Annotated in this window: 52 protein-coding genes and 1 pseudogene (2 of these 53 cut by a window edge); 16 read left to right on the plus strand and 37 right to left on the minus strand. The window is 63.4% G+C overall.

Going from position 1 to position 56,380, the window contains the following annotated elements; genetic code table 11:
• Positions 1–642, minus strand: the 5' end (the start) of a protein-coding gene (locus tag AC07OK_RS05420) for a GGDEF domain-containing protein (RefSeq protein ID WP_494689319.1). The gene continues 723 nt to the left of window position 1, outside the view; 642 of the gene's 1,365 nt are visible here — the first part of the coding sequence; it begins with the start codon at positions 640–642; the stop codon falls past the left edge of the window.
• Between the two features lie 225 nt (positions 643–867).
• Here AC07OK_RS05420 and AC07OK_RS05425 point away from each other — a divergent pair, with 225 nt between their 5' ends.
• Complete coding sequence (locus tag AC07OK_RS05425; protein ID WP_494689320.1) at positions 868–1,122, plus strand: hypothetical protein; 255 nt, start codon at positions 868–870, stop codon at positions 1,120–1,122.
• 194 nt (positions 1,123–1,316) lie between these two features.
• Here the strand turns inward: AC07OK_RS05425 and AC07OK_RS05430 are convergent, their stop codons facing one another.
• From AC07OK_RS05430 to AC07OK_RS05445, 4 genes are all read right to left on the minus strand, one after another.
• Positions 1,317–2,783 (minus strand): APC family permease, encoded by a 1,467-nt coding sequence (locus AC07OK_RS05430; protein ID WP_494689321.1) that lies wholly within the window; start codon positions 2,781–2,783, stop codon positions 1,317–1,319.
• A 349-nt stretch (positions 2,784–3,132) separates the two neighbouring features.
• The gene (locus AC07OK_RS05435; protein ID WP_494689322.1) at positions 3,133–3,642 is read right to left on the minus strand and encodes a DUF1993 domain-containing protein; all 510 of its coding nucleotides are present in this window, start codon (positions 3,640–3,642) and stop codon (positions 3,133–3,135) included.
• A 63-nt stretch (positions 3,643–3,705) separates the two neighbouring features.
• Positions 3,706–4,101 (minus strand): type II toxin-antitoxin system VapC family toxin, encoded by a 396-nt coding sequence (locus AC07OK_RS05440; RefSeq protein ID WP_494689323.1) that lies wholly within the window; start codon positions 4,099–4,101, stop codon positions 3,706–3,708.
• Positions 4,098–4,343: an AbrB/MazE/SpoVT family DNA-binding domain-containing protein gene (locus AC07OK_RS05445; protein ID WP_494689324.1), complete on the minus strand. Its 246-nt coding sequence runs from the start codon at positions 4,341–4,343 to the stop codon at positions 4,098–4,100. Before AC07OK_RS05445 ends, AC07OK_RS05440 begins: the two co-directional genes overlap by 4 nt.
• A 231-nt stretch (positions 4,344–4,574) precedes the next feature.
• Between AC07OK_RS05445 and AC07OK_RS05450 the strand changes: the two are divergent.
• Positions 4,575–4,757, plus strand: a pseudogene (locus AC07OK_RS05450) (winged helix-turn-helix domain-containing protein); the annotation flags it as partial.
• Positions 4,731–5,138 carry a restriction endonuclease gene (locus AC07OK_RS05455; protein WP_494689382.1) on the plus strand — a complete coding sequence of 136 codons (408 nt, stop codon included), beginning with the start codon at positions 4,731–4,733 and terminating at the stop codon, positions 5,136–5,138. The pseudogene AC07OK_RS05450 and the gene AC07OK_RS05455, both read left to right, overlap by 27 nt.
• A gap of 86 nt (positions 5,139–5,224) precedes the next feature.
• Here AC07OK_RS05455 and AC07OK_RS05460 read toward each other — a convergent pair whose 3' ends face one another.
• The 10 genes from AC07OK_RS05460 to AC07OK_RS05505 all read right to left on the minus strand — a co-directional run bounded on the left by AC07OK_RS05460 (position 5,225) and on the right by AC07OK_RS05505 (position 19,965).
• A complete protein-coding gene (locus tag AC07OK_RS05460) occupies positions 5,225–5,737 on the minus strand; it encodes an EF-hand domain-containing protein (protein WP_494689325.1) in 513 nt (170 codons plus the stop codon).
• 91 nt (positions 5,738–5,828) lie between these two features.
• On the minus strand, positions 5,829–6,818 hold the full coding sequence (locus AC07OK_RS05465) for a succinylglutamate desuccinylase (RefSeq protein ID WP_494689326.1): 990 nt from the start codon (positions 6,816–6,818) through the stop codon (positions 5,829–5,831).
• Positions 6,819–6,822: 4 nt separating this feature from the next.
• Positions 6,823–11,541 carry an NAD-glutamate dehydrogenase domain-containing protein gene (locus AC07OK_RS05470; protein ID WP_494689327.1) on the minus strand — a complete coding sequence of 1,573 codons (4,719 nt, stop codon included), beginning with the start codon at positions 11,539–11,541 and terminating at the stop codon, positions 6,823–6,825.
• A 121-nt stretch (positions 11,542–11,662) separates the two neighbouring features.
• Positions 11,663–13,000, minus strand: coding sequence for an N-succinylarginine dihydrolase (gene astB, locus AC07OK_RS05475; RefSeq protein ID WP_494689328.1), 1,338 nt, complete (start codon positions 12,998–13,000; stop codon positions 11,663–11,665).
• A 9-nt stretch (positions 13,001–13,009) separates the two neighbouring features.
• The gene (gene astD, locus AC07OK_RS05480; protein WP_494689329.1) at positions 13,010–14,503 is read right to left on the minus strand and encodes a succinylglutamate-semialdehyde dehydrogenase; all 1,494 of its coding nucleotides are present in this window, start codon (positions 14,501–14,503) and stop codon (positions 13,010–13,012) included.
• Positions 14,496–15,554 (minus strand): arginine N-succinyltransferase, encoded by a 1,059-nt coding sequence (gene astA / locus AC07OK_RS05485; protein ID WP_494689330.1) that lies wholly within the window; start codon positions 15,552–15,554, stop codon positions 14,496–14,498. The genes astD and astA overlap by 8 nt, the downstream gene beginning before the upstream one ends.
• A 13-nt stretch (positions 15,555–15,567) precedes the next feature.
• Positions 15,568–16,605, minus strand: a complete 1,038-nt coding sequence (locus AC07OK_RS05490; protein ID WP_494689331.1) for an arginine N-succinyltransferase — start codon at positions 16,603–16,605, stop codon at positions 15,568–15,570.
• Positions 16,606–16,697: 92 nt separating this feature from the next.
• Entirely contained in the window at positions 16,698–17,942 is a 1,245-nt protein-coding gene (gene astC / locus AC07OK_RS05495) for an acetylornithine/succinylornithine family transaminase (protein ID WP_494689332.1), read from the minus strand.
• A gap of 141 nt (positions 17,943–18,083) precedes the next feature.
• Positions 18,084–19,043: a GlxA family transcriptional regulator gene (locus tag AC07OK_RS05500; protein WP_494689333.1), complete on the minus strand. Its 960-nt coding sequence runs from the start codon at positions 19,041–19,043 to the stop codon at positions 18,084–18,086.
• 7 nt (positions 19,044–19,050) lie between these two features.
• Entirely contained in the window at positions 19,051–19,965 is a 915-nt protein-coding gene (locus AC07OK_RS05505) for a DMT family transporter (RefSeq protein WP_494689334.1), read from the minus strand.
• An 80-nt stretch (positions 19,966–20,045) separates the two neighbouring features.
• Here AC07OK_RS05505 and AC07OK_RS05510 point away from each other — a divergent pair, with 80 nt between their 5' ends.
• The 3 genes from AC07OK_RS05510 to AC07OK_RS05520 all read left to right on the plus strand — a co-directional run bounded on the left by AC07OK_RS05510 (position 20,046) and on the right by AC07OK_RS05520 (position 21,734).
• Positions 20,046–20,519: a MarR family winged helix-turn-helix transcriptional regulator gene (locus tag AC07OK_RS05510; protein WP_494689335.1), complete on the plus strand. Its 474-nt coding sequence runs from the start codon at positions 20,046–20,048 to the stop codon at positions 20,517–20,519.
• Positions 20,516–20,797, plus strand: a complete 282-nt coding sequence (locus tag AC07OK_RS05515) for a hypothetical protein (RefSeq protein WP_020700711.1) — start codon at positions 20,516–20,518, stop codon at positions 20,795–20,797. The genes AC07OK_RS05510 and AC07OK_RS05515 overlap by 4 nt, the downstream gene beginning before the upstream one ends.
• 100 nt (positions 20,798–20,897) lie before the next feature.
• Complete coding sequence (locus tag AC07OK_RS05520) at positions 20,898–21,734, plus strand: HDOD domain-containing protein (protein ID WP_494689336.1); 837 nt, start codon at positions 20,898–20,900, stop codon at positions 21,732–21,734.
• Between the two features lie 131 nt (positions 21,735–21,865).
• Here the strand turns inward: AC07OK_RS05520 and AC07OK_RS05525 are convergent, their stop codons facing one another.
• From AC07OK_RS05525 to eat, 6 genes are read right to left on the minus strand one after another with little or no spacing between them, the layout of a single operon-like run.
• Positions 21,866–22,483 carry a glutathione S-transferase family protein gene (locus tag AC07OK_RS05525; protein WP_494689337.1) on the minus strand — a complete coding sequence of 206 codons (618 nt, stop codon included), beginning with the start codon at positions 22,481–22,483 and terminating at the stop codon, positions 21,866–21,868.
• A 60-nt stretch (positions 22,484–22,543) separates the two neighbouring features.
• Positions 22,544–23,239, minus strand: coding sequence for a helix-turn-helix transcriptional regulator (locus AC07OK_RS05530; protein WP_494689338.1), 696 nt, complete (start codon positions 23,237–23,239; stop codon positions 22,544–22,546).
• A 44-nt stretch (positions 23,240–23,283) separates the two neighbouring features.
• Complete coding sequence (gene eutC / locus AC07OK_RS05535) at positions 23,284–24,129, minus strand: ethanolamine ammonia-lyase subunit EutC (protein ID WP_494689339.1); 846 nt, start codon at positions 24,127–24,129, stop codon at positions 23,284–23,286.
• An 11-nt stretch (positions 24,130–24,140) separates the two neighbouring features.
• Positions 24,141–25,532: an ethanolamine ammonia-lyase subunit EutB gene (locus AC07OK_RS05540; protein ID WP_494689340.1), complete on the minus strand. Its 1,392-nt coding sequence runs from the start codon at positions 25,530–25,532 to the stop codon at positions 24,141–24,143.
• Positions 25,533–25,558: 26 nt separating this feature from the next.
• On the minus strand, positions 25,559–26,380 hold the full coding sequence (locus AC07OK_RS05545) for a TorF family putative porin (RefSeq protein ID WP_494689341.1): 822 nt from the start codon (positions 26,378–26,380) through the stop codon (positions 25,559–25,561).
• Positions 26,381–26,403: 23 nt separating this feature from the next.
• A complete protein-coding gene (gene eat / locus AC07OK_RS05550) occupies positions 26,404–27,783 on the minus strand; it encodes an ethanolamine permease (RefSeq protein ID WP_494689342.1) in 1,380 nt (459 codons plus the stop codon).
• 206 nt (positions 27,784–27,989) lie between these two features.
• Here eat and AC07OK_RS05555 point away from each other — a divergent pair, with 206 nt between their 5' ends.
• Positions 27,990–28,907 (plus strand): helix-turn-helix domain-containing protein, encoded by a 918-nt coding sequence (locus AC07OK_RS05555; protein WP_494689343.1) that lies wholly within the window; start codon positions 27,990–27,992, stop codon positions 28,905–28,907.
• On the opposite strand, the gene AC07OK_RS05560 is transcribed toward AC07OK_RS05555, so the two are convergent.
• A complete protein-coding gene (locus tag AC07OK_RS05560) occupies positions 28,900–29,433 on the minus strand; it encodes a chromate transporter (protein WP_494689344.1) in 534 nt (177 codons plus the stop codon). The two genes, AC07OK_RS05555 and AC07OK_RS05560, sit on opposite strands and share 8 nt — an antisense overlap.
• Positions 29,430–29,984: a chromate transporter gene (locus AC07OK_RS05565; protein ID WP_494689345.1), complete on the minus strand. Its 555-nt coding sequence runs from the start codon at positions 29,982–29,984 to the stop codon at positions 29,430–29,432. The genes AC07OK_RS05560 and AC07OK_RS05565 overlap by 4 nt, the downstream gene beginning before the upstream one ends.
• Positions 29,985–30,076: 92 nt before the next feature.
• Between AC07OK_RS05565 and AC07OK_RS05570 the strand changes: the two genes are divergently transcribed.
• Complete coding sequence (locus AC07OK_RS05570; RefSeq protein ID WP_494689346.1) at positions 30,077–30,964, plus strand: LysR family transcriptional regulator; 888 nt, start codon at positions 30,077–30,079, stop codon at positions 30,962–30,964.
• Positions 30,965–31,040: 76 nt separating this feature from the next.
• Here the strand turns inward: AC07OK_RS05570 and secF are convergent, their stop codons facing one another.
• The 5 genes from secF to queA form a co-directional block, all read right to left on the minus strand.
• The gene (gene secF / locus AC07OK_RS05575) at positions 31,041–32,063 is read right to left on the minus strand and encodes a protein translocase subunit SecF (protein ID WP_494689347.1); all 1,023 of its coding nucleotides are present in this window, start codon (positions 32,061–32,063) and stop codon (positions 31,041–31,043) included.
• Positions 32,064–32,075: 12 nt separating this feature from the next.
• Positions 32,076–33,938 (minus strand): protein translocase subunit SecD, encoded by a 1,863-nt coding sequence (secD, locus tag AC07OK_RS05580; RefSeq protein WP_494689348.1) that lies wholly within the window; start codon positions 33,936–33,938, stop codon positions 32,076–32,078.
• A 65-nt stretch (positions 33,939–34,003) separates the two neighbouring features.
• Positions 34,004–34,339 carry a preprotein translocase subunit YajC gene (gene yajC / locus AC07OK_RS05585; RefSeq protein WP_020700692.1) on the minus strand — a complete coding sequence of 112 codons (336 nt, stop codon included), beginning with the start codon at positions 34,337–34,339 and terminating at the stop codon, positions 34,004–34,006.
• A 126-nt stretch (positions 34,340–34,465) separates the two neighbouring features.
• A complete protein-coding gene (gene tgt, locus AC07OK_RS05590; protein WP_494689349.1) occupies positions 34,466–35,605 on the minus strand; it encodes a tRNA guanosine(34) transglycosylase Tgt in 1,140 nt (379 codons plus the stop codon).
• A gap of 8 nt (positions 35,606–35,613) precedes the next feature.
• Positions 35,614–36,642: a tRNA preQ1(34) S-adenosylmethionine ribosyltransferase-isomerase QueA gene (gene queA / locus AC07OK_RS05595; protein WP_494689350.1), complete on the minus strand. Its 1,029-nt coding sequence runs from the start codon at positions 36,640–36,642 to the stop codon at positions 35,614–35,616.
• A 129-nt stretch (positions 36,643–36,771) separates the two neighbouring features.
• Here queA and recG point away from each other — a divergent pair, with 129 nt between their 5' ends.
• Positions 36,772–38,838 (plus strand): ATP-dependent DNA helicase RecG, encoded by a 2,067-nt coding sequence (gene recG, locus AC07OK_RS05600; protein WP_494689351.1) that lies wholly within the window; start codon positions 36,772–36,774, stop codon positions 38,836–38,838.
• A gap of 143 nt (positions 38,839–38,981) precedes the next feature.
• On the opposite strand, the gene AC07OK_RS05605 is transcribed toward recG, so the two are convergent.
• The 4 genes from AC07OK_RS05605 to pyrC all read right to left on the minus strand — a co-directional run bounded on the left by AC07OK_RS05605 (position 38,982) and on the right by pyrC (position 43,163).
• The gene (locus tag AC07OK_RS05605) at positions 38,982–40,199 is read right to left on the minus strand and encodes an MFS transporter (RefSeq protein ID WP_494689352.1); all 1,218 of its coding nucleotides are present in this window, start codon (positions 40,197–40,199) and stop codon (positions 38,982–38,984) included.
• Positions 40,200–40,269: 70 nt separating this feature from the next.
• Entirely contained in the window at positions 40,270–41,265 is a 996-nt protein-coding gene (locus AC07OK_RS05610) for a Gfo/Idh/MocA family protein (RefSeq protein ID WP_494689353.1), read from the minus strand.
• Positions 41,266–41,309: 44 nt separating this feature from the next.
• Positions 41,310–42,107 carry a DUF3025 domain-containing protein gene (locus tag AC07OK_RS05615; protein WP_494689354.1) on the minus strand — a complete coding sequence of 266 codons (798 nt, stop codon included), beginning with the start codon at positions 42,105–42,107 and terminating at the stop codon, positions 41,310–41,312.
• Between the two features lie 3 nt (positions 42,108–42,110).
• Positions 42,111–43,163, minus strand: coding sequence for a dihydroorotase (gene pyrC / locus AC07OK_RS05620; protein ID WP_494689355.1), 1,053 nt, complete (start codon positions 43,161–43,163; stop codon positions 42,111–42,113).
• A 115-nt stretch (positions 43,164–43,278) separates the two neighbouring features.
• Here pyrC and AC07OK_RS05625 point away from each other — a divergent pair, with 115 nt between their 5' ends.
• Positions 43,279–43,521: a type II toxin-antitoxin system Phd/YefM family antitoxin gene (locus AC07OK_RS05625; protein ID WP_494689356.1), complete on the plus strand. Its 243-nt coding sequence runs from the start codon at positions 43,279–43,281 to the stop codon at positions 43,519–43,521.
• Positions 43,518–43,781, plus strand: a complete 264-nt coding sequence (locus AC07OK_RS05630) for a Txe/YoeB family addiction module toxin (protein WP_494689357.1) — start codon at positions 43,518–43,520, stop codon at positions 43,779–43,781. Before AC07OK_RS05625 ends, AC07OK_RS05630 begins: the two co-directional genes overlap by 4 nt.
• A gap of 14 nt (positions 43,782–43,795) precedes the next feature.
• Here AC07OK_RS05630 and AC07OK_RS05635 read toward each other — a convergent pair whose 3' ends face one another.
• Entirely contained in the window at positions 43,796–45,781 is a 1,986-nt protein-coding gene (locus AC07OK_RS05635) for an oxidoreductase (RefSeq protein ID WP_494689358.1), read from the minus strand.
• A 105-nt stretch (positions 45,782–45,886) separates the two neighbouring features.
• Between AC07OK_RS05635 and AC07OK_RS05640 the strand changes: the two genes are divergently transcribed.
• Positions 45,887–46,789 carry a LysR family transcriptional regulator gene (locus AC07OK_RS05640; protein WP_494689359.1) on the plus strand — a complete coding sequence of 301 codons (903 nt, stop codon included), beginning with the start codon at positions 45,887–45,889 and terminating at the stop codon, positions 46,787–46,789.
• A gap of 95 nt (positions 46,790–46,884) precedes the next feature.
• Here AC07OK_RS05640 and AC07OK_RS05645 read toward each other — a convergent pair whose 3' ends face one another.
• Positions 46,885–47,610: an amino acid ABC transporter ATP-binding protein gene (locus AC07OK_RS05645; protein ID WP_494689360.1), complete on the minus strand. Its 726-nt coding sequence runs from the start codon at positions 47,608–47,610 to the stop codon at positions 46,885–46,887.
• A gap of 217 nt (positions 47,611–47,827) precedes the next feature.
• Here AC07OK_RS05645 and AC07OK_RS05650 point away from each other — a divergent pair, with 217 nt between their 5' ends.
• Positions 47,828–49,081: a dicarboxylate/amino acid:cation symporter gene (locus AC07OK_RS05650; RefSeq protein ID WP_494689361.1), complete on the plus strand. Its 1,254-nt coding sequence runs from the start codon at positions 47,828–47,830 to the stop codon at positions 49,079–49,081.
• 45 nt (positions 49,082–49,126) lie between these two features.
• On the opposite strand, the gene AC07OK_RS05655 is transcribed toward AC07OK_RS05650, so the two are convergent.
• Positions 49,127–49,327, minus strand: coding sequence for a hypothetical protein (locus AC07OK_RS05655; protein ID WP_494689362.1), 201 nt, complete (start codon positions 49,325–49,327; stop codon positions 49,127–49,129).
• 148 nt (positions 49,328–49,475) lie between these two features.
• On the opposite strand from AC07OK_RS05655, the gene AC07OK_RS05660 reads away from it, so the two are divergent.
• Positions 49,476–51,050, plus strand: coding sequence for a family 43 glycosylhydrolase (locus AC07OK_RS05660; protein WP_494689363.1), 1,575 nt, complete (start codon positions 49,476–49,478; stop codon positions 51,048–51,050).
• Here AC07OK_RS05660 and AC07OK_RS05665 read toward each other — a convergent pair.
• Complete coding sequence (locus AC07OK_RS05665) at positions 51,047–52,465, minus strand: M20/M25/M40 family metallo-hydrolase (protein WP_494689364.1); 1,419 nt, start codon at positions 52,463–52,465, stop codon at positions 51,047–51,049. The two genes, AC07OK_RS05660 and AC07OK_RS05665, sit on opposite strands and share 4 nt — an antisense overlap.
• A 14-nt stretch (positions 52,466–52,479) precedes the next feature.
• The gene (locus AC07OK_RS05670; RefSeq protein ID WP_494689365.1) at positions 52,480–54,339 is read right to left on the minus strand and encodes an ABCB family ABC transporter ATP-binding protein/permease; all 1,860 of its coding nucleotides are present in this window, start codon (positions 54,337–54,339) and stop codon (positions 52,480–52,482) included.
• Positions 54,340–54,400: 61 nt separating this feature from the next.
• Here AC07OK_RS05670 and AC07OK_RS05675 point away from each other — a divergent pair, with 61 nt between their 5' ends.
• On the plus strand, positions 54,401–54,850 hold the full coding sequence (locus tag AC07OK_RS05675; protein WP_492927368.1) for an acyl-CoA thioesterase: 450 nt from the start codon (positions 54,401–54,403) through the stop codon (positions 54,848–54,850).
• A gap of 11 nt (positions 54,851–54,861) precedes the next feature.
• A protein-coding gene (locus tag AC07OK_RS05680) for an alkaline phosphatase D family protein (protein WP_494689366.1) crosses the window boundary here: on the plus strand, positions 54,862–56,380 show its 5' portion. Its footprint extends 65 nt past the window's final position; only the first 1,519 of its 1,584 coding nucleotides appear in the window; the start codon lies at positions 54,862–54,864; its stop codon lies off the right edge, out of view.

A 56,380-nucleotide genomic window follows, 5' to 3' on the forward strand; every position in this document is an offset into this window, starting at 1 on the left:
CAGCGCCAATGCCGCCGCGCCGGTCACGCCGGCCAGCAGCGCTTCGCGCATCGCGTCCATGTATTGCTGTTCCTGTTTGCTGGGCGTGAAGATGCCCTCCGGCGAAATGTAGGCCACCACCCGCTCGCCCACCTTGACGGCGCGCGCGTCCTTGCGGGCCGATTCGGGCAGCAATTCCTTAGGCCGGTACACGCCGGCCCCCAACAGCACGTGGAAATCCTGATCCGCCACGATGAAGTGGTACGGCGGCTCGCCACCGCCACGGCGCGGCGGCCGACGATCGCCCGGCCCCGGCGGCCCCTCGCCTCGCGGCGCTCCTTCACCCTGTGGTGGCCCTTCGCCCTGCGGCGGCCCCGGACGCTCCTCGCCCTCCTGCTCGGGCGGCGGCGGTGGCCGCGTGCCCTGCGCCTCGTGATAGCCACGCATGAAGTCGTCGAAGGGTTCGGCCTTGGTGGCGGCCTGCCAGCTGCCGTACTTCTGCAGGTAGCCGCTCATGCCCTCGTAAAAACTGTCGGCGGCGTGCTGGCGGCGAATAACGTCAACCTTCTTGCTCATGCCCACATAGGCCAGGCCGCCCACCATCGCCACTGCCGCCAGCCCGGTCAGTAACAAAGCAAGCATGAATTTGGTGCGCAGTGACATCGGAGCTCCGTCAAATTATTGCCAGTTGGACAGTAATCATACCCGATGGCGGTCGCCGCGTAAAAAATCCAAAGCGAAAAAAGTTACTACCCAGAACGCTTCCGTCATAGGGGAAATCGACAGTTATATGGTTTGCTTATGGCAAGTATCATAAATCAAAATTTTATTTATTACTGAAAGACGCGCATACTGCACTGCAACAAACGAACATTTAAGGAGCTTCTGATGAGCGCAACGAACAACCTGATTTACATGGACCTGACCACGACTCGCTATGCCAGCAATGTTGCCGCCGCTGCGCGCCAGCTGATTGCCGCACTGTTCGCCGTCAAGCCACGTCCAGCCGTCGTGGCAGAGGAAGTTGTTTCGCAACGCCAGATGGAAGCCTCCGCGTCCTGGATGAACCGCCTGGCCAACGACTGCGAACGTCATTCCCCTAATCTGTCTGCCGAACTGCGCTACATGGCGTCGCGCGGCTAATTGAACCGAATTTAACTTCCTGGAGATCACCATGCTGACCATCATCGAAAACCTGCCCGCCGCCATCGCCCTGTCCGGCCTCGTACTGCGTCTCTACCTGGGCGCCAAGCCAGGCAAAGAAGAAGCGTAAGCAACGGACGTAAAAAAGCCCCGGTAACGCGCAAGCGGCCGGGGCTTTTTTACGTCTTGCCGTGTTACTTGGCGTGATTCAGTCGCGAATTGCGCATGCCATACAGGAAGTAGGTCAGCACCGCCGCGCTCATCCAGATGATGAAGATGGTGTAGGTCGTCATCGACAGGCCGAACATCAGGTACAGGCAAGCGACGATGCTCAGGCCCGGCACCACGTAAGGGCCGAACGGTACGCGGAAGCCCTTGGTGCCCTTGCCGTTTTCCTTCTTGCGCATCACCGGCACCGCCAGCGACACCACGATAAAGGCCGTCAGCGTGCCCATGCTGACCATATCCCACAGGAAGGTCGCATCGACGAAACCGGCCACCAGGCCGACCACCATGCAGACGATCAGCGTGTTATGCACCGGCGAGGCCGTGCGCGGATTGACCTTCTGGAACGACTTGGAGATCAGGCCGTCCTTCGAGATCGCGTACAGGATGCGGGTCTGGCCGTAGATCGTCACCAGCGTCACGCTGAACACCGAGATCACGGCGCCCGCCGCCAGCACCAGCGCCGGCCAGGTCTTGCCCGTCACGTTTTGCAGGATCACGGCCAGGCCGGCTTCCTGCCCGGCGAACTTGTAGGCGGGCTGCGCACCCATCGCCGCCACGGCCACCAGCAGGTAGAACAGGGTCACGATGCCCAGCGCCGACAGGATGCCGATCGGCACGTTGCGCTTGGGGTCGCGCACTTCCTCGCCGGCGGTGGCCACGGTGTCCAGTCCGATAAAGGAGAAGAACACGGTCGCCGCCGCGGCCGTCACGCCGGTCATGCCGGTGATGTGCACGCCGTTGTCCGGGCTGAAGAATGGATGGAAATTGTTTATATCAAAGCCGGCAAACGCGATCACCACGAAGAACACCAGGATCGCCAGCTTGATCATCACCATGATGGCGTTGGTGGTGGCAGATTCCTTGGTGCCGCGTATCAGCAGCAGGCAGCACAGGACGACCAGCAGCACCGGCGGCAGGTTGATGTGGCCGAGATGGAGCTCCATGCCCTTGGGCCCGGAGACGATCATCGGCGAGCGCAGCACCTCGGGGATATGCCAGCCGAAGGCGTTGTTGAGGAAGTTGTTCAGGTAATCGGACCAGCCGATCGCCGTCGCGCTGGCCGCCAATCCATATTCGAGCAACAGGCAGGCCGCCATGATGAAGGCCAGGAACTCGCCGACCGTGGCATAGGCAAACGAATACGACGAGCCCGACGCCGGAATGCGGAACGACAGCTCGGCGTAGCACAGCGCGGTCAGGCCGGCGGTGATGGCGGCGAACAGGAAGGACAGGATCACGGAAGGCCCGGCTTTCGGCACGGCCTCCACCATCGTGAAGAAGATACCGGTGCCGATCGTGGCGCCGACACCTATCATTGTCAGGGGAAACAAGCCTATGGAGCGGTGCAGGCCGTTGCTATTGGTTTGAGCAGTTTCTACTGTGTTATCGACCGGCTTGGTACGGGTCAGTTTCTGGACCAGCGTTTGGTTCACAGGCAATCCTTGTGGGAGATATGTACGGGCAAAAAAACTAAGCGATTATAGGGCCTTCCGGCCTGTCGCATTACAGTAATTTTGTGTTAGAAAAACAACTCAGACCCCAGGCGGGGTAAGGGCTCCGTTACAGTTGCTTACTTTTGATACAGCGGGATGTATAGATTGGAAATTGTTGTCAAGCTACTCTAGGCTCAAGTGTTACATCAAGCCAAGAGAGAGCCCATCATGCCAATTCAAAAGATCCCCACCGTATCCCGGCGTTTCCATCCTGCCGTCGCGGGCGCCGCCGTTGTTTTACTGGGTCTGGCGGGCACGCTGGCGGCCTGGATGATGCGCGGCTAAGCAGCTACGCGAACGGCCCGAGGTAATCGCGCTTGCCGACCGGGACGCCCTGGTTGCGCAGGATGTCGTGGGCGGTGGCGATGTGGAAGAAAAAGTTCGGCAATGCGAACGTCAGCAGATAGTCGTCCCCTTTGAACTCCGGCTGGAACGCACCAAAATTAAGTTTGATCGCGCGCGCCTCGCTGCCGGCGAAGTCGCTTTCGGCGACGCTGTTCAAGTAAGTGATGGTATCGGTAATTCGCTGTTGTAATTGAGCGAACGAGGTTTCGTTGTCTTCAAACTTGGGCGCGGCCACGCCGCTCAAGCGTTCCACCGACAATTTCGACGTATCGCTGGCGCGCTGCACCTGCGCCGACAGCGGCAGCATATCGTCCGCCAGCCGCGCGGAAATCATCGCGTCGGGCACCGAGCCATGCTGCTCGACATAGGCCTCGGCCTTCCCCAGCAAATCCGACAACACCTTCAAGCCACGCACAAACACGGGCACCGAAACCTGATGCATCGATAGCGACATCGCGAACTCCCGACATGAAATAGAGAACTGCGAGTGTAGCGCAAGCATCGACTCGGCGTGGACTCAGTCGATGCGCTGCATGCCAGGAAGCTTGGCCGCCTTACGATCAAAAGTTGCAGTATATGAACACCCGGCCCGCCTGGCCACGCTGAGGATAAGGCAATCGGTAAAATCTGCAGACGTGGTATTGCAAAGACGTAGGGCGCGCACAAAGACCACTACCTTCTCCAGCCTAAATTCGGGCATTCTTGCCAGCTTACCCAGCGTCGCATTCACGTCGTTCCGCGAAAGCTGAAAGACATAGCTCAGAATCCAGACCAACTCTGAAATAACGACCAAGCTAACAAAGCCTCTATTCGATATCGATAGCGTATCAATCAGCGCCGTGGCTTGAGCAGACTGACGGGGGTCGTCCTGCATAAGATATCGCACCAGAACGTTGGTATCCAGACCGATCATTTGGAAGCCCATGCCGCGCGTTTCGCCGCTATCTCGACCATCTCCTCGACAGTGCAATCCAAATCCGGCTTCGGAAGAATTCCCTTTAGCACAGATGGAGACAAATTCATGGCAATCATTACGACCTGTCCATCGCCGAACGGCAGAAAATCAATTCGGCCGCCATTTTCCAGGCCAAGTGCCTTCCGTATAGGTAGCGGAACAGTAACATTCCCATCAGCGGAAACGAATGCAGTAGTCATGATCTACTCCTCAATGCAGTTCGCTTTACTCTATGCCTGCGTGAAGAAAAATCAAGCGTGCGTTCCACTCACTTTGTGAGCTGTCAAAGGCATTCTTTACCAAACGCATACTGCCCGCTTAACATAGGGCTTTCCCTCTCTCGCGGATTTGCTATGCCTATTCCCAACTATCAGAATTGCATGCTGCCATTCCTAAAATTTTTGGGTGATGGATAAGAGCATTCTTTACAAGGTGCGGAGGAATCGTTAGCGGCGCACTTCGCTCTCACCCCGCAAGAGCGAGCGGAGCTGTTGCCAAGCGGCCAGCAAGGTATTTTTAAAAACAGAGTTGGGTGGGCCAGAACGTATTTGCGGAAAGCCGGCCTGATTGAATCTCCGAAACGCGCAATCTTCAAAATTACCGGCAGGGGATTAACCGTTCTGGCAAATCCCCCAGCCAGCATCGGCCAAACTGGAGATGGAGGAATTGATGGGATCATCAAGGAAGATCGGCTCGGATTGGATACGATCTTTATTCAAGCCAAGCGCTGGCAAGGGTCCATCGGGCGCCCTGAAATCCAAAAATTCGTTGGTGCCTTGCAAGGACAACGAGCCCGTAAAGGCGTATTCATCACCACGTCGTTCTATACATCAGAAGCGATTGAATATGTAACGCATATTGACACCAAGGTCGTCCTCATAGACGGGAAACGCCTGTCAGATTTGATGATCGACTTCAATGTCGGCTGCGCCGTCGCAACTTCATATGAAGTCAAACGCGTGGATTCAGACTACTTCGAAGACGCCAGTTACTAAACTCCTTGGAATGTAGATAGAGAATTCATCAGCCAACGCATACCGGCCTCATGCGATGAGGCGGGCTGATGCTGACGAACTGCTCGTCAGGCCAGTTGGTCGACGTTGTTGCCGATCTTGCTGGCATCGGTCGTTTTGTCGGGGTGGGAAACGCTATACACCAGTTGCTCCTGCTCGGAGACGGTGCCGTCCTGGTTGGTGTCCGCCGCTTCGTAGGTCTTGGTAGAGCTGCTGGAGCTGCTGACGCCGCCCGCGCCACCGCCGCCTCCACCGTGCGCGCCTTCAGCAGGCTTGCCGCCCTGAGCGCCGCTGGGGCGCGGCGGCGCGAAGCTGCCGCTCTTGATCGCGGTTTCCAGATCGGATTGGGTGATCGAACCGTTCTTCTGCGTGTCGATCGCATCGAACTGCTTGGTGGCGTCATCGGCCGACACGCCCTTCTTTTCCAGGCCCGATACGAACTCGTCTTTGTTGACCTTGCCGTCCTTGTCGGCGTCCAGGTCGGTGAATACCTTGGCCGCCAAACGCGCCGCCCCCTTCGCAGGATCGAAGGAGGTGGCTTGGGTGCTGGCGCTTGAAACGCCGCTGATAGCTGTCGTCATGATGATTACTCCGTGGTTAGGACACTGTTGTCCTAATTAACGAATCAATCCATGTAACCATAACCCCGCAGAGTGTAAAGCGGCGTAAAGATCAGGAAACGCGCACCACCATCAGCCCGGCGCGCAGGCCGATGCGGACGTCGGGATTGGGGAATACCACCAGCTCTTCGGGATGCTGGACGGTGTAGATGGTGTCGCCATCACGGGCGATTTCCTCGCCCTGCTTGAGCGCCGTGAAGTTGTGCGTCTCTTTGCCGAACGCCATCTGGAACTGGTCGCTCAACTTGATGATCTGGCGCGCCGTGTTGAACACGTGCGGCTGCTGCTTGGCCTCACGCTTGGCCGCGCCGCGCAGCAGGTCGTCCAGCGCCAGCGAGGCATCGGCGAACTGCGACAGATCATTCTGCCCCAGGGTGCCGATGCGCCCCAGCTCCACCGTGGTGCCGGCCGCCGCGTGATGTTCGGCCGAGTAGTAGCTGTACGTGCCGACCGAAGCCGGGTTCATGATGACGGCGCCGATGCCGGCCAGGCCTAGCCACTCGATCAACTCGCGACGTGGCTGGTCGGCGATCAGCTCCGGCACGATGGCGAAGGTTGGATACACCGACGGCCGTATCGCCGTATGCAGATCCAGATGCCAGCGCAGCGGCCCCGCGCCGTCGAAGAAGGCCGTGGTCGCGGCGATCATCACATCGGCGCGCGCCGCTTCGGACGTGCCTTCCAGCGAACCGCGCTCCTTGCGGAACATGCGGTTCAAGTCGGCGTCGATGAAACGCTTGCCGGCCCTGATCGCGCCGATATTGCCAACGCAAAGCATCAGGTTGACCGCCAGCGCGGACGCCTGCTGCGACAGGGCGTCCAGCAGATACGCCACCACTTCGATCGGTCCCGTCTCGTCACCATGCACGCCGACCGAAATCAGCACGCTCGGACGTTCGCCCCCGGCCTTGATGGTCAGGATACCGTCGGCCGGCTGCGTCACCGCAAAACCGGCCGCCGAAAACCGCTGCGCGACGGCGCTGAAATCCGCTTCAGCGAGCGCGCGTACAGCTTCCGGCAAAACCTTGGGCAAATCGCTCATCTACTTACACCGCCAGCATCGTGTTACCGGTATTGGTCGCTTCGGACAAAGCCCAAACGTCCAGCATCGCCTGTTCCAGATCGGTCGCCGCCGCGTAGCCGGACAAGCCCAGCGTGTTGGCCACGACTTCCACCGCTTCCGCCGCCGTATGGTCGCCGGTCGCATGCTGCAGCACCTGCGACAGCAAGCGTTGCTGCGTGCGGCGCAGCGCGTTCTGGGCGTAGCTGCGCAGCTGCTCTTGCGAGCGGCTGGTGGCCGGCAGTTTCAGGCCGCGCTCCAGCGTATCGATGCCGACCTGCGCGCGCAACGCCAGGCCAACTTGCAGGAACGCCGGCAGGTCCATGCCTTCCGGACGCGATACCGACAGCGCCGCGAACACAAACGCCGCCACCGCATCGATCGCCTCGACAGCCTTCCAGGCCTGTACGAATTCGGCGCGCAGGCCGGAGGTGATGTCCGCATCCGACTGGCCGTCGGCCGGCGTCAGCTGCGCCAGCGTTTCAGGTTTGGCGAACAGCTTGGTCAGCTCGGCGACACCTCCCTGTGCCTGCAGCTGGTCGGCAGGCACCGTCAGCACGCCTTCGATGACGGACTTCTGCAGCACGCGTGTGCGCGCATCGACCTTGATCGACACGGCGCGCGGCACCTTCAGCGCATCGGCATCGAGCGTCGTGAAGATCGGCGCCAGGTTCAGCGCGGACCATGCCTGGCCCCACGCCAGGATCACATCCGATTCGTCCACGCCATGTTCGCCGGCCAGTTGACGCAGCATCAGCGGGCCGCAACGGTTGACCGATTCATTGGCCAGCACGGTCGCCAGGATGGCGTTGGCCAGCGGGTGCGCCAGCGCAGGACGGGTTGCCACCAGCAGATCCGGGAAGTACGGCTTCAACACCGACTCGGCCCAGCTCAGGTCCGTCAGCGGCAGCGCCGACAGGATGCGCTTGTAGCGGTTCTTGACGTTGGCGATCACCACCGCCAGTTCCGGCGTGGTCAGGCAACGGCCGTCGGCCTTGCGGCGCGCCAGTTCAGCCACCGATGGCAGCTGCTCCAGCTCACGCGACAGCGCGCCCTCTTCTTCCAACGACGCGATCAGCGCGGCGTAACCGTCTTGCACGGCGGCGTCGGTCTGCGCCTGTGCTTCGCGCACCAGCAGCTGCGTTTGCAGCGTGTTGTCGCGCAGGACGAGGCGTTCGATGTCGGCGGTCATTTCGTTCAGCACGCGGTTGCGGTCTGCTTCGCTCAGCTGGCCGGCGTTCATTTCCACGTCCAGCCACATCTTCGCGTTCACTTCATGGTCGGAGCAGTCCACGCCGGCCGAGTTGTCGATCGCATCGGTGAAGATGCGGCCACCCGCCAGCGCGAACTCGATACGGCCGGCCTGGGTCGCGCCCAGGTTGCCGCCTTCGGAGACGACCTTGCAGCGCAGCTGGTTGCCGTCGACGCGGATATTGTCGTTGGCGCGGTCCTTGACCTGGGCGTGCGATTCGGTCGACGCCTTGATGTAGGTGCCAATACCGCCGTTGTAGAACAGGTCAACAGGGGCCAGCAGGATGCGGTGCATCAGTTCTTCCGGCGGCAGCGAGGTTTCCTCGATGTCCAGCGCGGCGCGGATCTGCGGCGACAGCTCGATGCTGCGGGCGCTGCGCGGGTACACGCCACCGCCGGCCGAAATCAGTTCCTTGTTGTAGTCGTCCCACGAGGAGCGCGGCAGCGCGAACATGCGCTCGCGCTCGACGAAGGATTTTTCCATGTCCGGATTCGGATCGAGGAAGATATGACGGTGATCGAAGGCCGCCACGATTTTCAGCTTGCGCGACAGCAGCGCGCCGTTGCCGAACACGTCGCCCGACATGTCGCCCACGCCGACCATGGTCACTGGCGTGGCGTGGATGTCGTGGTCCATTTCGTAGAAGTGGCGCTTGACGGCTTCAAACGCGCCCTTGGCGGTGATGCCCATCTTCTTGTGATCGTAGCCGTTCGAACCGCCCGACGCGAACGCGTCGCCCAGCCAGAAGCCGCGCTGCACGGCGATGCCGTTGGCGATGTCGGAGAAGGTCGCGGTGCCCTTGTCGGCTGCCACCACCAGGTACGGGTCGTTTTCGTCGTAGCAGATGGTGTCGGCTGGCGACACGATCTTGCCCAGCACGCGGTTGTCGGTCATTTCCAGCAGGCTGGCGATGAACAGGCGATACACTGCTTCGCCTTCGGCCGCGATGGTTTCACGCACGGCGTCTTTCGGCATCTGCTTGCAGACGAAGCCGCCCTTGGCGCCGGCCGGCACGATGACGGCGTTCTTCACCATCTGTGCCTTTACCAGGCCGAGGACTTCGGTGCGGTAGTCTTCCATGCGGTCCGACCAGCGCAGGCCGCCGCGGGCGACCGGGCCGCCGCGCAGGTGCACGCCTTCGAAGCGGCGCGAGAACACGAAGATCTCGCGGAACGGACGCGGTTCCGGCACCAGCGACAGGCTGCTGGTGTCGAACTTGAAGATGATCTTGTCGCCCTTCTGGTTGTTCTGGAAGTAGTTGGTGCGCAGCGTGGCGACCATCAGGTCGGTCATCGCACCCAGCACTTCTTCGCTGTCGGCGTGGTTGATCGCCGGCAGGCGGCCCTTGATGCCGGCCAGCGCATCGAGTGCGGCGGCGCGGGTGGCGGCGTCCAGCGCAGGGTTGAAGCGTTGCAGGAAGGCGTCCACCAGCTGCTTGACCACCACCGGCTGCTTGCGCAGCGTCTCGGCGATGTAGCGCACCGAGAAGCGGCTGCCGGTCTGGCGCCAGTAGCTCATGTAGGCGCGCACCAGTTGTACCTGGCGCACGCTCAAGCCACCTTCGATGACCAGGCCATTCAGGCGGCCGTCTTCGGCTTCGTTGTTGAACAAGGCGGCGAACAGTTCCTGCGCGACCGGCACGATGTCGGCCTGGGCCAGGTTGGCGGCACTGGCGGCATCCACCGACAGGCTGGTGACGAAGTGACGCTGGCCGTCCACGCGCAGCGAGTGCGCCTGTTCACGGTCGATCGCCACGCCGGCGTTATGCAGCGCAGGCAGGATGGTCGACAGCGACGGTACGCGGTCGACGGAATACAAACGGATGGTGGTCGCATCGGCCACGGTTTCCACGCGCACGTCCACGCGCGATGGATCGGTGTTGCGCAGGATGGTGCCCAGGTCGTGGAAAGCGGCTTCCGGCGCGGTGGTGGCGACGTAGTCGATCGGCAGCGCGGCGCACATCTTGCGCAGACTGGCGCGCAGTGGCACGTCCGGCACGGCGTCGGCCAGCGCGGAGAACTGGTTGTGCCAGCCGTCCAGCACCGACAACAGCGGTTGCTGGATATCGGTTTCCAGGTCCAGCGGATAGCGCGCGGCGTGGGCGATCAGGTACACGCGGGCCAGCGGGCCGTCGGCCACCAGCGTCTGCGAGCTGACATACTGCGCGCCGGAACTGGCTTGCAGCGCCTTGGCCAGCGACGAAGCGACGCTTGCGCTGTAACGCTCACGCGGCAGATAGACCAGCACATTCAGGTGACGCGCATACACGTCGCGGCGGGCGAACACCTTGGTACGCGGCTGCTTGTACAGCGAAACGACGGCGCCGCATACTTCGGCCAGCCATTCAGGTTCCGCTTCCAACGCTTCGGTGCGCGGCAGCGATTCCAGGATCTCGATGAATTTCTCGGCGCGGAAACCTTCCTGGCGCACGCCGGCGATGCTCAGCACCTTGGCCACACGGCCACGCGCGAACGGCAGGCGGTTCAGCGGCGTCGCGGTGGCGGCGCGGGTGAACAGGCCGACGAAGCAGTATTCGCCCAGGATCGCGCCTTGCGCGTCGGTGTGGCGGATGCCGATGAAGTCCAGTTGCTGGTCGCGGTGCAGCGTGCCTTCCACGTCGGCCTTGACGATGGACAGCGTATGCGCGCGTTTCGACAGCGTGTCGAAATCGCCGGGGATATTGGCCAGGCAGGTGCCGTAGACCGGATGCGAAGTATCTTGCAGCACGCCGATGCGGCTAGGGATGTCGCGTTCCAGCTCGCGCACGCCCGGCTTGACCTGGTAGTAGGCGTAGCCGAACGGCTCGAAGCCTTCGGTCTTGGCCCACTCCAGGAAGGCGGCGACTTCCTTGCCTTCGTCGCCATGCGCAGCGGCTTCGGCGCCGATGCGGCTGAAATGGTCCTGCATCGCTGCTTTGTCGCGGCGCACCACGGCGGCGTCGCGCGACACCATCTCCAGGCGCTCGACCAGCATGCCGATTTCCGCTTCCGGCAAATCTTCGGACAGCAGGCACAGTACATACGATTCGAGTTTGTCGCCACTCTGGCCGACGGCGGTCACTACGCCGTCCGCATTGCGCGCAACCGGCAGCACCGAGTTCAATACGCCGCTGACGCCCACGCGCAGTTTGCGCATCGCCATGACGATCGAATCGACCAGGTAAGGCATGTCATCGTTCAGGACCAGCAGCGCGGTGGCCATGCCGCCGCGGCCATCCGCGTAGCGCAGCTTGGCGATCTGCGCGCCGGAGCCGGTGCGCTTGGAGGCTTGCGTGAAACCGTCCCACAATACCGGGGCCAGGCTACCCGGGGCGGTGCCCGCCAGGTCTTCTTCGTCCAGGGATCCAAGCCAGGCGCTGATCAGGGAGGCGACCTGGCTGCTGTCGCTGGCCGGCTTGCTCGAATTGACCAAATCCAGCGTCTGTGCGCGCAGGTCTTGTGGCATTTGTTTCATCGTTGCTTCTCCAATACGTTATGTGTATTTTATGTTGCAGGCGCCGCGCCGGCTTGTGGCTGCGCGGCAGTGGTTGAGCGCTATTAGACACCAAATCCCCATATGGGGGCGAGATGGTGTTTTACAAATCATACAGTCCAGGCAAGCCCAAAATCCGGCTCAAGTCTTCCAGCGCGGCGTGTACTTCGATCGCCAGCGCCGGATCGGCCAGGTCGGACGGTTCCAGGCGGTCGCGGTAGTGCTTCTCCACCCACGCCACCAGCGTGTGGTACAGCGTCTCGGTCATCACCACGCCTTGATGCATGGCTGCCGCTTCGGCATCGGTCAGCGCCACGCGCAGGCGCAGGCACGCAGGACCGCCGCCATTGCGCATCGACTGGCGAAGGTCGAAGTGAATCAGTTCGTCGACCGCGTTGCCGCTGGCGACCAGGCCTTGCAGATAGGCCGCAACGGCGGCGTTTTCCTCGCACTCCTGCGGAATCACCAGCGCCATCTTGCCGTTGTCCTTGCTTAGCAGCTGGCTGTTGAACAGATAGCTGTGCACCGCGTCGGCCACCGACACCTTGGCGGTGTCGACGCGGATCGCGTTCAGTTCCGCGCCCACGCCGCCCATCGCTCGGCGCAGCTGCTCCAGCGCACCCGCTTCGTCGGCAAACGCCTGCTCGTGGTAGAACAGCACATTGCCGTTACCGACCGCGATCACGTCGTTGTGGAACACGCCCTGGTCGATCACGTCCGGATTCTGCTGGATGTAGACAGTGCGCTCCGCCGACAGGCCGTGCAGACGGGCGACCGCCTGCGATGCTTCCAGCGTCTGGCGGGCGGGGTATTTTTTTGGCGCGCTCGCCGACGCATCGAACTCGGTGCGGCCGTAGACGAACATCTCGACGGCGGCGCTGCCGTGGTCCTTGCACAAGCGCGTGTGGTTGGCCGCGCCCTCGTCGCCGAATGCCGGCGTGCCTGGCAGTGCATCATGCACGGCGAAGTGCTTCTCGTCCTTGAAGATGGCGCGCAGCGAGCGCGTCGACTGCGCGTGCTCGAAGGCGCGGTGCAGCTTGTTATTCAGGTTGGCGGCGGTGAAGTGGGTGCGGCCGTCGGCGCTGTCGGCGGACGGGCTGACCGTGGCCGCGTTGGCGGTCCACATCGGCGAGGCCGAGTAGGCGCACGCCAGGATCACCGGCGACTCCTTGGCGGCCTTGGCCAGCACCTCGGCATCGCTGCCAGTGAAACCGATGCTGCGCAGCAGGCGGAAATTCGGACGGTCCTGCGGCGGCAGCAGCGCCTGGCCGAAACCACGCGCGGCCAGCGCGCGCATCTTGGCCAAGCCTTGCAGCGCCGCCAGCTTCGGATTCGAAGCGCTCTTGACGTTGCTGAACGAGGCCACATTGCCGAACGACAGACCGGCGTAGTTGTGCGATGGGCCTACCAGGCCGTCGAAGTTGAATTCGCGTGCGCGCATGTCAGTTCCTTAGAAGTGCATGCCCGGCGACAGTTTCGCAGGCATTTCAAGTACATTGTTTTCGATCGATGCGACCGGATAGGCGCAGTAGTCGGCCGCGTAGTAGGCGCTCGGGCGATGGTTGCCCGATTTGCCCACGCCGCCGAACGGCGCGCTGCTGGCGGCACCGGTGGTCGGACGGTTCCAGTTGACGATGCCGGCGCGCGCACGCACCTGGAAGATCTTCCACAGGTTTTCGTCGTTCGAGATCAGCGCCGAGGCCAGGCCGAATTCGGTGGCGTTGGCGGCTTTGATCGCGCTGTCGAAGTCCGCCACGCGGATCACCTGCAGCAGAGGGCCGAACCACTCTTCGTCCGGGATACCTTTGGCGTCGGTCACATCGACGATGCCGGCGCTGACAAAGCCGGTGTTATCGACCAGCTGACGCATCGCCAACAGGCTCTTGCCGCCTTTGGCGACCATGTCTTCCTGCGCCTGCACCAGGCGCTTGGCGATGGCTGCCGAAACAACAGGGCCCATGAACGGCGCCGGTTCAGCGGCCGAAGCGCCGATGGTCAGGCGGCTGGCCACGTCGACCAGGCGCGCGATGATCGCGTCGCCCTCGGCGCCCTGCTTGACGATCAGGCGGCGCGCGCAGGTGCAGCGCTGGCCGGCCGAGATGAAGGCCGACGAAATCGCCATGAACACGGCGGCGTCGATGTCCATGGTCTTATCCTCGTCCCACACCACCAGCGGATTGTTACCGCCCATTTCCAGCGCCAGCATCTTGCCCGGCTGGCCGCCGAACTGCTTGTGCAGCGCGGTGCCGGTCTGGCAGCTGCCGGTGAACAGCACGCCGTCCAGCAGTTCGTTCTGGCCCAGGGCGACGCCGGCATCGCGGCCACCGTTGACCAAATTGATGACGCCTTTCGGCACGCCGGCCTGTTCCCACAGCTGCACGGTCTTGACGGCGGTGCGCGGCGCGTATTCGCTAGGCTTGAAGACGACGGTGTTACCGGCGATCAGCGCCGGCACGATATGGCCGTTAGGCAGGTGGCCTGGGAAGTTGTATGGACCGAACACGCCGAACACGCCGTGCGGACGATGACGCAGCACTGCCTCGCCGTCGGCGACCTTGTTCTGGGTTTCGCCGGTGCGCGCGCCGTAGGCCTGCACCGAGATGTCGACCTTGTTGGCCATGGTGGTCACTTCGGTGCGGGCTTCCCACATCGGCTTGCCCACTTCCTCGGCGATCAGCAGCGCCAGCTCTTCCGCGTCCTGTTTCAGCAGATCGCGGAAGCGGGTGCAGACGGCGATACGATCAGCCAGCGGCGTCAAGGCCCAGGCTTCAAACGCATCGCGCGCGGCGGCGGCGGCGTGGCCCACGTCCTGCGCGGTCGATTCGTTGCTGGCCCAGGTCTGCTTGCCGTTCGATGGATCGATGGTGACCAGTTCGGCGCCGCTACCGGCGAGCCACTCGCCGTTGATGAAGTTACTCAAGACTTTATTCAAAGCGTTAGACATGTGGATTCTTCCTCAAATTAAGGGTCAGCGTGCGCACCGTATCGCCGGTATGGCAGTGCAGGAGTTGTTGTTCGGCTTCCGGCAACGCGATGGCGCCGTTGACCGGCACCGATTGCGACAGGATCATGCGGAAATCCTTGAGCGTGGTGTTCGACACCAGCATCGGTTCGGCGGCGATGGATTCCGGCGCGCAGGCCGAATCCCAGTCCGTCGCCAGGCCGATTTCGGCCAGCGTGCTTTCGCGCATGGCGCGCAGTTCAGACACGCGCGCCTGCAACACCGGGCCGGCGTCGAAGATGTCGACATAGCCTTCGAAGTACAGGCCCTCCTGCTCCAGCAGGCGGCGCGCCGGCGCGGTCGACATGTGGACCTTGCCGATCACCTGCTGCGCGTCTTCCGGCAGGTAAGCCACGTACAGCGGCTGGCGCGGCATCAATTCGGCGATGAAGGACTTCTTGCCGACGGCGGTCAGGTCGTCGACGTGGTCGAAGTCCATCTTGAAGAAGTGGCGGCCCAGGCCTTCGTAGAACGGCGAACGGCCGCTCTCCTCCTGGTAGCCGCGCATTTCGGCGATCAGTTTTTCGGTGAACAGGTGCGGGAACTGGGCGATGAACAGGAAGCGGCTCTTCGACAGCAGCTTGCCGTTGTTGCCGGTGCGGTAGTCAGGCGCCAGGAACAGCGAGCACAATTCGGTGCTGCCGGTCAGGTCGTTCGACAGGTACAGCGTGTCCATGCGGGTGAACACGTCCAGCTCACGGCTCGAGTGCACCAGCGTACCGATGCGGTAGTTGTAGAACGGCTCCGTCAGGCCGACCGCGCCCTTGATCGCGCACACGCCGGCGATGCGGCCGTTGTCGGTGTCCTCCATGACGAACATGTAGTCGCGCTTTTCGGGCGGGATGGTTTCGGCGAACGAGGCGACGGCGATCGCCAGGCGGTCGCCCATCATCTTCATGTCCGGCTTGAGGGTGGTCATGCCGCTGCCGACCTGCGTGGCCATCACGTACAGGGCGTCGAGGTCGTTGGCTGTGATTGCGCGTACTACTAGCATAATTGATCCACTCTTAAATTCTGACGCAGATGACGGTATCGCCTTCGGCGATCTGGAGCGCTTCCAGCACGTCGGCCGGCAGCGCCACATTGACTTGCGATTCCAGCGCCGCGCAATGCGTGACCACGGCGCGGAAGTTGTGTTCGGAGCCGGACGACACGGCGTAGCGCAGCTGCGGTTCGCGGCCGCGGTCCGGCGATTCGGCGGCGGTGGTCACGCGGCGTTGCAGCGCGCCGTTGAAGGTGCGCAGCGAATTCTTGTGCGCCTGCAGGATCGGGCCGCCGTCGAAGATGTCGATGTAGTCGTCGGCTTCGAAGCCTTCGGCCGTCAGCAGGTTGAACGCCAGCTCGCCCGACGGATGGATCTGGCCCATGGCCGCCTGCGCGTCGCCCGGCAGCAGCGGCACGTAGACCGGATAGTGCGGCATCAACTCGACGATCAGCGTGCGGTTACGCGCGCCGCCGATGACGCGCTCGGCGTCGAGGAAGTCCATCTTGAAGAATTTGCGGCCCAGCGCATCCCAGAACGGCGAACCGCCGTCGGCATCGGTCACGCCGGCCAGCGGCACGAAGAAGCGGTCGGCGAAGCGGTGCGGCGCCAGCACGGCGAACATCAGGCGCGCGCGCGACAGCAGGGCCGCTTCCGGCGTGCCGTGTTCGCGTTCGCCGACGTAAAAGCTCGACAGCTGCGAGTAGCCGGTCAGCTCGGAGCACAGCGTCAGCGCGTGCACGCTGTGGCTGATGTTCAGGTCGCGCGAGACCTGCTGGATCACGTCGTTACGGAAGGAGAAATAGGTGCCGTTGGAACCGGCGGCGGCGAAGATCGCGGCGGTGCCGACGATGGTCTTGTCCTGCGGCGATTCGAGCACCAGCAGGTAGGATTCTTCGCTGGGGATGTCGACGTGCGCGGCAAACGAGGCGATCGAACGCTCGATCATGTCGGCGATCTTCTCGCGCGTTTTCGGCAAGGTGTGCACACCCGGCATGGTCACTGCGGCCAGCGCTTCGAGGGCAGCAATATCCGCAAGTTCTACCGGACGGACTACATACATGGGAACTCCTCAGATTAACGCACAAGCCCGGAGCAGAAAGCACCGGGCTGAAATGAAAGGCGGCGGAACCAGGTCCGCCGCCGTAGGTGCTATTAAGCGGCCTTGATCATGCCGTCCAGCGACAGGCGCAGGATGCGATCGGCTTCGGCGATCTGGGCGTCGGTGACGATCAGCGCTGGCGCCAGGCGCAGCACGTCCATGCCGGCGATCAGCACCATCAGGCCGTTGGCTTCGGCGGCGCGCTGGATGTCCTTCGAACGGCCTTTCCAGGCGTCGGTCACGACCAGGCCTTGCAGCAGGCCGGCGCCACGCACCAGCGTGAACACCTGCGAGTAATCGGCCACCAGTTTTTCCATCGTCGCGCGCAGCTTGGCGCTGGCTTCCTTGACGCGGGCCAGGAAGGCCGGCTGGTTGATCGTGTCCAGCACGGTCAGCGCCACGGTCGCGGCCAGCGGGTTGCCGCCGTAGGTGGTGCCGTGGGTGCCCACGCCCAGCGTCTTGGCCAGTTCGTCGGTGGTCAGCATGGCGCCGATCGGATAGCCGTTGCCCAGCGCCTTGGCCGAGGTCAGGATGTCCGGGGTGATGCCGTAGCTCATGTAGTGGAACAGCTCGCCGGTACGGCCCATGCCGCACTGGACCTCGTCGAAGATCAGCAGGGCGCCGGTCTTGTTGCACAGGTCGCGCAGCTCTTGCAGGAAAGCCTTGTCGCCTGGAACCACGCCGCCTTCGCCTTGCAGCGGCTCGACGATCACTGCGCAAACGTCGTCGCCGATGGCGGCGCGTGCGGACTCGATGTCGTTATAGGTCACGTGGTCGATCGCTGGTGGCAGCGGCTCGAAGCCTTCGGTGTACTTGGACTGGCCGCCGACCGACACGGTGAACAGCGTGCGGCCGTGGAACGACTGGTAGCACGACACGATGCGCGACTTGTGCGGACCGAACTTGGTGTGGGCGTATTTGCGGGCCAGCTTCAGCGCGGCTTCGTTGGCTTCGGCGCCGGAGTTGCAGAAGAAGGCGCGGTCGGCGAAGGTCGCTTCGGTCAGCGCGGTGGCCAGGCGCAGCACTGGCTCGTTGGTGTAGCCATTGCCCAGGTGCCACAGGGTGTTGGCCTGGCGGGTCAGCGCCTCGACCAGGATCGGGTTGCAATGGCCCAGCGAAGCGACGGCGATGCCGGAGGTGAAGTCCAGATAGTGCTTGCCATTTTGGTCCCACAGGTCCAGACCAGCGCCTCGGACCGGTACCATCGCTGCTGGTGCATAGGTTGGCACCAGAACTTCATCAAAGGTCTGACGAGTTACAGGACGGGTAGTTACGGTCGTATCGAGCTTGGCGTTCATGGCATTCCCTATCGTTGTTGGGTAAGGCGCGGCACAGCACCGCGTGGACCCATTATAAAAAGCGGCATGCTAAAACTCTTTTCTAATGGCGACAAGGATTTTCACTTTTGGCCGCAAAGTAAGCTTGTCAGAACAACCAGTCTATACAGGTGGCAGCAGCTTGCGTTGCCGTTCCTCGCGCGGGGTGTTGCCGAACAGCGCACCGAAGGCGGTCGAGAAGTGGGAGCCGGACGAGAAGCCGCACATCAGCCCGACCTGGACGATGGAGTGATTGGTCTCCAACAGTAGCTGGCGGGCGCGTTGCAGGCGCAACTCCAGGTAGTAGCGCGACGGCAGGCTGCCCAGGTATTGCTTGAACAAGCGCTCCAGCTGGCGGCGCGACAGGCCGACCAAGTTGGCGATGTCGTCGGTCGACAGCGGTTCCTCGATATTGGTTTCCATCAGCGTCACCGCCTCGGACAGGCGCGGCTGCAAGGCGCCGAAGCGCGCCTGCAGGGCGACCCGCTGGCGCTCCTCGTGGCCGCGCACGCGCTCGATGCACAGGCTTTCCTTGATGCCGGCCTGCACGGTGGCGCCGAACAGGTGCTCGATCAGGGTCAGCGAGAAGTCGATGCTGGCGGCGCCGCCGCAGCAGCTCAGGTGGCGGCCGTCCAGCTCGAACAGGTGCGGCGTCAGGATGGCGCGTTCGGAGATGCCCTCGGTGTCGGCGTACAGCGCCCACGGCAACGCGATGCGCACGCCCGCCATCAACCCGGCGCTGGCCAGCCACAGCACGCCGGCGCCGACGCCGCCCCAGTACTCGGCCGAGCGGCAGCGTTCGATGACGGCGCGGCTCAACTCGGGCGCCAGCGGCGACTGGCCCTCGTCCGCCACCAACAAAGCAAGGTGTGGACTGTGAGGCGGCCAGCCCGGCTGCGCCAGCACCACTTGCGCCGGCGTCATGGTTTCCAGATGCAGCACGTCGCGGCCCAGCGCGGCGGCGGCCAGGCGCAGCGGCTGCACCAGGCCGGCCCAGGTGAGCGCGTCGGCCTCGCCCGCGTTCACCAGCAGCATGCGCAGCGGCCGCTCCTGGATGACGCGGGATAAATTATCGAAAGACATAAGACACCTACTCCGGAGCCAGCGCGGCGGCGGGCCGCTCGGTGCTCCACTGGCTGACGATCATGCCGGAAATCAGCAGCACCGCGCCCAGCAAGCCGTTCCAGGCCAGCGTCTCGCCCAGCCAGAAATACGCGAAGATCGCCGCGCAGCCCGGCTCGAAGGCGTAGATCACGGCCGCCTCGTTGGCGCTGCTGTGGCTCTGGCCCCAGGTTTGCAGCGAAATGATGGCCGCCGTGGCGACCACGCCCAGGTAGACCAGGTTCAGGCCGTACATCTGCAAGCCCTTCCAGATGTAGCTGACGTAGTCCGGCAGATCCTGGCTGCGCTCGGCAAAGCCCAGCGGCACTTCGCGGATCAGCAGCCAGGCGGCGGCGCACACGGCCACCGTCAGGATCTGCGAGGCGGTCAGCACCATCAGCTTCTCGACCTTGCGGGTGGTGGTTTCCATCAACTTGACGTAGATGCCGAAGAACAGCGCGCACAGCAGCGCCAGCGTATCGCCGCGGCCCCAGGTGAAGCTGCCTTCCCAGCACAAGGCGAACAGGCCGGCCAGCGCCAGCACCAGCGCGACGACGATGCGGCGCTCCAGCCGCGCGCCCAGCAGCACGCCCAGCAGCGGCGGCACCAGCACGTTCAGGCCGGTGACGAAGGCGTTGCGGTTGGAGCTGGTCAGCGCCAGCCCTTCGATCTGGAACACATAGCACAAGAACAACACCCCACCGGCGATGATGCCCCAGCGGATATCGTTCCACTTGGCGCGCCACATAAACGGCAGCAACAGCAGGCCGGCCAGCGCGAAGCGGCACAGCACGATCCAGCTGGCCGACAGGTAGCCGGTCATGTCCTTCATCGCGGGGAAAGTCGTGCCCCATACCAGGGTCACGATGAGCAAAGCGGCGATGCCGCGCAAGTGTTGAGGCATGGTTTTTTTATTATGAATGTGCGTCCGCCATTATAGTCCCGGCCAAGATTGCCGGTGCGAACCGGCTATAATCACAGTCTATGGGTGAACGATTTTTGAAAAGTATCCGGCTGCTGGCCGATTGCTTACAGAGCTACGAGCGGCTCTCTGGCCAGTATGTGCGCCAGAGCGGCTTGACGCACGCCCAGTTCGATATCATCGCCACGCTGGGCAATACGCCCGGCATGTCCTATAAAGAATTGGGCGACAAGACGCTGATCACCAAGGGTACGCTGACCGGCGTGATCGAGCGCTTGGAACAAAAAGGGTTGGTGGAGCGTCAGCGCAATGACTGCGACAAGCGTTCCTTCTTTGTCCGGCTGACGGCGGAGGGCGAGCAGGTGTTCTGCACGGTCTTCCCGAAAGTCATCAAGGAGAGCGGAAAAGTGTTCGCGCACTACAGCGAAAACGATTACGCCGCCCTTGAAAAAACCCTGAGCGATCTTAAAACTGTCATCATGGCCGGCCATACCGAATGCCCGTCCACCTGCGACTCAACCAAGGAAATCATTTGAAAACGACTCTGCTCGAAGGCAAAAAGCCTGCCAAGTTCGACAAACACATCATCGGCAACCTGCTGCTGAACCAGTCCACCCCTGACGAAGTGCGCCAGGAAAAGCTGATCATCGGCGTGCGCAACGAAGACGGCGAGATCTACCGCCTGATCGGCGCGACCAAGCACAACAGCTTCATGAACGCCATCGAGGAACTGTTCGACCTGGGCCTGACCGACGAACTGCAAGACACCGACGCCACCCAGGACGGCTGCGACGCCATCTTCAGCGAGCAATAATCTGCACTAAAGGGGCGCGCCGAAGGCGTGCCGTGGTGTCGCAGAAAAGTATTTTCAGAAGAAGTGCCACGCGGCAATATTCCGAGTATAATTTTTTGCAATGGACAGACTCGAAGCCTTCAAGACTATTGCTGCTCAGGCGAGCCGGGGGGAGCTTTCGTTCCCGGCCAACGTCAACGCCTCGCTGCGCCTGCAGCAGGCGCTGAGCGATCCCGATTGCCACACCGAGGCGGCGGCCAAGCTCATCCAGGCAGACCCGTTGCTGGCGGCGCGCAGCGTCGCCATCGCCAACTCGGTGGCCTACAACCGCTCCGGTACTGAAATCTCCAGCGTGCGCGCGGCCGTGCAGCGGCTCGGCGTGCGCACCCTGCAATCGCTGGTGGCGGCGCTGATCGTGCGCCAGATCGGCAGCCAGGTCACCGATCCCGCCCTGCTGGCCAAGATCAATCAACTGTGGGAACACACGGCGCACGTCGCGGCCCTGTCGCAGGTGATCGCGCGCCGCGTCACGCACGTCGATCCGGATACGGCGCTGTTCGCCGGCATCATGCACGAGGTGGCGGGCTTCTACATGCTGTCCTGCGCCGGCGATTTCCCGGAAGTGATGGATGGCGAGCCGGAAGACTGGGTCGAGCACGGCGAAGTGGAAATAGGCCGTGGCGTGATGACCAAGCTGGGCGTGCCGGACGGCGTCTACCGGGCGATCGAATCGATGTGGGTGGGCCTGCGCGCGCTGCCGCCGGAAACCCTGGGCGATACGCTGCTGCTGGCCAATGATTTGTCGCCGGTGCATTCGCCGCTGTACCAGCGTCCGGGCGCGACCACGCTGCAGGGCGCGCGCACCATCGACTTCGTGGTCGGCGAAGGCACGCTGCACGCCATCATGAGCGAATCGGCGCTGGAAGTGCAGTCGCTGTACGCGGTGCTGATGCTCTGAACAAAAAAAAAGCCCGCTGGGGAGCGGGCAAAGTCCAAAACTAGGGATCTCCTCCAGAGGAGACAAGTCCAGAATACCCCTCCCGCCCGGCCCGCTCTGTGCGCCATTTCACATATGGACGTAGATTTCCATCACCACACCGGTTCCGTCTGTTTCCACGCGTCCAGTTGCTGAACGCGGCCTAACCACGCCATCATCTTGGGATATTGAGTGACCGGCAACTTAGCTTGCTCGATGTACATCAGCGGCGCGGCCAGCGCGAAATCCGCCAGGCTCAGCTTCTCGCCCACCACCCAGTCGCGTCCCGCCAGATGCTGCTCCAGCACGGCGCCAAATCTCGCCACCAGCCGCGCGCCCCGGTCCAGCTCGGCCTGGTCGGGCAGGCCGTTGCCGGTGATGCCCTTCCAGATGTTTTCCCAGACGATGATGGCCAGCGCCGGCGAGAAATGCTGGCACGCCCACAACAACCAGCGGTTGATGTCGGCCCGCACCACGACATTGTCCGGGTACAGCGTCTGGCCGTGCGTGCGGTCGGCCAGGTACTGCATGATGGCGCAGGATTCCCACAGGATGAAGTCGCTGTCCTGCAGCACCGGCACCATCGAATTGGGATTGAGCGTTTCCAGGCGGCGCCGGTCTTCCGGGCTCATCAGGTTCACTTCGGTCACTTCCAGCGGCGTACCCATGTGCAGGGCCGCCAGCATGACGCGGCGCGAGTTGGCGGAAGCGGGGTGGTGGTATAAGCGCATGGCAGTCTCCGATGAATGAGTTGAGGACTACATCGTACGACCGCCCCGCGACAGTTTTTGTCAGGAGTCTTCGCGCAGGTTGTGTTGCTGGCGCCAGGTCTTGAGCAAGTCGCTGCGGCGGGCCGGGTAGCGCACGCCCAGCGACTCCACCTCGGCGATGCGGTCGATGCGAAAATGGCGGAACGCCATGCGCAGCTCGCACCACGCGGCGAGCAAGCGCTTACCCTCCATGAAAGCCAGCGCGAACGGCCACACCACCCGCTCCGACGGCTTGCCGTGCTCGTCCTGGTAGGCCATGCGCAAGCGGTGCTGGTAGCGGATCGCCTCGCGCACCGGGCGCACGTGGACGTCGCTGGCGGTGTCCTGGTCCTGGTACAGCGGCACCCACAGGCTGGTCTCGGCCATGTCGTCGCGCAGATCCTTGGGCGAGGCGGCGGCGATCTTGGCCAGCGCGTTGCTGGCGGCGGCGGCCAGCGCCTCGTCGCCCTGCCGCCGCACCCAGCGCGCGCCCAGCACCAGCGCCTCCAGCTCGTCGGCGCCGAACATCAGCGGCGGCAGGAAGAAACCGGCCTTGAGCATGTAGCCGACCCCGGCCTCGCCTTCCAGCGGCGCGCCCAGGCCGGACAGGGTCTGGATGTCGCGGTAGATGGTGCGCTCAGATACACCCAGCTGCTCGGCCAAACGGGCGGCGGTGACGGGACGGCGGTAGCCGCGCATCGCGTCCATCAACAGGAAAAGTCGGCCGGTACGGCTCATTGTCGCTCTCTCGCAAGTCGGTCGGCGGGACGTCCGCCCGCCGACTAATCGAGGTCGAGCAGGAAGTTGCGTTGCGGCGCGTCCAGCAGGGTATTGTCGGTGGCTGTTTCATCCTTCAGCGCGACGCCGGACAACTGCCGTTGGCGCGATTCGGACAGCAGGTAGTGAAGCTTGTAGGCTGCATCATTGTAGGTCAAACCCGCCGGACGCACATTCGAGATGCAATTTCGTGCGGCGTCGGTCAGGCCGGTGCGCGGCGCCCACGTCAGGTACAAGCCCATGCTGTCCGGCGAGCTGAGGCCGGGGCGTTCGCCGACCAGCACCACCACCGCGCGCGCGCCCAGCAACTCGCCCACCTCGTCGCCCACCGCCACCCGCCCCTGCCGGACGATGGACAGCGGCGCCAGCGACCACGATTCGGCGGCCAGGCGCGCCATCAGCACCTTCAGGAAGGGCAAGGCGTTCTGTTCGATGGCCAGCGCCGACAAGCCGTCGGCGATGACGAAGGCCAGGTCGTGGCCGGCCGCCTCGCGCTCGCGCTCCAGCAGCGCCTGGCGCGAGGCCTCGTCCAGCCGGCGGCCCAGGTCGGGGCGTTGCAGATAGATGTCGCGGCTGGCGGCCGCACTGTGCAGCGACAGGCAGGGCAAGCCGCTGGAGGCTTGCAAGGCATCGCCCAACGTCGCGTGATCCAGCGCCAGATGCACGGCATCACGCGCGCGCGCATGCGCGAGCTGGAACTCCAGTTGCGGCGCGGTCGGCTGGCTGACGCCGCTGCGCCCCAGCGCGATGCGGGCCGCCGTGAAGCGCCGCAGCGAGCCCCACGGATTGCTCGTCACCACGCCGTCATCGCCAACGGGGCTGGCCGGCAGCAGGCGCTCGTCGTCGTTCATTCTGGTTCCCATCAGTTCAAGCTAGCCAGCGCTCGCTGGAAAGAAGCCGGCAGCGCTGTGCCCAGTGTAACGTAATCGTCGCGGGTGAAGATTTCCATCTCCTTCAGCCAGGACTCGAATTCCGGCGCCGGCTTCAGGCCCAGCACGCGGCGCGCGTACAGCGCATCGTGGAAGGACGTGGTCTGGTAGTTGAGCATGATGTCGTCCGAACCGGGGATGCCCATGACGAAGGTGCAACCGGCCGTGCCCAGCAGGGTCAGCAGGATATCCATATCGTTCTGGTCGGCCTCGGCGTGGTTGGTGTAGCAGACGTCGCACCCCATCGGCAGGCCCAGCAGCTTGGCGCAGAAGTGGTCCTCCAGCCCGGCGCGCACGATCTGCTTGCCGTCGTACAGGTACTCGGGGCCGATGAAGCCGACCACCGAATTGACCAGCAGCGGCTGGAACTTGCGCGCCACCGCGTAGGCGCGCGTCTCGCAGGTCTGCTGGTCGACGCCGTGATGGGCGTTGGCCGACAGCGCGCTGCCCTGCCCCGTTTCGAAATACATCACGTTGTTGCCCACCGTGCCCCGTTGCAGCGACAGCGCCGCCTGCTGCGCCTCCGCCAGCAAGGCCAGGTTGATGCCGAAGCCGGCGTTGGCCGCCTCGGTGCCGGCGATCGACTGGAACACCAGGTCGATCGGCGCGCCGCGCTCGATGGCGGCGATGGTGTTGGTCACGTGGGTCAGCACGCACGATTGCGTGGGGATGCCGTAGCGGTCGATGATCTCGTCGAGCATGGTGACGATCTTGATCACCTGCGGCACGTTGTCGGTGGCCGGGTTGATGCCGATCACCGCGTCGCCGCTGCCGTACAGCAGGCCGTCCAGCACGCTGGCGGCGATGCCGGTGGCGTCGTCGGTCGGGTGGTTCGGTTGCAGCCGCGTCGACATGCAGCCCGCCAGCCCGATGGTGTTGCGGAAGCGGGTGACGACGCGGCATTTCTTCGCCACCAGGATCAGGTCCTGGATGCGCATGATCTTGGAGACGGCCGCCGCCATCTCCGGCGTGATGCCGGGTGCGACGGCGGCCAGCACGGCTTCATCGGCGGCGTCGCCCAGCAGCCAGTTGCGGAAGTCGCCCACGGTCAGATGGGCGATGCGGGCGAAGGCGATGCGATCGTGATCGTCGATGATCAGCCGCGTCACCTCGTCCTGCTCATACGGCACCACCATCTGGTTCAGGAACAGCGACAGCGGCAGCTCGGCCAGCGCCATCTGCGCCGCCACCCGCTCCTCGGCGCTGGCCGCCGCCAGCCCCGCCAGATAGTCGCCGGAACGCGCCGGCGTCGCCTTCGCCATCAAGTCCTTCAGGTCGCGGAACTGATATGTCCTGCTGCCTACCGTATGTGCAAAGCTGCTCATTGCCGTCTCCCGATGCTGCCGGTGGTCTAGAAGTTGCGCGAGGCCGTTACCACCAGGCGCTTTTGTGCCACGTTCTTGCCGCTGCCGTCGGCGTTGAAGAAGGTCCACAAGGGCGTGCCGTTCTTGCTGGCGTCGCCGCTGTTGTAGGTCCCCGCCGCCGTGAACGCCCAAACGTCGATCGTCTTGGTCACGCCCGCCTTGACGTCGAAGAAATTGAAATCGCTCATGTTGCGCACTTGCTGGCGGCCCGCGTGCAGGTTCAGCACCAGGCCCGGCATCAGTTCGGGATTCCAGTTCACTTCGGCGTAGGCGGTGCCGCGCGTATTGGCCAGCTTGCCGCTGTCCGGCTGCACCGCGAAGCCGAACCAGTACTCGCTCAACGCCACCCAGGCGTAGGCGTTGAAGGCGCCCATGTTCACGCCCAGCTTGGCCTCCTGCGTATGGTACTTGATGTCCTTGCCGCCCGCCGCATAGTGCGCGCCGGGATACCAATAGGTGACCAGGCCGGCGTCGATATTGCTGTCCGCGCTGAGCGGATAGCGGTAGCCGCCGTAGACGTCGATCTCCGAACCGCTGCCGTTGTTATAGGCCGCGTGCGAGACGCCGGAGCCGAACAGGCCGAGGTAGAAGCCGCTGACATGGGTGAAGTCCAGCGTGGCTTGCGCCGTCGGCTTGGCCTGCGTCTGCGAGATGCCGCGGAAAATATAGTCGGACACCAGCGTTACGTTGCCGGTGTTGGTCCAGTCGGGCGCGGGTGCAGCCGGCGCGGCTTCAGCGGCCAGTACGCTGCCTGCCGCGCAAGCCAGGCATCCGGCCGCGGCCAGCAGGGAGAAAAAGGATTTGGACATTAATTGTGCTCCGTTGATGTGAGTTAGACAGCGTCGAACGCCGCGTGCTGCTGACGATTGCCCTTGGTGGCCAGGAAGAAACCATAGCCGGCGGCCATGAAGCCGACGAACACGCCAAAGATTAGCAGGTTGTAATAGATCATCGTCACCAGGCAGATCAGCGCGCCGATCAGCGCAATCGCCGGGAACAGCGGATAGAACGGTGCGCGGAAAGGACGCGCCATGTGCGGCTCCGTACGACGCAGCTTGAACAGGCTGAGCATGCTGAGGATGTACATGGTGATGGCGCCGAAGACCGACATGGTGACGATGTTGGCGGTCAGGGTCTGGCCGCCGATCTTGATCAGCTCGTCGCTATAGATGGCAGCGATGCCGATCACGCCGCCCGCAAGGATGGCGCGGTGCGGCGTCTTGAAGCGTGGGTGGATCTTGGCGAAGTAATGCGGCAGGTAAGCCTCGCGTGCCAAGGCAAAGATCTGGCGCGAATAGCCGAGGATGATGCCGTGGAAGGAAGCGATCAAGCCGAACAGGCCCAGCCAGACCAACATATGCAGCCAGTTGCTGTGCTCGCCGACGATGATCTTCATCGCCTGCGGCAATGGATCGTTGATGTTGGCCAGCTTGGTCCAGTCGCCCGCGCCGCCGGCAAACACCATCACGCCGATCGCCAGCAGCACCAGCGTAATGATGCCGGCGATGTAGGCGATGGGGATGGAGCGTTTCGGGTCCTTGGCTTCCTCGGCAGCCATAGCCACGCCCTCAATCGCCAGGAAGAACCAGATCGCAAACGGAATCGCCGCGAACATGCCGGGTATCGACGCGATGCTAAAGCTGTCCTGCCCCGACCAGCCGCCCTTGACGAAGTTCGCCACCGAGAAGCCCGGCGACACCACGCCCATAAACACCAGCAATTCAAAGATGGCCAGCAGTGTCATCAGCAACTCGAAAGTCGCCGCCACCTGCACGCCGACGATGTTGAGCGTCATGAACACGACATAGGCGCCGACCGCCGCCGTCTTCGGATCGACGGTGGGGAACTGCACATTCAGGTACGCGCCGATCGCCAGCGCAATCGCCGGCGGTGCGAACACGAACTCGATCAGGGTGGCCGCGCCGGCCAGGTAGCCGCCGGTCGGGCCGAAGGCGCGCTTGCTGTAGGCGAACGGGCCGCCCGCATGCGGGATCGAGGTGGTCAGCTCGGTGAAGCTGAAAATGAAGGTGGTGTACATCGCCGCGATGAACAGCGCCGTGATGGTAAAGCCCAGCGTCCCCGCCGAGGCCCAGCCATAGCTCCAGCCGAAGTACTCGCCCGAAATCACCAGGCCTACCGCGATGCCCCACAACTGGAAGGTGCCTAGCGACTGTTGCAGCGCCGGTTGCCCGGCCGCCTGTTTTGCATTCATGTGATTCTCCCTAAGGTAAGGCGCGTCTGGTATGGAAGTTGCAGCAGAATCGAGTATAGGAGCGAGCCAAATGCCAGCGTTATCGAAATTCGGCAAACTTGCGAGGGGCTGGCGTCCACGGGAAGAAATAACAACAGTGGGAGAAAAATAATATGCACCAGACTGCGACAGCGTTGTTACACAGTGCGCCAGATTTGCGCACTGTGATGGCGCACGACGCCGACGAATTGGCCAGCAAGCTCACCAACTGGCAACAAAGCTACGACCAGATCAGCGCCGGCCTGTTCCACGGCGCGCTGACCGAACTGCGCCTGCCGCAGCTGCAAGTGTTCCGCGAAAGCCTGAGCCAGTCGGTGCGCCAGTCCTGCCGCGTGTGGCCGGACGCCATCTGGTTCGGCCTGCCCGACCACGGCGCCAGCACCCGCATCAACGGCCGCCAGACCGAGGCCGACTGGATTATGGTGCAGCCCGGCAATGTTGAGTTCGAACTGGTAACACCGAGCGCCTACAGCATCTTCGGCATCGTCGCCAGCCGCGAACTATTGGTCGAGACGGCCCGGCGCTACGGCTGCCAGATCGACTGGCAGCGCGTGCAGTCGGCCGAGCTGTTGCAGGTCGATGCGCAGGCCCAGGTCAAATGCCTGCGCATCCTGTCGCAACTGCTGCCGGCCGAGGGGGAGAGCACGGCGGAAGGTGCGGCGCAGTGGCAGGAACTGGTGCTGTCCACCCTGCTCGACATGCTGGACCACAGCTGCGTGGAGCCGGCGCTGGCCGCCAGCCTGCAACGGCGCCGCCACGTGGTCGCGCTGGCGCGCGAATACATCATGGCGCACCGCAGCGACTCGATTACCGTGCCGGAGTTGTGCGAACGGGTGCACGTGAGCCGCCGCACGCTGCAATACTGCTTCGAGGACGTGCTGGGCATGAGCCCCATGCTGTACCTGCGCATGGTGCGCCTGAACGGCGTGCGCCGGCAGCTGCAGGACGGCGGCGCCATCGGCGACGTGGCCGGCTCCTGGGGCCTGAGTAACTTCAGCCAGTTCTCCAGCGACTACCGCAAGCTGTTCGGCCACTGCCCATCGGCCTCGCTGCGGTCGCGGTCAACGCAGCAATCGCTCAGGTAAGGCCCAGCATGCCGGCCAGCGCGCCGGCCGCGATCAGCAGCACCGGATTGATCTTGGTCCGCAGCAGTATCAACGCGGCCAGCACCGTCAGCATATCCGCATGCCAGTTGACGTTGGAGATGCGGGTGAACAGCCAGGCGGTGGCGGCCAGGAAGCCGATTGATATCGGCGCGAAGGCATCACCCAGCGCCTGCGTCAGTCGTCCGCCGGCATGGCGGGCCTGCAAGCGTATCGCGCCCAGTGTCAGCAGCGTCGAGGGTCCCAGCACCGCCAGCGTGGTGAAGATGGCGCCCGCCCAGCCGGCGATCAGCCAGCCCACCAGCGAAACGAACAGCAGGTTGGGACCGGGCGCAGCCTGCGCTATCGCATACGCGGCCGAGAACTGTTCATTGTTCAGCCACTGCTTGCCTTCGACCACGTAGTGCCCAACCTGCGGCCCTAGCAGCACCACGCCGCCGCCCACCGCCATCAAGGACATCACCGCGATGTGCAGCGATAGTTCGACTACCGGTGATTGCTCGTTCATTTTCTCTCTCCCACCAGATAGGTCGCACCGGTGCCCAAGGGCGCCAGCACGCAGAACACCAGCGCCAGCTGCCATTGCAGCAGACCCAGTCCGATAAAGGCCAACACCAGCAAGACCGCCTGCAACTGCGTGCGGTGTTCGCGCCAGTCGGCCTTGGCGAACATGGCCTTCGCCATCTTGACGGCGGTGGCAAGGATCAGCCCCGCCGCCACCGCCGCCATGCCGCGTATCGCGTGGCGAAACGTCTCGACCTCGCCGAAGCGCTGGTACACCACGCCCAGGGCGATGACCACCAGGAACGGGCCGGCGACCATGCCGGCCAGCGCCGCCAGCGCGCCGCTGGTGCCGGCGTAGCGATTGCCCACCATGAGCGAGACGTTGCAGATCGTCGGACCGGGCAACATCTGGCTGGTGGCGAGATACTTCGCGAACTCCTCGGCCGTGAGCCACTTGTGCTGCTCGACCAGGGCGCGGTAGGCGAACGGCATTACGCCGCCAAAGCCCATCAGCGCCAGCTTGGAGAACACCAGGAAAATTGTTGAGAGCGGCATGATTGTCTCCTTCGGTTTCAATGGAGCGGATTTTCCACCTCCGACAAATATAAGTACAATGAATTTATTTAGCCCATTCATTCATTTTTCTGATGAAAATAGACATACTCGGCGTGCAGGCTTTTGTCGCGATTGCGGACTTTGGCGGATTCCAGAAAGCGGCGGAAACGCTGTACGTCACGCAGACCGCCGTCACGCAACGGCTGCGCAATCTGGAGGACTTCCTGGGTGTGAAGCTGGTCGAGCGCACCACGCGTTCGATCGCGCTGACGAGCATCGGCAAGGACTTCCTGCCGCAGGCGCGGCGCTTGCTGCAAGAGCTGTCGTCCACGCTGAACGAGATCCGCGATACCGGCAAGGCGCAGCGCGGCGACGTGGCGATCGCCTGCGTGCCGACGATGGGCATACAGTACTTGCCGCAGATCATCCAGGAATACTCGGCGCGTTTTCCCGAGAACCACATCAAGATTCTCGACCACGCCTCGTCGCGGGTGGCGGAGGCGGTGCAGCGCAGGGAAGCGGAGTTCGGCATCGGCCTGGGTGGCGGCATGCATCCCGACCTGGTGTCGGTGCCGCTGATGGAGGATCACTTCGTGCTGGTGTGTCGCGACGATCATGCGCTGGCGAAGCGACGCTCGCTGACGTGGTCGCAGATCCAGCCCTACCCGCTGATCTTCTCGGGCGACGTCAACGGCAATCGCGCGCTGCTCGACAGCTACCTGGGCAGCAAGAGCGCGGAGCTAAGCCTCCACTTCCAGTACGACGTGCAGCGCAGCGCGACGGCGGTGGGTCTGGTGGCTTCGGGCATCGCCGCCGCCATCGTGCCCAAGCTGGCGATCATCAAAGGCAGCTATCCGCGCCTGCGCGCCATCAAGCTGAAGGAGCCGACCATCTCGCGCCAGCTGGTGCTCATCACCCGCAAGGCAGGCCACCTGTCGCCGGCCGCGCGGGCGCTGTACGACATGATCAAGCCAAAATAAAAAATCCCTCCCCTGCACTGAACGCTATCTTGAGCGCGTTCAGGCTGGAGAGGGATTTTTGCGAAGCTGGCGACGCTTACACTACAGCGCCATCGGTTTCGTCTTTTTCCTTGATCGGCTTGATCAGGTCTTCACGCTTCACGCCCAGCCACATGGCCACAGCGGCGGCCACAAACACCGACGAATAAATACCGAAGCAGATACCGATGGTCAGCGCGACGGCGAAGTAGTGCAGCGTAGGACCGCCCAGGAACAGCATCGACAGCACCATCATCTGCGTGCAGCCGTGGGTGATGATGGTACGCGAGATGGTCGAGGTGATCGCGTTGTCGATCACTTCATGCACCGACGACTTGCGCTGCTTGCGGAAGTTTTCGCGGATACGGTCGAAGATAACCACCGACTCGTTGACCGAGTAACCCAGCACCGCCAGCACCGCCGCCAGCACCGTCAGCGAGAACTCCCAGTGGAAGAAGGCGAAGAAGCCGAGAATGATGACCACGTCGTGCAGGTTGGCGATGATCGCCGCCACCGCGAATTTCCATTCGAAGCGCACGGCCAGGTAGATCATCACGCCGATGATCACCATCACCAGTGCGTTCAAGCCGTTCTGCGCCAGCTCATCGCCGACCTGCGGGCCGACGAATTCGACTTTTTGCAGCGATACCGCCTCGTTGCCCGCCGCGTCCGCGCAAGCGGATTTGACCACGTGCTCGCCCTTGGCGCTGACGGCGTCGATCTGCTTGATCGAACCCTGCTCGGCCGCGCACAGCGTGGTAAACACCAGCTGCGACGCGTCCTTGGAGGTGACGTTCTTCACCACCGGCAGGCGCAGCATGACGTCATGCGCGGTGCCGAAGCCGGTCACTTCCGGCTGCTCGTAGCCGATCGTCTCCAGCGAGTGGCGGATCTGCTCCAGCTTTGCCGGCTGCTGGTACTTCAGCTCCATCACGGTGCCGCCGGTGAACTCCACCGACAAGTTCAGCGGACGGGTGATCAGGAAGAACACGGCAGCGACGAAGGTCAACGCCGAAATGGCATTGAACACCAGCGCGTGGCGCATGAATGGTATGTCTTTTTTGATGCGGAAAAATTCCATGTCAGCCCCTGTTTATTTCAGACCCGGTACCCAGACGGTACCGATAGCGATCGATTGCAGCTTTTTCTTGCGGCCGTACCAGAGGTTGACCACGCCGCGCGAGATGAACACGGCGGAGAACATCGAAGTCAGGATACCCAGGCAGTGCACCACGGCGAAGCCGCGGATAGGACCGGAGCCGAACACCCACAAGGCGACGCCGACGATCAGCGTGGTCACGTTGGAGTCGATGATGGTGGCCCAGGCGCGGTCGAAGCCGGCCGAAATGGCCGCCTGCGGGGTCGCGCCGGAACGCAGCTCTTCGCGGATGCGCTCGTTGATCAGCACGTTGGCGTCAATCGCCATACCCAGCGCCAGCGCGATCGCGGCGATACCGGGCAGGGTCAGGGTGGCCTGCATCAGCGACAGCAGGGCGACCAGCAGCAACAGGTTGCAAGCCAGCGCCAGCACGCTGAAGAAACCGAACATCATGTAGTAGACGATCATGAAGACGGCGATGGCGGCGAAACCGTACATCGTCGAATGCAGGCCCTTGGCGATGTTCTCGACGCCCAGCTGCGGGCCGATGGTGCGTTCCTCGATCACGTCCATTGGCGCGGACAGCGCGCCGGAGCGCAGCAGCAACGCCAGCTCGGCGGAGTTCTCCGCGTTGCCCATGCCGGTGATCTGGAAGCTGCTACCGAATTCACTCTGGATGGTGGCGACCGACAGCACTTCCGGCTTGCCCTTCTCGAACAGCACGATGGCCATGCGCTTGCCGACGTTGTCGCGGGTCAGGTCGCGCATCTTGCGGCCGCCGTCGCCGTTCAGCGTGATGCTGACGGCAGGCTGCTGGTTCTGGTCATACGTGGCGGTGGCGCTGGAGATGGAGTCGCCGGTGATGACGACGTCCTTGCTCAGCACAACCGGCACGTTGCGGCCGACGGTGAACAGCTCGGAGTTGAACGGAATCGCCGACGTCAGCTCGGTGCCCGGCGTGACCGAGTTGTCGGTCATGCGCACTTCCAGCGTCGCGGTGCGGCCGATCACGGCGCGCGCGCGCGCCACATCCTGCACGCCAGGCAGCTGGACCACGATGCGGTCAGGGCCTTGCTGCTGGATGATAGGTTCGGCCACGCCCAGCTCATTCACGCGCTTGGACAACGTCGAAATGTTCTGCTTGACGCCGTCGTCGATGGTTTGCTTGAGCGCGACCGGCTTCAGCGTGACGGTGGTTTTCAGCGCATCGCCTTCGCCGGAATCGACCAGCAGCAGGTCGGTCATCTGGCCTTGCAGGACGTCCTTGGCCTTCTGGCGGGTGGCGTCGTCGCGGAATTTGATTTCGATGGTGTCGCCCACGCGGTCGATGCCGGCGTGACGCACGTTCTTGTCGCGCAGCGAGGTGCGGGCCAGGGCCTGGATGCCTTGCACACGCTTGGCCAATACCGCCTTGGTGTCGACCTGCATCAGGAAGTGCACGCCGCCGCGCAAATCGAGGCCGAGGTACATCGGCAGCGCGTGCAGCGCTTGCATCCATTTAGGCGTATCCGATTGCAGGTTCAGTGCGACCAGGTAGGTCGGGTCGGCCGGATCGGCGTTCAGGCCTTTTTCCAACACAGACTTGGCGTGGAACTGGGTGTCAGGATCGGAGAAGCGGGCGCGCACGGAGGCGTAGGTCCCGGTGCCGTCGAAAGCGATGCCGTTGTTGGCGATGCCGGCGCCCTTGAGCACCTCTTCGACCTTGGCCTTCATGTCAGACGACATCTTGACGGTCGACTTGCCGCTTGTGACCTGGACCGCAGGCGATTGGCCGAAGTAGTTAGGCGCGGTAAACAGCGCGCCCAGCAGGACCGCGACTACGATCAGTATGTATTTCCAGAGAGGATAGCGATTCATATTGTTCAACGTTCAGTGTTAGGCGTCGGATGCAATAAGGCCCGCGTTACGCGGGCCGAGGCTGATTACAGCGCCTTCAGCGTGCCCTTAGGCAGCAGCATGGTGATGGAATTCTTTTGCAGCGTCATTTCGGCGCCGCTGGAGATTTCGATGGTCACGTACAGGTCGGTCACCTTGGAGACCTTGCCCAGCACGCCGCCGGCGGTCACGACTTCGTCGCCCTTGGCCAGTGCTTCCATCATGGCCTTCTGCTCTTTCGCGCGCTTCTGCTGAGGACGGATCATCAGGAAGTACATCGCGACGAACATCAGGATCAGCGGCAGGAAGCTGGTGAGGTTACCGCCCAGGCCGAGTGCGTCGAGTGGGGAAGCCGATTGGGCGTAAGCGTTGGAAATGAACACAGGTGACTCCGATAATAGTTTGAAAAAATAGCGCTGTATTCTAGCACTGGCCGGAAGGCGCTAGGTCTTCCGGCTATGTGGGTGGCATAAATCTTTTTACAAGACTTACAACACTTTTAGTTAAATTCAGATGCCGCGGCCACGGTCGGCGTGGAATTGCAGGGTCCAGGCGTGGAAACGGTCTTCATCCAGGGCCTCGCGCATCTGGCGCATGATGTCCAGGTAGTAGTGCAGGTTGTGGATGGTGTTCAGGCGCGCGCCGAGGATTTCCTGGGTGCGGTTCAGGTGATGCAGGTAGGCGCGCGAGAAGTTGCGGCAAGCATAGCAGGAGCAGGTGCTGTCCAGCGGCTCCTTGTCTTCCTTGTAACGGGCGTTCTTGATTTTCACGTCGCCGAAGCGGGTGAAGATCCAGCCGTTGCGGGCGTTACGGGTAGGCATCACGCAGTCGAACATGTCGACGCCGTTGGACACGCCATTGACCAGGTCTTCCGGCGTGCCCACGCCCATCAGGTAGTGCGGCTTGTTGGCCGGCATTTTCGGGCCGACGTGGGCCAGGATGCGCATCATGTCTTCCTTCGGCTCGCCGACCGACAGGCCGCCGATGGCCAGGCCCGGGAAGTCGATCTCTTCCAGCTGGGCCAGCGATTCGTCGCGCAGGTTCTCGAACATGCCGCCCTGGACGATGCCGAACAGCGCGTTCGGGTTCTCGCCGCGATGGAATTCGTCTTTTGATCGTTGCGCCCAGCGCAAGGACATGCGCATCGACTTGGCCGCCTCCTCAAGAGTGGCCGGGCGGTTGTCGATTTCGTAAGGCGTGCACTCGTCGAACTGCATGACGATGTCGGAGTTCAGCACGCGCTGGATCTGCATCGACACTTCCGGCGACAGGAACAGTTTGTCGCCGTTGATCGGCGAGTTGAAGTGCACGCCCTCTTCGGTGATCTTGCGCATCGCGCCCAGCGAAAACACCTGGAAGCCACCGGAATCGGTCAGGATAGGCTTGTCCCAGCCCATGAAGTCGTGCAGGCCGCCGAACTTGGCCATGACGTCGTTGCCCGGGCGCAGCCACAGGTGGAAGGTGTTGCCCAGGATGATCTGGGCGTCGATTTCCTTCAGCTCCAGCGGCGACATCGCCTTGACCGAGCCGTAGGTGCCGACCGGCATGAAGATCGGGGTCTGGACCACGCCGTGGTTCAGTTTGACTTCGCCGCGGCGGGCCTTGGTCAGGCCGCTGCTATCGGTCTTGTGTAGTTTAAATTCCAACATATTGTTCCTTATTTTGCTCGTGCTTGCGTCGTCAGCAGCATGGCGTCGCCATAGCTGAAGAAACGGTATTCGTTGGCGATCGCGTGGGCGTAGGCCTTGCGGATCTCTTCAAAACCGGCGAAGGCCGACACCAGCATCAGCAGGGTCGACTTCGGCAGGTGGAAATTGGTGATCAGGCGGGTGACCGTCTTGAACTGGTAGCCGGGCGTGATGAACAGCGCGGTATCGGCGCTGCCCGCTTCCAGCTGGCCGCCCTGCGAGGCCGACTCCAGCGCGCGCAGGCTGGTGGTGCCGACCGCCACCACATCCCGGCCGGCGGCGCGGGTGGCGCGCACGGCGTCCACGGTTTCCTGCGGCATGGTGTACCACTCGGTGTGCATCTTGTGCTCGGCCAGCACCTCGGCGCGCACCGGCTGGAAGGTGCCGGCGCCCACGTGCAGCGTGACGTAGGCGAAATTGACGCCCTTGGCCTTCAGCTCGGCCAGCAGCTTCTCGTCGAAGTGCAGGCCGGCGGTCGGCGCGGCCACGGCGCCCGGCACCTTGTTGAACACGGTCTGGTAGCGGGTTTCGTCGAACGAGTCGGCGTCGTGTTCGATATACGGCGGCAGCGGCAGGCGGCCGTGCGCTTCGATCAGGTCGAACACATCGGCGTCGAAATGCAGGGTGTAGAACTCGCCGGCGCGCTCGCCGACGGTGACGTCGAAGGCGTCGGCCAGGCGGATCTTGACGCCGGGGCCGGGCGACTTGGAGGCGCGCACCTGGGCCAGCACGGTGCGGCTGTCCAGCACGCGCTCGACCAGCGCCTCGATCTTGCCGCCGCTCTCCTTGACGCCGAAGAAGCGCGCCTTCAGCACGCGGGTATCGTTCATCACCAGCAGATCGCCTGCCTGCAGCTGGCCGACGATGTCGGCGAACTGGCGGTCGATGATCTGCCCGCCGTCCAGGTGCAACAGGCGGGAAGCGCTGCGGTCTGGCAGCGGGAATTGCGCAATACGCTCTTGCGGCAAGTTAAAATCGAAATCGGAAAGCGAGTACATTTGCGGACTTCTGGAAACTGTTGAAGAAAATTCGGATAGGCCCGAAGGCGGTGCAAGTCGTACAATACCGGCGTTGCTTTGCTGCGGCCAACCCTCTATTTTACGCTAGTGCCCGAAAAACGCTCCAATATGCCTGTTTCAACCTCCAAAACCGTCAAGAAGACAGTCAGCCCGGAAGCCAAGCTGGCCAAGCTGGGCCTGCACACCGACATGGACCTGGTGCTGCACCTGCCCATGCGCTACGAGGACGAGACCCAGGTCATCACCATCGAAGAGGCCCGTTTGCACGGCGGCGAGACCTCGCAGGTCGAGGGGCTGGTGGTCAAAAATGAAATCACCTACAAACCGCGCAAGCAGCTGCTGGTGCATATCGCCGACGAGACGGGCGATTTGCAGCTGCGCTTCATGAACTTCTACGGCAGCCAGGTCAAGCAGCTGGCCGAGGGCACGCGGGTGCGCGCGCGCGGGGAGCTGAAACACGGCTTCTTCGGCGCCGAGATGGTGCATCCGGCCTACAAGGTGGTCAACGAAGGCGCGCCGCTGCCGACATCCCTGACGCCGGTGTATCCGTCGGGCGAAGGGCTGTCGCAGCCTATCCTGCGGCGCGCCATCGGCGATGCGATGAAGCGGGTCGACTGGACCGATACGCTGCCGGAGCAGCTGCGCGCGCAGATGCAGCTGTCCGACTTTGAGCCTTCGGTGAAGCTGCTGCACTATCCGCCGCAGCAGGTGGACGAACACGCGCTGCTCGATCGCTCGCATCCGGCATGGACGCGCATGAAGTTCGACGAACTGCTGGCGCAGCAGCTGTCGCTCAAGCGCGCGCAGCGTGCGCGTCGCTCCAAGGGCGCGGCGGCACTGACGGTGATTGGCGCGCTATCCGACAGCTTCCAGGCCGCGCTGCCGTTCAAGCTGACCGGCGCGCAGCAGCGCGTGCTGAACGAAATCCGCGCCGATTTGCGCCATCCGTACCCGATGCAACGGCTGTTGCAGGGCGACGTCGGTAGCGGCAAGACGGTGGTATCGGCGCTGGCCGCCGCGCAGGCGATCGACAGCGGCTACCAGGCCGCGCTGATGGCGCCGACCGAGATCCTCGCCGACCAGCACTTCCGCAAGATCGCCGCGTGGATGGAACCATTGGGCGTCAAGGTCGCGTGGCTGACGGGCAGCTTGAAGAAGAAGGAAAAGCTGGCCGCATACGCGCTGATCGAATCCGGCGAAGCGCAGCTGGTGATCGGCACACACGCGCTGATCCAGGAGGCGGTGAACTTCGCCAACCTGGGGCTGGTGATCGTCGACGAGCAGCACCGCTTCGGCGTGGGCCAGCGCCTGACCTTGCGCAACAAGGGTGTCGAGGGCGCGGTCCCGCACCAGCTGATGATGTCCGCCACGCCGATCCCGCGCACGCTGGCGATGACCTACTACGCCGACCTGGAAGTATCGGTGATCGACGAGCTGCCGCCGGGCCGCAGTCCCATCGTCACGCGCGCCATCGACCAGAACCGGCGCGATGAAGTGATCGAGCGTGTGCACGCCGCCGCGCTGGAAGGACGGCAGATCTACTGGGTCTGTCCGCTGATCGAAGAATCGGAAGCGCTGCAACTGCAAACCGCGACGGACACGCACGCGCTGTTGGCCGAAGCGCTGCAGGACCTGAACGTAGGGCTGGTACACGGCCGCCTCAAACAGGCCGAGAAGCAATCGGTCATGGACGCGTTCACAGCCAACGAGATGCAGGTGCTGGTCGCCACCACGGTGATCGAAGTGGGCGTGGACGTGCCGAATGCATCGCTGATGGTGATCGAGCATGCGGAGCGTTTCGGCCTGTCGCAGCTACATCAATTGCGCGGCCGCGTGGGACGGGGCTCGGCGGCATCGGTCTGCCTGCTACTGTACCAAAGCCCATTGGGAGGCATCGCCAAGCAGCGCCTGATGACGATGCGCGAAACCACCGACGGCTTCGAGATCGCCCGCCGCGACCTGGAGATCCGGGGCCCCGGCGAATTCCTCGGCGCCCGTCAGTCCGGCCAGGCGATGCTGCGCTTCGCCGACCTGGAGACGGACGGCTGGCTGGTCGATCAAGCGCGCGACGTCGCCCACGACCTCCTGCACGCCAACACCCCCGAAAAAGCCGCCACCGTCGAAGCCCACCTGGCCCGCTGGCTAGGCGGCCGCGAAGAATTCCTCAAAGTCTAGCTGGGGTCAAGTCTGACCCCAATGTTAAAAGCACAAGTAGAAGCGGTTGGCGAGGTCCAGCAGGAAGTCTGGCGTCAGGTAGGCCATGAACACCAGCGCCAGCACTACGACGCCGGCCGCGCGCAGCAGCCAGGTTTTCATCGCTAGGCCACCTTCAGGACGCCGCGTTCAATCGCTCGCTCGTTGATCGGCAGGTTGACCAGGCCGGCCATGATGCTCAACCCAATCGCGATGCCCCAGACGATGTCGTAGCTGCCCAGCTTGGCAAACAGGTAGCCGCCCAGCCACACGCCGATGAAGCTGCCCACCTGGTGCGAGAAGAACACCACGCCCGCCAGCATCGACATGTGCTTGACGCCAAAGATGCCGGCGATGATGCCGTTCGTAAGAGGCACCGTCGACAGCCAGATGAATCCTATCGCCGCCGCAAATACGTACACCGAGTAAGGCGTCAACGGCGCCAACAGGAACAGGCCGATGACGACGGCGCGCGTGAAGTAGATCGACGACAGCAGGTAGCGCTTGGGGAAGCGCCCACCCAGCTTGCCCGCATAGTACGAGCCGAAGATGTTGAACAAGCCTATCAGCGCCAGCGCCATCACCGCCACGCCGGGACTGGCGATGCCTTTGTCCTTCAAGTACGCCGGCATGTGCACGCCGATGAACACCAGCTGGAAGCCGCACACAAAATACCCCGCCACCAGCAACAGGAAGGAGCGATTGCCCACAGCCTCGCTCATCGCCTCGCGCACGCTTTGCTGCGGACCGCTGCCATGCGCCACCGCAGGCTCGCGCAGATAGAAGGCCATCGGTATCATCAACGCCACCACCAACCCGGCCAGCAGGTAGAAGGCGTTCTGCCAACCCACTGCGGAAATCAGCTGCTGCTCCACCGGCATCATCAAGAACTGGCCGAAGGAGCTGGCCGCGCCGGAGATACCAAACGCCCAGGAACGCTTCTCCACCGGCGCCACACGCCCGATGATGCCGCTGACCGCGCCGAACGCGGTACACGCAAGCGCCAAGCCGATGAACACGCCCGAGCCAATCACGAACATGGTCGGGTCCTTCACCAAGGCCATCCACACCAGCCCCGCCATGTAGCTGGCCGCGCCCACCAGCACCACGCGCATGGTGCCGAAGCGATCCGCCGCCATGCCGGCGAACGGGCCGAATGCGCCCCACAGCAGGTTCTGCAAGGCCAGCGCCAACGAATAGGTTTCACGCGTCCAGCCGTTGGCTTGCGAGATGGGCTGCATCCAGAAGCCGAAGCCGTGGCGCACGCCCATCGCCAGCGTCAGGACGACACCGCTGGCCAGCAGGACGGTTTTAAGAGAAGGAGCGCGGGTGGCGACGAACATGATAGGGTCCCGATTGTGGAAACGACATCTGGCGATTCTAACCAGTTCCCGCCGCCCGCGCTTGAAGGCCCTAGATGTCGAAGGTGTATTTCAGGCCGATCTGCGCACGGATATCGTCCAGCGTGCCCATGATGGACAGCGTTTCCTCGTGCGGCATCACCGGACTCTCGATCAGCCCCGCGCGGATGCAACGCCCCACTTCCTGCGCTTCGTGCGTGTAGCCGTTACCGCTGCGCGGCAGGTTGATGGTGCGCTCGCTGCGCGAGGCGCCGTCCACCAGCGTGACGCTGATGGTCTCGGTGTTGTGGAAGCGGTCGTGCAGGCGCACAAAACCCTTGGTGCCGGAGACGGTCAGCTCGGTCGGCGTGCGCGAACGCAGGCTGCACGCGCACGACGATACGCCGCCATCCTTGTGCATCAGCGTGAACGCGGTCTGCATGTCGACACCTGTAACGCCCATTTCCGCCTGCGCCTTCACGCCCGTCACCGGGCCAAGGAAGAACGACGCCATCGACAAGGGATAGATGCCCAGGTCCAGTAGCGCGCCTCCGCCCAACTCCGGCGCGAACAGCCGGTGCTCCGGCCCCACGTCCGCGGTAAAACCGAAATCCGCGCTGACATTGGCCGGCACGCCGATCTCGCCGCTGTCGACGATGCGCTTGGCCTCCACCACGGCCGGCATGAAGCGGGTCCACATCGCCTCCATGACGAACAGCTTTTTCCGGCGCGCCAGGTTGATGATGTCCTCGGCCTGGCGACGGTTCATGGTGAACGATTTCTCCACCAGCACGCCCTTGCCGCCGTTAAGGCACATCAGCGCATTCTCGTGGTGCATGGGGTGCGGCGTGCCGATGTAGATGACGTCGACCTCTGGATCGTCCGCCAGCGCCTGATAGCTGCCGTGGAAGCGCTCCGCGCCATATTCGACACCGAACGTGGTAGCGCTATCTACACTGCGCGAAGCAACGGCGGCCAGCTTGGCGCCGGGCGTGTCCTGCAAGGCGATGGCGAAAGCCTTGGCGATCTTGCCGGTGCCGAGTATCCCCCAGCGAATTACCTGCGTCATGGCGTGCTCTTTCTGCCGCATCGGCGGCGAAGTCGGTTAAAAATCTATTTTACCGCTGGTGCGCGTTTGGGGCGGAACACCGTTGCGTCGTTGTAGAAAGCGTCGTCCTGGTCCGGCCACCAGCCCGGCACGCCCAGCGCCTGCATCGGCGTGAAGTCGGCGGTGCTGAGGCCATGCCCGGCCAGGTCGCGCGCCACGGTGGCATCGATCCAATGACGGCGGGCGTCGTGGTCCATGGCGAAGAAGTCGTCGCCCGCCACCACCACGCGGGTGTGGGCGGTGATCGCCTTGCGCGGCGCGACCAGCTTTTCCATCAGCGCGTGGCCGAACAGCCATACCTGCGCGTCCGGCCCGAAGCTGGCGCGCTGCTCGATGAAGGCGGCGCGCCATTGATGGTCGCGCAGCGAGGCAGTCAGCGCCTGGCCGGCGGCGCCGTCGCGCACCACCAGCAAGGCGGCGTTTTCGTCGAAGATGGTGGCGCCGTCACGCGCGGGTCCGCGCGATTTGCCGACGCCGTCCAGCGCGATCTGCGCCGCCTGCAAGGCGTTCAGCTGCACTTTGATGCGCGGGAAGCTAAGCCACACAAGGCCGTTGAAGAAGTCGTGCAGATTGTCGCGCGTGGGCACGCCGCCGGTGGCGCCGATGAAGGCTTCGTAGGCTGTGCCGTCAGGCAACGACTCCTGCGGAACGAAGGAGATCGGCAGGTCCAGATGATTGCGCAAGCCCAGTGCTGCGGCTTGCGCGTTGAACGTGTCCATGAAGGGCACGTCCTCTGAAAGCTGGCCGGCCGCTGCGCGGACCGAGTCGTACCAGGGACGCGACCAGTCTATCGCTTGCAGCACTGCTTATACCATTTTCCAGTTGATGGTTTCGCCGGCGTTGAGCGGCACTACCTGCTGGTCCGCCAGCGGCAGGGTTTCCGGCAGCGTCCACTGCTCGCGCTTGAGGGTGATGGTGTCGGTGTTGCGCGGCAGGTTGTAGAAGGCCGGGCCATTGAAACTTGCGAAGGCTTCCAGCTTGTCCAGCGCGCCGGCGCGTTCGAAGGCTTCGGCATACAGCTCCATCGCGTGCAGCGCGGTGTAGCAACCGGCGCAACCGCAGGCGGCTTCCTTGGCGCCCTGCGCGTGCGGCGCGGAGTCGGTGCCGAGGAAGAAACGCTCGTCGCCACTGGTGGCGGCGGTGACCAGCGCCAGGCGGTGTTCTTCGCGCTTGAGTACCGGCAGGCAGTAGTAGTGCGGACGGATGCCGCCCTTGAAGATGTCGTTGCGGTTGTACAGCAGGTGATGCGCGGTGATGGTCGCGGCGATCGGGCCTTCCGCTTCCGCCACGTACTGCGCGGCGTGCTTGGTGGTGATGTGTTCGAAAACGATGTTCAGCGCCGGGAAGTCGCGGCGCAGCGGGCGCATCACGCGCTCGATGAAGACGGCTTCGCGGTCGAACAGGTCGATGTCCTGGTCGGTGACTTCGCCGTGGACCAGGAAGGGCATGCCCACTTCCTGCATCATCTCCAGCGTCTTGTAGCAGTTGGACAGGTCGGTCACGCCGGCGTCCGAGTTGGTGGTGGCGCCGGCCGGGTACAGCTTGACCGCGTGGACGATGCCGCTTTCCTGCGCGCGCAGGATCTCGTCCGGCGGCGTGTTGTTGGTCAGGTAGAGCGTCATCAGCGGCTCGAATTTCATGCCAGCCGGCAGAGCCGCCATGATGCGGTTGCGATAAGCCTCGGCTGCGGCGGTGGTGGTCACCGGCGGTTTCAGGTTGGGCATCACGATGGCGCGGCCGAACTGGCGCGCGCTGTGCGGCAGCACGCTGGCCAGGGTGGCGCCGTCGCGCAGGTGCAAATGCCAGTCGTCGGGACGGGTGATGGTGATGCTGTCTGGGGTGTGTTCGAGGTCGGACATGGCGGCGGGCTTTCAGGCTATCAATGGCGAATACCGCCATTTTACCTCCTTGCGCCGCTCGCTTGACAGTGCGTACGTTAAGGCGTACGTTTTGACGATCCCACAAGGAGCAGTCATGGATTCCATTTCAGCAAGCGATGCGCGCGCGCGGCTCTATAACCTGATCGACGAAACCGCCACTAGCCATGTGCCAATTACGATCACCGGCAAGCGCAACAACGCGGTGCTTATCTCCGCCGATGATTGGCGCGCAATTCAGGAGACGCTGTATTTACTATCGGTACCCGGAATGCGCGAGTCCATCCTCACCGCGCGCGCGGAGCCATTGGGCGATAGCGATAGGGAATTAATCTGGTGAGTTGGCAACTGGTGTACTCCCACCAGGCTCAAAAAGATGCAAAAAAAGCGGCGGCGGCGGGGATGAAGAAGCAAGTGCAATCGCTACTTGACTTGCTCGCCAACGATCCTTTCGCGCGTCCGCCTCCTTTTGAGAAACTTGTCGGCGACTTGGCGGGGGCCTACTCGCGCAGGATCAACATACATCACCGCCTTGTCTATGAGGTTTTCCCGGATCAGCATATTGTTCGCATCCTGCGCATGTGGACGCACTACGCATAGCGCGCCCGGGTTCCTTAAAAGCGTATCACCGTCTTCCCTGCGCCGTGGCCGGTTTTATTTCGCTCGATCGCGGCTGGCGCCTGTTCAACGTTGACGACATCCGACACCACCACGGTCAACTCACCACTAGCCGCCCGCGCCGCGATCCGCGCCAGCAGTTTGCCGTCGGGGCGCATCGTATGCCAGCTGCCACGGCGACCATCCGGCACCCGCATGACGATGTCCGGCGCGGCGATGCTGACGATGCGGCCTTGCGACGACAGCACTTGCCACGAGCGGTCCAGTGTTTCGCCGCCCACCAGATCGAACACCAGGTCGACATTCTTCGCCACGTCCTCAAAGCGCGTGGTTTTGTAGTCGATCACTTCATCGGCGCCAAGGCTGTGCAGCAGATCGGCATTGCGGCCTTGTGCGGTGGCCAGCACACGGGCTCCGGCCTGCTTGGCAAACTGCACGGCGTAGCTGCCGACGCCACCGGCGGCGCCGTGGATCAGCACCGTCTCGCCACGTTGCAGCTGGCCCGTTTCAAACAGCGCCTGCCATGCCGTCATCGATGCGACCGGGATGGCCGCAGCAGTCGCATCTTCAAGCGCGGCCGGTATCGGCGCCAGCTTGGATGCGGCAACCGCCACGTAACCGGCGTAGGCGCCCAAGCCGCCAAGCGCGCCAAAGACACGGTCTCCCACAGCGAAGCCTTCGACGTCGGTCCCCACCGCTGCCACCTCTCCGGCCAATTCAAGGCCCAGCGTGGCGGGCAGCGGCAGCTGGAAAACATCCTTGACCAGGCCATCGCGGATTTTCCAATCGAGCCCATTGACGCCGGCGGCGATTACCCGCACCAACACCTCGTCCGGCTTTGGCTGCGGCATCGACACTTCATCCCACCGCATCACCTCCGCGCCGCCATAGGCGTGGATACGCAGCGCGCGGTTGGACGCGGCGTCGACCAGCGCCGGATAGTCGATATAGCCCTGCGCCCCCGGCGCATAGAACAACGCAGGATTGGGCGCGTTAAGCGGCGCATTCAACGCGAAACGGCGTGGCAGGTCAGGGTTGGCGAGGAAGGCGCTGCCATAGGCCACGGCATCCGCTTCGCCCGCCGCGACGCGCTGTTCGCCGGATTCGCGGGTCTGGCCGCCGCCCAGGATGTAGGCGCCGTTGAACAGGGGACGCAACACACCGTGATAATCGTATTCCGCATTGAACTTGGCCACGTGCAGGTAGGCCAGGTTCAGCGGCGCGAGCTGGCGCACCAGGTAGGTGTAGGTCTCCACCGGCGCGTCATCCTTGATGTCGTTGAAGCCCATCTCCGGCGAGATCTTGATGCCGACACGGTCGCTGCCCGCTTCCGCAATCATCGCGCCGAGCACCTCCAGGATGAAGCGCGCGCGATTGGAAATCGAGCCTCCATACTGGTCGCTGCGCTGATTGCTGCCCGACGTCAGGAACTGCTCCGGCAGGTAGCCCGACGCCGCATGCAGTTCAACGCCATCGAAGCCCGCCTCCAGCGCGCGCCGCGTCGCAAGGCGGTATTCCTCCACGACGCCCGCCACTTCCGAAGTCTCCAGCGCGCGCGGCGTGACGAAATCCACCATGCCATTGACGGTAAAGGACTGCCCCGCAGGCTTGATGGCGGAAGGCGCCACCGGCAATGCGCCACCAGGCAGCATGCTCGGATGCGAGATGCGGCCAGTGTGCATCAGCTGCATGAAGATGCGGCCACCTTCGGCATGCACCGCCTCAGTCACCTTCTTCCAGGCGACCACCTGTTCGTCGCTGTAGATGCCCGGCGTGCGCACATAACCCTTGCCCATCGCGCTGGGGAAAACGCCTTCGGTGACGATCAGGCCTGCCGTGGCGCGCTGGCGGTAGTAGGTAACGGCCAGTTCGGACTGCACGCCGTCCGCATCGTTGGCGCGCGAGCGGGTCATGGGCGCCATGATCATGCGGTTGCGCAGGGTGTAACGGCCGATTTGCACTGCTGTCGATAAGGTGTTCATGGAGAACCTCGCTAAGTGAGTGAATGTGCAGCCATCATCCATTGATTCTCCCTTGGGATAAATAGCTTAAAATGAAATCACTGATCCACTGATGGAGCAATCGAAATGTCACTCTTATCGAGCATGGAATTGTTCGTGGCGGTCGCCAACGCCAGGGGGTTCCGGCGCGCAGCCGAGACGCTGGGCATGCCCAACTCCACGCTGTCGCGCCGCATCTCGGAGCTGGAAAAAGAAATCGGCGTGCGCCTGTTCCACCGTTCCACCCGCAAGGTCGAGCTGACCGAGGCTGGCCAGGCCTACTTCCGCCGCTGCGAAAGCATCGTCGCCGAGGCGCGCATCGCGCACGAATCGCTGCAGGAACTGGCCGAGCGCCCCAGCGGCACGCTGCGGGTATCGATGCCGGTGGATCTGGCGATCTCCTATCTGGCGCCGTCGCTGAAGGCCTTCGGTGAACAATATCCGCAAATCGATTTTGAAATGGACCTGACGCCGCGCCGTGTCGACCTCGTGACCGACGGCTTCGATTGCGCGATCCGCATGGGCACACCGCCGCCAACGCCGTCGACGCTGATCGCCAGGCAGGTTGGCCTGCTGCCGCGCTATCTGTATGCGTCGCCGGTATATCTGCGTGGCGCGCCGCCGCTGAAACATCCCGATGACCTGGTGAACCACCAATGCATGATCCAGTTTCCTGGCGGAGGCAAGGCGCAATGGACGCTGTCCTCGCGCAAAAAGACAGTCACCGTCGACGTCAGTGGGCGCTACACCGCCAACAACGTTAGCATGTGCAAAAAGATGGCGGCACTGGGCATGGGCATCGCCATTTCCGCCGGTCCCGAAGCGCTGGAGGAACTGGAACGCGGCCAGTTGCAGCGCGTGCTGCCGCAATGGGACTTCGCGCCGATACCCGTGTATGCGATCATCGAATCGCGCCTGATCCCGTCGCGGGTAAGGCTGTTCATCGATTTCGTGCAGGCCAGCTTGAGGGGATACTCCGCGCCTTCGTAGACGCGGAGCTTGTGCTTACTGGGCCTTGTTGAGCCGACACCCAGGATCGGCAGCACGGCGCCCGCGAGCGGCTTGAGAATGTTCATTAGTGAATCTTAGTGGATGATACGGGCGAGAAAGTCGCGCGCCCGCTCCGAGCGGGGCGCGCCGAAGAATTCATCCTTGCCGCAATCTTCCAGGATGCGGCCTTGGTCCATGAACACCACGCGGTTGGCCACTTTGCGGGCGAAGCCCATTTCGTGGGTGACCACCATCATGGTCATGCCTTCCTGCGCCAGGCCGACCATCACGTCCAGCACCTCGTTGATCATTTCCGGGTCCAGCGCGGAGGTGGGCTCGTCGAACAGCATGGCGATCGGGTCCATCGACAGCGCGCGGGCGATGGCCACCCGCTGCTGCTGGCCGCCGGACAGCTGGCTGGGGAACTTGTCCTGCTGCGCCCGCAGGCCGACCCGGTCCAGGTACTTCAGGCCGCGCGCGGTGGCTTCCTCCACGCTGCGGCCCAGCACCTTGACCTGGGCCAGGTTCAGGTTGTCGCGCACCGATAAATGGGGAAACAGCTCGAAATTCTGGAAAACCATGCCGATACGGGCCCGCAAGGCCGGCAAATCGGTCTTTTTGTCGCCGACGGCGACGCCATCGACGGTAATTTGCCCCTGCTGGAACGGTTCCAGCCCGTTGACGGTCTTGATCAGCGTCGACTTGCCGGAGCCGGAAGGCCCGCAAATGACCATCACATCGCCCTTTTCCACCCGGGTGCTGCACTCTCCCAACACCTGGAATTGGCCATACCATTTACTGACGTTGTTGATTTCGATCATATGTACGCTGAAATAAAAACCCGGCCCGAACCCGCGTGGGTGCGGCCCACCATGCGCTTGACAGCGCCTCTGCCCACAAGGATACTGCGGAACTTGCCCATAGTTTCACCAGCCGGACCATAAAATACCGGTTGCAGCCAATGCAGAACCACAGCAGCGGCGGACACCCCGCCCTCTGCGCAGGCCCAGAGAGACACTACCACAGGAAGCTCATAACATGCATAAACAAAGCCGATTGACCACCTACATCCTCGTCGGACTGACGCTGGGTATCTTCGCCGGATACCTGGCCAATACCAACCTGGCCAAGCCGACGGAATTTGCCGACTACATGTCGCTGATCACCACGCTGTTCCTGCGTCTGATCAAGATGATCATCGCTCCGCTGGTGTTCTCGACGCTGGTATGCGGCATCGCCAAGATGGGCGACGCCTCCGAAGTGGGCCGCATCGGCATTAAAACGCTGGGCTGGTTCTTCATCGCCTCGGTGATGTCGCTGAGCCTGGGCCTGATCCTGGTCAACCTGTTCCGCCCTGGCGATGCGCTGCTGGGCCAAATGGCCGCCACCACCGCCAAGTCCGACCTGGTCGTGAGCGGCCTGACGCTGAAGGAATTCGTCGTCCACCTGGTGCCGGCCTCCATCGTCGAAGGCATGAGCAAGAACGAGATCCTGCAAATCGTGATCTTCTCGCTGTTCTTCGGTTCGGCCGCCGCGGCGGTTGGTGAGAAAGCCAACGTCATGGTCGCCGCGCTGGACGGCGTGGCCCACGTGATGCTGAAGGTCACCGGCTACGTGATGCAGTTCGCACCGTTCGCCGTGTTCGCGGCCGTGTCGGGCGTGATCGCCAAGAGCGGCCTGAGCGTGCTGTCGACCTACGGCGTGTTCATGGCGGAGTTCTACTTCGGCATCGCGCTGCTGTGGGCGCTGCTGATCTTCATCGGCTTCATCTTCCTGAAGGGCCGCATCTTCGGCCTGATGAAAGAGCTGCGCAGCCCGGCGCTGCTGGCTTTCTCGACCGCGTCGAGCGAGGCTGCCTATCCTAAAACGCTGGAAGGCCTGGAGCGCTTTGGGGTACGCAACCGCCTGGCCGCCTTCGTGCTGCCGATCGGCTACTCGTTCAACCTGGACGGCTCGATGATGTATTGCACCTTCGCCACCGTGTTCATCGCGCAGGCTTACGGCATCGAGATGTCGCTGGGCCAGCAGATGTCCATGATGATGGTGCTGATGCTGACCTCCAAGGGCATGGCCGGCGTGCCGCGCGCCTCGCTGGTGGTGATCGCCGCGACGCTGGGTCAGTTCAACATTCCGGAAGCGGGCATGCTGCTGTTGCTGGGCATCGACCACTTCCTCGACATGGCGCGCTCCGCGACCAACGTCATCGGCAACGGCGTGGCCACCGCGGTGGTCGCCAAGTGGGAGGGCGAGCTGGCCGCTCCCGGCGAAGTCGAGTTAGTCAAAGCCGCGTAACAAGCGCGCGCCAGCAAGAAGGCCACCTCGGTGGCCTTTTTTTCGTCACAACCAGGTGCGCTTACCCTCGGGCTTGGCGCCCATCCCACGCAATCTGCGCCGCAAACGCACGTTGTCCGCAAGGGCAAAAACCAGCGTCACCAACATGAGGACGCTGAACGCTTCGTTGCCGAAGAATCTGAAGAACAGCGCCGCGCCGCCTGCGCAAAGCAAGCCGACTATCAACAGCATCAAACCATCTTTCACAGGTCTCTCCTCGGAATCTCGCGATGACACATCATAATCCGCCTTGCCCACTTATGCGGAATCATTATCTGACTTGGTGAGATTTGCAATTGCGCCGGCCGGTGCGCTGATGCACCATCTACGCACATTTTGCACAGATGGAGACAGCATGACCTCATCCCGGCGCGCGGCGCTCAAGACGATATTGGCCGGCGCAGCAATCGCTCCGCAACTGACCCACGCGGCGGAGCCGAAATGGGGACGCGGCATCGAAGGCCAGCGCAAGGCGGACCTGGGCAATGGCACCTACCTCAATCCCATCCTGTCCGGCGACCATCCCGATCCCACCATCCTCAAGGACGGCGAGGATTACTACATGACGTTTTCGTCCTTCCTGTCCTACCCCGGCGTCATCCTCTGGCACTCGCGCGACCTGGTGAACTGGGAACCGATCGGCCCCGCGCTGACCAAGCCGATCGGCAGCGTCTGGGCCATGGACCTGGTCAAGCACAACGGCCGCTACTTCATCTACATCCCCGCCACGCCGGACGGCAAAGGCACCATCTTCGTCATCTGGGCCGACAACATCAGGGGCCCGTGGAGCGATCCGATCGACCTGCACATCGACGCCATCGATCCCGGCCACGCGGTCGGCGAGGACGGCAAGCGCTACCTGTTCGTCAACGGCGTGCGCCGCATCGGCCTGACCGACGACGGCCTGGCCACCGTCGGCACACTCGAAAAAGTCTACGAGCCGTGGCGCTACCCATCCGACTGGGTGGTGGAGATGTTCGCCCCCGAAGGACCGAAGCTGTTGCGCCGCAACGGCTGGTACTACCTGGTGCTGGCGGTCGGAGGCACCTCCGGCCCGCCGACCAGCCACATGGTGATCGCCGCGCGCTCGCGCTCCATCCACGGACCGTGGGAGAACTGCCCCCAGAATCCGCTGGTGCGCACCAAGAGCGCCGACGAGAGGTGGTGGTCGCGCGGCCACGCCACGCTGGTCGAAGGACCGGCAGGCGACTGGTGGATGGTCTACCACGGCTACGAGAACGGCTACCGCACCCTCGGTCGCCAGACGCTGCTCGAACCGATTGAATGGACAGCAGACGGCTGGTTCAAACCCAAGGGTGGCGACCTGTCATCACCGCTGCCGATGCCGAAGAATGGCAGCGCCGTTCAGGCAGGATTCGCCAAATCGGACGACTTCACGAAAAACAAATTCGGCGTGCAATGGTGCTTCTTCAATCCGGGGCCGGACGAAATGAAACGCGTGCGCTTTGAAAAGGGGGCGGTCAGCATCGCGGGCAAAGGCACATCGCCGACCGACTGCTCGCCGCTAGCCTGCATCGTCGGCGACCACGCTTACGAAGCCACCGTCACGCTTGAGATCAGCGGCGCAGGCCATGGCGGCCTGCTACTGCACTACAACGAGCATATGTTCGTTGGCGTCGGCTTCAGCGCCACGCACATGCTGACCTACCAGTACGCCCGCGAACAGAGCTGGATGCGCGAAGCCGTGAAGGCCGCCACTGTGCGCATCCGCGTCAGGAACGACCGGCATATCGTAACGTTCTTCTACGCGCTGGACGACGGCAAATGGATACAGCACCCGTGGCAGATGGAGACCTCGGGCATGCACCACAACGTCTTCGGCGGCTTCCTCAGCCTGCAGCCGGCGGTGTACAGCGCCGGCGAAGGCGCTGTACACATGCGAGACTTCCAGTACCGCGCGCTGGCCTAGTTCTGGCCGGCGTAGACCTTCACCAGGTCGTACAGGAAGGTACGGCCCTCCATCAGCGACTGCACGCCGATGTATTCGTTCAGGCCGTGGATGTTGCCCAGGTCCGGCGTCAGGAAGATGCCGCTGATGCCGTAGGTCGGAATGCCGGCCGCGTTCAGGAACTGGCCGTCGGTGGCGCCCGATTGCAGGATAGGTAGCACCGGCACGCCGGGCCACATCTTCGCAGTCAGTTTTTCAACCGGCTCCATGATGGCGCGCGTCAGCTCCGGCGGCGCTGAATTCTCGCCGCGGATTTCCAGCGTCTCCACCTTCACGGCCGGATCGTTGATGGCCTTGACCAGCGCTTCGCGCACTGTCTCCTGCGTCACCCCAGGGAAAATGCGGCAGTTGATGTTGGCGCGTGCGCGCTGCGGCAGCGCGTTGGTGGCGTGGCCCGCGTCAAGCATGGTCGCCACGCAGGTGGTGTGCAGCATCGCGCCCCAGCTGGTGTCGCGGCCGGAGACCAGCGCCACCGCCTTGGCATCCTTGGGATTCTTCACCACCGCCAGCATCGCCGCCGCCAAGTCCTTGTGGCCCTCGGCCGCCTGGATCTTCGACATGCCGGTCAGGTAGCCACGGCTGCCGTCGGCCAGCTGGATCGGGAAGGTGTAGCCCTCGATCCTCTTCAACGCGCCGGCCAGGTGGTAGATCGCGTTGTCCTTTTGCGGACGCGAGCTGTGGCCGCCGCGATTGGTCACTTCCAGCCGATAGTTCTGCGATACCTTCTCGCCCGCTTGCACCGTCATCGACACGCGCTTGCCCGCCGCATCGAGCTCGCCGCCGGCGCCTTCGTTGATGGCGAAGCCGGCGTCGATCAATTCGCGACGGTTCTTGGTCAGCCACTCGGCGCCGTTGAAAGCGCCGCCGGTCTCCTCGCCGCAAGTCAGCGCCATCTTCAACGTGTGGCGCGGCACGTAGCCTTCGTTCTTGAAGCGCACCAGCGTGTCGGCCCAGATGGCCGCCTGCGCCTTGTCGTCCAGCGCGCCGCGCGCGTAGAACTTGCCGTCTTCCTCGATCAGCGTGAACGGATCGCGCACCCAGTCTTCACGCTTGGCTTCGACCACGTCGATGTGCGCCAATAGCAGGATGGCTTTCGCCTTCGGATCGCTGCCCGGCATGACGGCCACCAGCCCGCCCTCCTTCGGATGCGCAGGATCGGCGAACAGATGCAGCTGGGAATCGGCAAACCCCGCCGTTTTCAATCGCGCGGCGATGCGCTCCGCAGCCAGCGTGCAACTGCCCGCAGACAGCGTTGTATTGGTTTCGACCAGCTCCTTGTACAGGGCGCGGAACTGCGGTTCCGTAGGGTCGGCATACGCATTCTGAACACAAGCCATCAAGACAGTTACCGCACCCAGCGCAAAACGAGACTTCATAGTCGCTTCCTTAGTTAGACTGCATCCACGACGTCGTCGGGGGACGACGCCAATTCTTCATCGGCCTTGGCCTGCTGCCGTTGCCACATCTGCGCGTACAAGCCGTCCGCCGCCAGCAGCGACTGGTGCGTTCCGCGTTCGACGATGCGGCCGTGGTCCAGCACCAGGATCTGCTGCGCGTCCGCCACCGTGGACAGGCGGTGCGCGATCACCATCGTCGTGCGGCTCTTGGCGATTTCCTTCAACTGCGCCTGGATCGCCTGCTCGGCCTTGGAGTCCAGCGCGGACGTGGCTTCGTCGAAGATCAGGATGGCCGGATTCTTCAACAGCGTGCGGGCGATCGCCACGCGCTGCTTCTCGCCGCCGGAGAGTTTGAGACCGCGCTCGCCAACCATGGTGGCGTAACCGTCCGGCAGGCTGTCGATGAAGTCATGAATGGAGGCTGCGCGCGCCGCTGCCACGATCTGTTCCTTCGTCGCGCCGGGCTGGCCGTAGGCGATGTTGTATTCGATGGTGTCGTTGAACAGCACCGTATCCTGCGGCACGATGCCGATCGCGTGGCGCAGCGTGTCCTGCGTGATCGCGCGCAGGTCCTGGCCGTCGATGGTGATGCCGCCGGCGTTGACTTCGTAGAAGCGGAACAGCAGGCGCGACAAGGTCGACTTGCCCGACCCGCTGTGGCCCACCACCGCCGTCGTGGTACCCGGCGCGATGGTGAAGTCGACGTCGAACAGGATCTGGCGCTTGGACTCGTAGCTGAAGTCCACATGGTTGAAGCGCACCTGCGCGCCATGCGTGACCAGCGGCTGCGCGTCTGGCGAATCGGCCACTTCGCGATTCTGGTCCAGCAGCGAGAACAGCTTCTCCATGTCGGCCAGGCTTTGCTTGATCTCGCGATAGATCACGCCGAGGAAGTTGAGCGGTATGTACAGCTGGATCATGAAGGAGTTCACCAGCACCAGGTCGCCCAGTGTCATCTTGCCGTCGATGACGCCTTGCGTGGCGCGCCACAGGATCAGCGTGACGGCGGTGGCGATGATCAGCGACTGCCCGGTGTTCAGCAGCGACAGCGACGTCTGCGATTTGACGGCGGCCGATTCGTAGCGCTGCAAGCCTTCGTCGTAGCGCCTCGCTTCGTAGTCCTCGTTGCCGAAGTATTTGACGGTCTCGTAGTTGATCAGCGAATCGATGGCCTTGGTGTTGGCCTTCGAATCCAGTTCGTTCATGGTGCGGCGGAAGTGCGTGCGCCAGTCGGTGACGAAGATGGTGAAGGAGATGTACGTCACCAGCGCGACAAAGGTGATCACCGAGAACCAGATGTCGTAGTGCGTGACGAGGTAGCCCAGCACCAGCGTGATCTCCACCAGCGTCGGCAGGATATTGAACAGCGTGTAGGAAATCAGCGAACCGACGGCGCGCGTGCCGCGTTCGATATCGCGCGTCATGCCGCCGGTCTGGCGGTTCAGGTGGAAGCGCAGCGACAGCGCGTGCAGGTGGCGGAACACCTGCAACGCGATGGTGCGCACCGCGCGCTGCGTGACGCGCGCGAACAGGAACTCGCGCAACTCGGTGAACAAGGTGGTCGACACGCGCAGCACGCCGTAAGCCACCAGCGCGCCGAGCGGCAGCACCAGCAGCGCCTGCGGATGCGACGGCGAGATGCTCAGGCTGTCGATCAGGCGCTTCATCACGACCGGCACGCCGACGTTGGCCAGCTTGGCGCCGATCAGGCAACCCAGCGCCAGCAGCACGCGCCATTTGTAGACCCACAGGTAAGGGAAGAGTGTTTTCAGCGTCGCCATGTCGCTGCGCGGGGCGGCGGCATTGCTGGCGTTGGCTGGCGGAGTGTTCGGGGAGTACGTAGTACGTCGCATGGCGGATGTCGGCTTTTTATGGTTCAATCCCGGTAATTGTAGCCCTTCAAGAGAATTCACGATGACCACCCCCGAAAATCCCCCCACCATCAAAGCCGAAACCGTCAACCGCGGCCTGCCCGCCGGGAAGATGCCGGAACTGCGCATGATGCCGGCGCCGTCCGACGCCAACGTCTACGGCGACGTGTTCGGCGGCTGGATCATGGCGCAGGTCGACATCGCCGGCTCGCTGCCGGCCACCCGCCGCGCCAACGGCCGCGTGGCGACCATATCGGTGAACTCCTTCGTGTTCAAGAATCCCGTATTCGTGGGCGACCTGCTGTCGTTTTATGCTGATATTGTCAAGGTTGGCAATACGTCCATTACCGTCAACGTCGAGGTGTATGCCGAGCGCAATCGCCTGCAAGCCTGCACCGTCAAGGTCACCGAGGCCACGCTGACCTACGTCGCCACCGACTCGGACCGCAAGCCGCGCAAGGTGCCGCCGATCGAAACGCTGATCCGTTCCTGATCCGGCGCGGCATGCAGCATCCTCGCCGCGCATTTCTCCAAAGCGCCAGCCGCCTTACGTCACTGGCAGCGCTGGCAGCCTCCTGCGGCGCCGGCGCCATCCACGCCGCGCCATCCAGCGCCAGCAACGCCTATCCGTTCAGCCTCGGCGTCGCCTCCGGGTCGCCGCTGCCGGACGCGGTCATCATCTGGACCCGCATCCTGCACGATCCGCTCAACGCGGCCGCCACGCCGCAGCTGGCCTTCAGCGTGCGCTGGGAGGTATCCGAGGACGAGCGCTTCGGCCGCATCGTCGCCAAGGGCACGGCCAGCGCCGCGCCGGAGCTGGCGCACAGCGTGCATGTCGACGTCACCGGCCTGGCGCCGGCGCGCTGGTACTGGTATCGCTTCATGCTGGGCGACGCGGTCAGCCCCGTCGGCCGCACGCGCACCGCGCCCGCCGCCAACGCCATGCCGGACCAATTGAAGCTGGCAGTCGCCTCGTGCCAGCATTGGGAGTTCGGCAGCTATGGCGCGCACCGCCACATCGCGGCCGCAGCGCCCGACCTGGTGGCCTTCCTGGGCGATTACATCTACGAGTGGGGGCCATACCAGCTCAAGCATCCGCAAACCGCGCTACGGACCGCTGAGAGCTTCACGCTGGCCGATTACCGCGCCCGCTACGCCCAGTACAAGACCGACCGCGATTTGCAGGCCGCCCACCTTGCCGCGCCATGGATCGTGACCTGGGACGATCACGAAGTAGCCAACGACTACGGCGGCGACCGCGACGAGCGGCTCGACCCGCACTTCCTCGACCGCCGCGCGGCGGCCTATCAAGCCTTCTACGAACACATGCCGCTGCGCGTGGCGCCGGCCGACTTCGCCAAGCTGCGCATGTACCAGCGTTACGACTGGGGCCGGCTGGCGCGCTTCCATGTGCTGGACGATCGCCAGTACCGATCCCATCATGCCTGCACGCCGGCCGGACGCGGCGGCTCCAGCTCGGTGCTCAAACGCGATTGCCCGGCGCTGGTCGATCCTGGCCGCACCATGCTGGGTGCGGAACAGCAGCGCTGGCTGGAACAAGGCCTGGCCTCGTCGCCGGCGCGCTGGAACATCCTGGCCCAGCAAACGCTGATGGCGCAGAACAGCCAGGTGCCTATCATCAATGAATCCAACGGCCGCTTCTGGACCGACGGTTGGGACGGCTACCCGGCGGCGCGCCAGCGCCTGTTCGACGCGCTGCACGCCAGCAAGGCCGGCAACCCGCTGATACTGGGCGGCGACGTCCACAGCTTCTTCGCGGCCGAGCTCAACCGCATCCCCACGCGCCCGCGTTCGGCCGCCAATCCCGTCATCGCCACCGAGTTCGTCGGCACCTCGGTGACGTCGCCGTCGCGCCCGCAGGCGCGCACCGAGCAGTATGTCGCCATGAACCACAGCATCAAGTACGGCCGTAGCGACAAGCGCGGCTTCATGCTGCTCAACATCACGCCGTCCGACACCACCACGCTGTTCCTGGCCTTGGACGAGGTCCAGAATCCAGCCA

This window comes from Duganella sp. GW821-FHT07G03, from assembly GCF_059418605.1.

Excerpts from the sequence above, each read along its gene's own strand:
- AC07OK_RS05635 (WP_494689358.1), bottom strand. The coding sequence starts at position 45,781 with ATGAACACCTTATCGACAGCAGTGCAAATCGGCCGTTACACCCTGCGC.
- pyrC (WP_494689355.1), bottom strand. The coding sequence starts at position 43,163 with ATGTCCGACCTCGAACACACCCCAGACAGCATCACCATCACCCGTCCC.
- AC07OK_RS05675 (WP_492927368.1), top strand. The coding sequence starts at position 54,401 with ATGACCACCCCCGAAAATCCCCCCACCATCAAAGCCGAAACCGTCAAC.
- astA (WP_494689330.1), bottom strand. The coding sequence starts at position 15,554 with ATGCTAGTAGTACGCGCAATCACAGCCAACGACCTCGACGCCCTGTAC.
- secD (WP_494689348.1), bottom strand. The coding sequence starts at position 33,938 with ATGAATCGCTATCCTCTCTGGAAATACATACTGATCGTAGTCGCGGTC.
- queA (WP_494689350.1), bottom strand. The coding sequence starts at position 36,642 with ATGTACTCGCTTTCCGATTTCGATTTTAACTTGCCGCAAGAGCGTATT.
- AC07OK_RS05440 (WP_494689323.1), bottom strand. The coding sequence starts at position 4,101 with ATGATCGGTCTGGATACCAACGTTCTGGTGCGATATCTTATGCAGGAC.
- AC07OK_RS05670 (WP_494689365.1), bottom strand. The coding sequence starts at position 54,339 with ATGCGACGTACTACGTACTCCCCGAACACTCCGCCAGCCAACGCCAGC.
- AC07OK_RS05570 (WP_494689346.1), top strand. The coding sequence starts at position 30,077 with ATGAAAATAGACATACTCGGCGTGCAGGCTTTTGTCGCGATTGCGGAC.
- AC07OK_RS05660 (WP_494689363.1), top strand. The coding sequence starts at position 49,476 with ATGACCTCATCCCGGCGCGCGGCGCTCAAGACGATATTGGCCGGCGCA.
- AC07OK_RS05665 (WP_494689364.1), bottom strand. The coding sequence starts at position 52,465 with ATGAAGTCTCGTTTTGCGCTGGGTGCGGTAACTGTCTTGATGGCTTGT.
- AC07OK_RS05465 (WP_494689326.1), bottom strand. The coding sequence starts at position 6,818 with ATGAGCGATTTGCCCAAGGTTTTGCCGGAAGCTGTACGCGCGCTCGCT.
- AC07OK_RS05525 (WP_494689337.1), bottom strand. The coding sequence starts at position 22,483 with ATGCGCTTATACCACCACCCCGCTTCCGCCAACTCGCGCCGCGTCATG.
- AC07OK_RS05510 (WP_494689335.1), top strand. The coding sequence starts at position 20,046 with ATGGGTGAACGATTTTTGAAAAGTATCCGGCTGCTGGCCGATTGCTTA.
- astB (WP_494689328.1), bottom strand. The coding sequence starts at position 13,000 with ATGCGCGCACGCGAATTCAACTTCGACGGCCTGGTAGGCCCATCGCAC.
- AC07OK_RS05445 (WP_494689324.1), bottom strand. The coding sequence starts at position 4,343 with ATGACTACTGCATTCGTTTCCGCTGATGGGAATGTTACTGTTCCGCTA.
- AC07OK_RS05605 (WP_494689352.1), bottom strand. The coding sequence starts at position 40,199 with ATGTTCGTCGCCACCCGCGCTCCTTCTCTTAAAACCGTCCTGCTGGCC.
- secF (WP_494689347.1), bottom strand. The coding sequence starts at position 32,063 with ATGGAATTTTTCCGCATCAAAAAAGACATACCATTCATGCGCCACGCG.
- AC07OK_RS05640 (WP_494689359.1), top strand. The coding sequence starts at position 45,887 with ATGTCACTCTTATCGAGCATGGAATTGTTCGTGGCGGTCGCCAACGCC.
- AC07OK_RS05625 (WP_494689356.1), top strand. The coding sequence starts at position 43,279 with ATGGATTCCATTTCAGCAAGCGATGCGCGCGCGCGGCTCTATAACCTG.
- tgt (WP_494689349.1), bottom strand. The coding sequence starts at position 35,605 with ATGTTGGAATTTAAACTACACAAGACCGATAGCAGCGGCCTGACCAAG.
- recG (WP_494689351.1), top strand. The coding sequence starts at position 36,772 with ATGCCTGTTTCAACCTCCAAAACCGTCAAGAAGACAGTCAGCCCGGAA.
- AC07OK_RS05560 (WP_494689344.1), bottom strand. The coding sequence starts at position 29,433 with ATGAACGAGCAATCACCGGTAGTCGAACTATCGCTGCACATCGCGGTG.
- AC07OK_RS05500 (WP_494689333.1), bottom strand. The coding sequence starts at position 19,043 with ATGTCTTTCGATAATTTATCCCGCGTCATCCAGGAGCGGCCGCTGCGC.
- astD (WP_494689329.1), bottom strand. The coding sequence starts at position 14,503 with ATGTCTAACGCTTTGAATAAAGTCTTGAGTAACTTCATCAACGGCGAG.
- astC (WP_494689332.1), bottom strand. The coding sequence starts at position 17,942 with ATGAACGCCAAGCTCGATACGACCGTAACTACCCGTCCTGTAACTCGT.
- AC07OK_RS05520 (WP_494689336.1), top strand. The coding sequence starts at position 20,898 with ATGGACAGACTCGAAGCCTTCAAGACTATTGCTGCTCAGGCGAGCCGG.
- AC07OK_RS05425 (WP_494689320.1), top strand. The coding sequence starts at position 868 with ATGAGCGCAACGAACAACCTGATTTACATGGACCTGACCACGACTCGC.
- AC07OK_RS05460 (WP_494689325.1), bottom strand. The coding sequence starts at position 5,737 with ATGACGACAGCTATCAGCGGCGTTTCAAGCGCCAGCACCCAAGCCACC.
- AC07OK_RS05505 (WP_494689334.1), bottom strand. The coding sequence starts at position 19,965 with ATGCCTCAACACTTGCGCGGCATCGCCGCTTTGCTCATCGTGACCCTG.
- eutC (WP_494689339.1), bottom strand. The coding sequence starts at position 24,129 with ATGAACGACGACGAGCGCCTGCTGCCGGCCAGCCCCGTTGGCGATGAC.
- AC07OK_RS05565 (WP_494689345.1), bottom strand. The coding sequence starts at position 29,984 with ATGCCGCTCTCAACAATTTTCCTGGTGTTCTCCAAGCTGGCGCTGATG.
- AC07OK_RS05470 (WP_494689327.1), bottom strand. The coding sequence starts at position 11,541 with ATGAAACAAATGCCACAAGACCTGCGCGCACAGACGCTGGATTTGGTC.
- AC07OK_RS05530 (WP_494689338.1), bottom strand. The coding sequence starts at position 23,239 with ATGAGCCGTACCGGCCGACTTTTCCTGTTGATGGACGCGATGCGCGGC.
- AC07OK_RS05650 (WP_494689361.1), top strand. The coding sequence starts at position 47,828 with ATGCATAAACAAAGCCGATTGACCACCTACATCCTCGTCGGACTGACG.
- AC07OK_RS05555 (WP_494689343.1), top strand. The coding sequence starts at position 27,990 with ATGGCGCACGACGCCGACGAATTGGCCAGCAAGCTCACCAACTGGCAA.
- eat (WP_494689342.1), bottom strand. The coding sequence starts at position 27,783 with ATGAATGCAAAACAGGCGGCCGGGCAACCGGCGCTGCAACAGTCGCTA.
- AC07OK_RS05540 (WP_494689340.1), bottom strand. The coding sequence starts at position 25,532 with ATGAGCAGCTTTGCACATACGGTAGGCAGCAGGACATATCAGTTCCGC.
- AC07OK_RS05610 (WP_494689353.1), bottom strand. The coding sequence starts at position 41,265 with ATGACGCAGGTAATTCGCTGGGGGATACTCGGCACCGGCAAGATCGCC.
- AC07OK_RS05490 (WP_494689331.1), bottom strand. The coding sequence starts at position 16,605 with ATGTATGTAGTCCGTCCGGTAGAACTTGCGGATATTGCTGCCCTCGAA.
- AC07OK_RS05435 (WP_494689322.1), bottom strand. The coding sequence starts at position 3,642 with ATGTCGCTATCGATGCATCAGGTTTCGGTGCCCGTGTTTGTGCGTGGC.
- AC07OK_RS05545 (WP_494689341.1), bottom strand. The coding sequence starts at position 26,380 with ATGTCCAAATCCTTTTTCTCCCTGCTGGCCGCGGCCGGATGCCTGGCT.
- AC07OK_RS05645 (WP_494689360.1), bottom strand. The coding sequence starts at position 47,610 with ATGATCGAAATCAACAACGTCAGTAAATGGTATGGCCAATTCCAGGTG.